This window comes from Neorhizobium sp. R1-B, from assembly GCF_004368875.1.
Lineage (GTDB): Bacteria > Pseudomonadota > Alphaproteobacteria > Rhizobiales > Rhizobiaceae > Neorhizobium > Neorhizobium huautlense.
In genome coordinates this window covers 1-57,671 of the sequence record NZ_SOEM01000005.1, presented here as the reverse complement: position 1 = coordinate 57,671, position 57,671 = coordinate 1, and the positions used below count along the sequence as shown (strand labels likewise).

Sequence of the window (57,671 nt, the reverse complement as noted above, 5' to 3'; positions counted from 1 at the left end):
AAAGGATATTCCAATGGCCATGCAGAGCAGCAGCAAGACATCGATATTCCAGCGGTTCGACAGCTATCAGCCATCCAAAGCCGTCCTCGTCTGGGCCTGCGTCGTGACGGCAGTCGCCACGATCGTGGTCGGATTCAACTGGGGCGGCTGGGTAACGGGCGGCACCTCCCTCAAGGCGGCGACGACTGCGGGCGAGACGGCAAGCAGACAACTTGCGTCAGCCATATGCGTTGAGCGGTTCAGGACTGCGCCGGATGCCGCCGCAAAGCTGACTGAATTCAAGGCTCTCACGGACAGCTACAAGAAGCGCCAGTTCATCGAAGCCGGTGGCTGGGCAACCATGCCGGGACAAACGTCCATCGACAGCAACATCGCCGAAGGCTGCAGCACCGCGCTCTCCGCCTGAAGCCGTGCTCTTCAACGCTCGCTCTGGCGCCCCATCGGGGCGCTCCCTTATCTGTCACAGCAGGAGAATGACGCGTGATCCGTTTCGAAAAGAACGCAGCCTCTGAACCCGTGCCGAAGGAGGCCGAGAACAGCCGCTTCGATCAAATCCGCGAGGCCGCGGCAGAAGGACATAAGAAATTGACAGCAGACCGCACACGTCGCCACGCGCTGTCAGCGAAGAAAGACGACCACCTTATCTGAGATCATCCTGCATCTGTCTCAGATGTTGATAGATGGCAGGCGTTATCCACGCACAGGCGATCCCGGGGGCGGCATGACGCGGCGTCCGGGATCTTCGAAAAGCAAAAAGCTGCGAGCGGGTATTGTTCACCTCAGCGGCAGAAGCGAAATAGCTCAGCCGTCGAGCGTTCGCAGAAGATCTGCAATCTTGATCGTCGAAAAATTCGAGAATGTGTCGCATACCGCGTATGGCAGGACGATCTGGTCGTTGTGGCGCATGGCGCCGCAAGTGTAGACGACGTTCGGCACATACCCCTCCCGCTCCGAGGGCTCCGGCCGCACCAGTGGTTCGCTCGAGCGGGCGAGGACCTTGGACGGATCCTGTTTATCGAGCAGCGCTGCGCCAATCGCATATTTGCGGACTGCGCCGACGCCATGGGTCAGCAGCAGCCATCCTTCGTCGAGCTCGATCGGTGAGCCGCAGTTTCCCATCTGAACGAATTCCCACGGAAATTTGGGCTGCAGGATCAGTTCCCCTCCATCCCAAGAATAAAGGTCGTCGGAATAGATAAGATAGAGGTTCTCGTTGTCCTGTCGTCCGATCATCGCATAGCGGCCATCAATTTTGCGGGGAAACAGTGCCATACCCTTGTTTCTTGCTGCCGATCCTCCGAGCGGGGTCATCCGGAATGATATGAAATCGCTGGTCTCCAGCAATTCGGAGCGAATGGCCTTGCCGCTATAGGCCGTATAGGTCGCGTAGAATGTCCTCTGCCCACCTTCCTCGAATGCCACGAAACGCGCGTCTTCGATGCCGTTCGACTGCGCCGGCGTGATCGGAAAGATCACCCGCTCGCTGATATGCTGCCGGGCGCTGAAGCTCAGCTCGACGGGATCGCCGAGCGGGTCCGATATCCGCGTGAGCACTGTCGGAGTGGAGGCAAGCCGGGCGGTCGGCTCTATTTCCACGCTTCCATCCTCCGCGATCAATCCGGTTCGAAATGTCAGCGAGGACACATGCCCTTCGCCCACGGCGCGCAGGCTTAGGATGAACCGCCGGCTGCCCTGGAGGACTCCGGACTGATCCGGATGGACGACGATGCTTGGGTTGAACAACGCCGATGCCTCGAAGGAATATTCATGCAGAAAATAGGCGCCGACGAGCTGACGTTGCACCTTGGTAAACTCGACGTGAGGCGTGAATGCCTCCTCCATGTCGCTCGCTCGATTTTCAAACGTCGCAAGCAGATTCCGGTGGCGGCCTTCGAAATTTTCCAGGACATCGGCGAGCAGGCTTTCCGCCGTTTCGTGGTCGAGCGTCAAAACCCGATCGACGATGTGGTTCGCTCGTGTCTTGTCCGTCGGATTGAGGTCCCGGGGCTCGGTCGCGGGCTTGAACGGGCGCACGACGACGCGCGCGGGATCGGGACGTAAGAAAAGGGCCTGACGGTTCAGAAAAGTGGCTTGTGACAAAGTAATCTCGATTTTATCTGGATTGAACTTCACGCACTCACGGCGTGAAGCGGAACGAATGTTGCGGGATGGCCGCTTATGCGCGCGAGCTTGCGAACCTCCACCAGCCCCAGCAGATAGGAGACGACGGATTCACCGCCTCTGTTCTCGTTGACCCGCGTGCGGTGCAGCCCGTCTCTGCAGCTGCCCGTGTCGAGATCGACGAGCGGCAGCGACAGATCGTTGCTGCCCAGGAACCAGGCAAATGCGCGGGCTGCGTCGTCTTTCCATTCGCTGCCGTGGTCAGCGCGCCATGCCGCAAGGCAGGCGGAGATGGTGGCTGCGGCTTCGACCGGCTGCTGGTCAAATCCTTTCGGCGGCATCCGGCTGTCGAGGAAACCGTCCGTTCCAATCGGCCTGAAATGGCCGAGGGGGGCCGTCTGCAAGATCATGAGCCAACGCAGGGTTTTCAACCCGGCGGCGACATATGCAGGCCTTTCACTGGCAAGCCCGGTCAAGATCAGTGCCTGGGGCAGGCGCGCATTGTCATAGGAGAGACCTTCCTCAAACCAGGTCCAGTCCTCCGTCTCCACGCGGGTGAGCAGATCCATCAGACGGTCCGCGAACAGCAGCCGCAGGTGTTTGGCGAAGATGTCGTCCCCGCGTATCGCGCAATAGCCGTCCAGCCCGAGCAGCGTAAAGGCCCAGGCGCGCGGCGAGAGAAAACCTTCGGCCGTCGGCAGGGCTTCGGCAAACAAGCCGGTCGCCCATCGTCTCCGAGAGGGATTGACATCACCACGGGCACCTTCTCCCAAGGCCCATAGCGTTCGGCCATGGCTGTCTTCGGAGCCTCTGTCTTCGAGCCAGCGACGATCGAACCCCATGAAATTGCGGAAATGCTTTTCGTCGGGATTCCAGGCGTGCTGCACGAAGGACGCGAAGCGCGCCGTCAACGGTTCCGGCAGGAGCTTCTCGCCCGGTGTGTTGAGCGCGACCGCCAGAAGTAGCGCTCGCGCGTTGTCGTCGACACAATAACCATGCGAGCGGTCGGGCACCGAGTGGACGGCATGCTGGAACAGCCCGGTGTCGTCACACATCGACAGAAGATAGGCGAGCTGCGGTTCGGGAGAGGCAGGCAGCCTACGCACCACGGTATTGCCAGCCGGTACGAGTGCATTGGGGCGAGGTCTGCGCAGGGTCGCCTCCCCGAACAGCGAGAGATAGCGCTCGGCCGTTCTCTGCCATGTCATGGACCGGCTGCTCGCATAGGCCCGCAAGCGCATGGCATTGCGCCGGACATCGTCGGTAAGCAAAGTCGCGATCTCTCTGCCGATAGTCTCCGCATCGCTGAGAGGAACGAGGATCCCGCGTCCATCCGCCAGAAGTTCGCGCGCGTGCCAATAGGGCGTCGAAACGACCGCCTTCCCCAGGCCAAAACTATAGGCCAGCGTGCCCGACGTCATCTGCGCCTCGTTCAGATAGGGGGTGGCGTAGACGTCGCACATGGAAATGAAGTCCAGGAGCGTCGCCTGGTCGACGAACTGATCGAGGAAGACCACGTGGTTCTCAATCCCGAGATCCAGCGCGCGGGCAACCAGGCTTTCACGATATGCTTCCCCCTCGTTGCGGACGAGATTGGGATGGGTCGCGCCTAACACCACATAGACGGCGTCGGGCCGGCTCTTCAGGATCAGCGGCATGGCATCGATCATGATCTCAATGCCCTTGTTGGGCGACAGCAGCCCGAACGTCAGGATGACAGACCGATCCTCGAACCCGAGCTTCGTCTTTGCCAGGTCGGGTTCACAGAAGGCGATGTCCGGAATTCCATGGGGGATCACCTCGATTTTCTCGACCGGAACGCCATAGACCTCGCGCAACAGCGCCCGGCCTTTTTCCGCCATCACCACGACTTTCGCAGATGTGTCGATGATCTGCGTGAGGACGCGACGTTGAGCCGGACTGGGCTGTGCGAGCACAGTGTGCAGCGTGGTCACGATCGGCATCTCCAGCCGCGAAAGCAGCGCGAGGATATGGCTTCCGGCCTCGCCGCCAAAAATGCCGAACTCATGCTGAAGACAGACGACATCGAACCCGCCTGCATTCAGAGCTTCCGCCGCACGGACGTAATCCTGCGGACTTTCGTCGGGGATCTGAAGCCAGACGCTGGCGGGATAGTCATAGGCGTGACCATGATCCGTCATCGCGACGATCGCGGTCTCCACACCAGCAGGTGATTTTGAAATGGCCTGCTGCAGGTCGATCGTGAAGGTTGCGATCCCGCAACGGCGGGGCAATGAGTTGCCGATGAAGGCAATATTCTTGAGATGGGTATTCTTGAAGCTGGTCATAGGTGACCCTCCATGGAGCGGAGCGACACGCTGGCGGGTTTTCTTGATGAAATGCCCACCTGCGGTAAATCGCGGATCGCAAGGTTAGGTTTACGATCGTCGAGATCGCGCAAAAGTCCGGGCTGGGGTGCGCTGTCGGCATAGGCCAGCAGAACCGTCAGCCCACTGCGCCCGACATTGATGACGGCTCGATCCGCTTCGGCAAAGAATGCATCTCCAACACCGGCATGAAGCGATCCCATGGTTGCGTCACCCGCTGTGACCAGGGCCCAGGTCTCTCGCTGCGCCTGCAATTCCCAATTTGCGTCTGGCGGAAGATCGATCCTTTCTAGGACGAAAAAATCGCAGGATACGAGTTTCATCCGTTCGACGGTAAGATACGTGGGGGTCTTATCTGGTTTCGCCGGCCCCAGATCGACCACCGCCACCGCCTGGTCTATGTGGAGCTCGCGCGACCGCCCGTAGTCGAAGAGGCGGAATGTCGTATCGCTTCTCTGCTGGATTTCGGCCATAACAAGACCCGGGCCGATGGCATGGATGGTTCCGGCTGGAATGAAAAACACATCGCCAGCGGCCACTGTCTGCCATTTGACAAGGTCGGCAATCGACCCGTCCGCGATCGCGCCTCGCAACTCCGGCTGGGTCAGCGTCCGCTTCAACCCAATGGCGACCTGGGCGCCGTCTTCCGCCGACAGCACATACCATGCCTCGGTCTTGCCGTTGGCCATCCCCATCGATTGCGCAAAGGCGTCGTCAGGGTGAACCTGAATAGATAGTCTCTGCTTGGTGAAGAGCAATTTGAAAAGCAGGGCTGGAACAGGGGCCTGGGTCTCCAGACGATCAAACCTGAGTTCGCCGATTGCGGTTTCGCTGTTGCCGCACCGGCTCCAGGGTTTGAGATCGTGGCTGCCCCAGGGTTTGGAAGATGTTCGCACGTCGGCGTGCTCGAATGTCATGGAGGCCTCCTGGATCTTACCGCTAAGATCGGGATGACCTGAGATCGGACTAGCCTTCTTAGAAGCGGCGGCGCCTCAAGGTCTAAGTAAACAAAAATATTTCCACGCCGGAGATAGGGGAGGTTGGCGGAATTTCCCAATAATTATAAGGTTTATGTGAGATATATCGCGTTATTTCGCGCGCTGAATTCACCGCTCAGTTCCGAATATAAGCCGATTTCGGAATATTAAAAGTTCTAATATTACCATCAGCGCTTCTCTGGGGGTAATTTAAACTAAATCGGCGCCGCCTCCGACAGTCGCACAAGCCCGGCGGTCTTGGCTCGCGGGCCTTAACGCCTATCTCTCGTTTCATAGAAGGTGGCAAAGGCTGCAACTTTACCAGTTCGACTTGTAATTGAGGGTGCTGCGCACGACATGTATCAGTGATAGCAGTTCGTTTCACGGGCGCTGCCTTTGAGGGCGCGAACCCTCGCCCCAACAAAGGAGGACAATATGTCTTCCAATCCATCACTTGAATACATCGATCCCGTTGATGTTGCGATGATCAGGGATATCTTGAGAACTGCTGGTTTCAGGGGTGTTGAAGCCGAAGCCGGTTCTGACGCGAAGCACATGGCCTCAGTCTTCCTACATTCGGAGTTCCGAAACGGAAACAGGACGAAGGAGGCGCTATTGCGCGCGCTGGAGGGCCGTCGCAAAGAGTTCAAAAACGTTCTTGGGACTGGCGGTTTGCCAAAAGACCAAACTGTCGATCCATGGCAGGATGAAGGAGCCCGATAATGGCCCTCTCCTTCCTCAACCCCGCGCGTAGTTATGACGAAACACATCGACGCGTTCGTTTTCTCGGGCACGACGGCATGTTCGAGGTTCGTTTTTTTGTATCCGGCGACGTGCTGGCCGATAAATTGTGCCAGCGAACTGCGAGCGCCGATGATTATCTGGCTTCTTTCGACGCCCTGCGGCCTAGAATTCAAAGGGCTGCGGCGACGGTTTACGCAAAAACGCCAAAAAGCACGATCGTCCTCGATCTCGAAAACTTCAGGTGATTGACCTACGTCAAAGGATATCGTCATGCAGCATCCGATCCCTCCGCATAAAATAGGCCAATACGGAAAAGAAAAACTCTGGTACGTCAGCGAGTTCGCGCAGCGATTTCGTCTCGATAAAAGGGAAGAAAATCGCCTACGGAAGTTGCTCGGGCCGATCGCCAAGGAGATCGATCTGCTCAAAAACGCCGGCAGATAGCAATGACGGGCGTATCGGCGACATCCAACGGCCAGCCACTAGAGCATCGGATTTGGTCGCGCCAAGACATATTAAACCAAATCATGTTGGGATCAACCTTCCTCCAATTGACGGCCGCAGGCCGTCAGACAACCCCATTCAGCGAGTTCAATCTCGGAAAGAGACAGCGGCGGGGATATCGGGGAGGAAACCAGCCCGTCTCCGATTGCGATCTCGTCGCCGACCCAGGCGGTGTAGAGCTTATCACCGTCTATGTGCCAGTCGGCTATCAATGACTCCAGATGCCCCAGCCTTTGGCTGCGGCGGGCCAACTCACGGCTCGTCGTTCCGCCTTGTTCGATTCGAGGAATGCCTTGGCTGATGTCGGCGAGGAGGTAGTTGTCAGGATGCCCGGATACAAGCGCTCAAGTCTCGCTAATTGGCCGCGAAGGGCCTCGGCATATCGGTAGGGGTGAGGGTTGTTCTGTCACTCGAAGCATCGATCGAAAGCTTGCAAGGCAGAAGACGGCGGAGCGCTAAGCGGGACGTAGCCCCTAGCGCGATGGCGGCGCGTAGGTGTAGTCTCGTCCGCGTAGCTAAAGGTCATCGCCGTGTTACGCACGTGCCGCGAAATCGGAGTGGTGGAAGCAGTAGTTAAAGAAGCGGAGGAGCGATGCTGGAGTTTTTGTTAGTCAATTGGCTAAATATCTCCTGTTGCGCGACAATTATATTTATCTGGCGTTGTAGACACATAGAATATCTGCTTTATCATCGTAAATTGTATTTAAGCATATTATAAATATACGGAACTAGATCATAGATATTATTTGATATATATTTAATTCCTGCTTCGTGTAAAAGATCTTTACGTGATTAGGATGATATTCCTTTATTTTTGCTTGTGTCACTTTTTTACTTTGAGCCATTTCACTTGGATTCCAACAGTGTTTCCCATGTCAGCCGCGAAGGGTACTGCAAGATATCTCAACGGATATAACGCTGGTCAAAAAAATTGCAGGACGATATATTCCCTGAGATATCTCGATTAACTCAAGAGGGACATTCATGACCATCGATCGCCGCTCCTGGAAGAACATCTCGTTCGCCTTCGCCCTAGGCGTTTTCATGGCGGCGGTCGGGATGCTCGGCCCGGCATTGGCGCAGGAAAAGGTGACGGTATTTGCAGCTGCCAGCATGAAAAACGCCCTCGACAACGCCAACAAGGCCTTCGGCAAGCCGGTGACCGTTTCCTACGCTGCCAGCTCGGCGCTGGCCAAACAGATCGAGGCCGGCGCTCCCGCCGATATCTTCATTTCAGCCGATATCGACTGGATGAATTATCTCTCCGAACGAAAGCTCGTGAAGCAGGACAGCAGGTTCAACTGGCTCGGCAACCGGATCGTCCTCGTTGCTCCCAGCGACAATGCAAGACCTGTCGATATCAGGCCCGGCTTCGATCTGGCCGGCCTTCTTTCCGGCGGCAGGCTCGCAATGGGGGCGCCGGTGTCCGTGCCGGCCGGAAAATACGGCAAGGCTGCGCTCGAGAAGCTCGGCGTTTGGCCGGCGGTGGAAAAGAGCATTGCAGGTGCTGAAAGCGTCCGCGCCGCACTGGCATTCGTCTCGCGTGGGGAAGCGCCCTATGGCATCGTGTATCGGACGGACGCCGCTGCGGATCCGGGGGTAACGGTCGTCGGAACCTTCCCGGAAGATAGTCACCCTCCGATCGTCTACCCGATCGCAATCCTTGCAAATGCGAAATCCGCAGAAACCTCCGCCTATCTTGATTTCCTCAAATCGGCCGAAGCTGCGCCCTTCTTCGAAAAAGAGGGCTTTACAATTTTAAAGTGATTGCCGCCTCGGAAGGACGAACGGAAACGGCTCCTGTTGGGGCCCGTTTCTCGTTCGTCTTCGGCGGTTGCTCGGTGCGTTGACTGCCTGCCCGAGATCGTTTGTTCCCCATTCTCGAACATTGCGTTTGGAAATCACGCCCTACCGGAGGAGCGCCGCGACCTCCATTTCCATGGCCAGAAGCAGGCGACTGCTTCTTTGAAAGACCAACCCGGAGCCCATTTCTTACGGCTCCGCCCGAAAGAGAATACGACCATGAAAAGCATTATTTCCACCGTCGCTGCAGCCATGATCGCCTCGGCTTCATTTGCTGGCGCTGCTTCTGCAGAAGGCGACTATTACAACGGCACCTCGAAGGCGCAGGTCGCCGCCCGAGCCGACTCCTCGGTCGACGACATCAGGACCAGCAGTGTCGAGCAGTCCCACGGCGACAGCCAAGGCGCTCGTCAGCCGATCTTCGGCCAGACAAGCCGGGACAACCGCTGACGGTACCTGAGACGAGCGCATTTCATTCAAGATACCGAATACCCATCCGCCTGGCAGGTCGCAAACTTAAGCCGCGGATGCACTCTGAAAGGAATAAAGCAATGAAGACGTCACTCTCCGTAATTTCGGCCATGATCGCCGCCACCGCTTTTGCAGGTTCCGCGCTTGCCGAAGGAGATTATTTCGAAGGCACTGCCAAGACCCAGGTTTCTGCAAAGGTCGACAACGTGAGAACCGGCAGCATCGATCAGATCCGCGTCGACGGTCGCAACCACGGCCAACCGATCTTCGAGAAAACCAACCGCGATAATCGCTAACCGCCTTTGAACTTCCCAAGCCTGCGCGGGCAGCACGACAGGATTGCCCGCGCGCTGATATTTCTGGCGCCGGGAGAGACTTGGCTTGAAGTCAAAAGCTCTCCCGCCGCCGGCATCACAAGAGAAGTTTTCCTGCAGTACCCTAGCCATCCAAGCCGTCCCGATATATCCAAAGTGATATATTGTGCTGGGTAGGATCGACGTTTGGACTGGCTTCAATTGAGCGACGAGGAATGGACCGCGATCAGGCTGAGCCTGTGGGTTTCCGCCGTCGCGATGACCGTCAGCCTGCCCTTCGGCATCCTGATCGCCTATCTGCTGGCCCGAGGCCGATTTTGGGGAAAATCGATTCTTAATGGCCTGGTGCATCTGCCGCTCATCCTGCCTCCGGTCGTAACCGGTTTCCTCTTGCTTATCCTTTTCGGCCGACGCGGGGTCATAGGCGCCTTCCTGGACGAATATCTCGGCATTGTCTTTTCGTTCCGATGGACGGGTGCGGCGCTTGCCTGCGGCGTGATGGGATTCCCGCTGATGGTGCGGTCCATACGCCTGTCCGTCGAAGCGGTGGACCGTAAGCTGGAAGAGGCGGCCAGGACGCTCGGCGCCAGCCCGGCCTGGGTATTCATGACCGTCACCCTGCCGCTGATCCTTCCCGGCATTATCGCCGGCATGATCCTTGCTTTCGCCAAGGCCATGGGCGAATTTGGTGCGACGATCACCTTCGTGTCCAACATTCCCGGCGAAACGCAAACCCTATCCGCAGCAATTTACACCTTTACCCAGGTGCCCGGCGGTGACGCGGGGGCCATGCGGCTGACGATCGTGGCGATCGCGATTTCTTCCGCCGCTCTGCTTGCTTCCGAATTCATGGCCTATCTGGTCGGCAAAAGAGTGCAGGTCGAATGACGCTGGTTGTAGATGTGCGCCAGACGCTGGGCGGTTTCGTGCTTGACGCCCGCTTCGCATCCAGACGTGGCGTGACGGCGCTGTTTGGGCCGTCGGGTTCAGGAAAGACTTCTCTGATCCGGGTGATTGCCGGGCTTTCCAAGCCGCAACGGGGAAGCCTTCGGATCGATGAACAGGTGCTGCTCGATACCGAAAGAGGCATATTCGTGCCGGCGCATCGACGTCACTTCGGCTATGTTTTCCAGGAAGGTCGGCTTTTCCCGCATCTGACCGTCCGCCAGAATCTCAACTATGGACGGTGGTTTGCGCCGAAGTCTGCGCGCGTTCGCGACTTCCGGCACATCATCGATCTTCTCGGTATCGGCGGATTGTTGGATCGCCGGCCCGCAACACTCTCCGGTGGCGAAAAGCAGCGCGTGGCGATCGGGCGGGCTTTGTTTGCCGGACCACGATTGCTCCTGATGGACGAGCCGCTTGCCTCCCTGGACGACCCACGCAAAGCAGAGATACTTCCCTATCTGGAGAGGTTGCGGGACGAAACGTCGACACCGATCGTCTATGTCAGTCATTCGACCGCGGAAGTGGCGCGCCTGGCCGACCAGGTGGTAATGATGCAAAATGGCCGGGTGGAGGCGGTTGGAACCACTTCGGAGATCTTGGGCGGCTTTTCCTTCCTATCGTCGGACCGTCGGGAGGCCGGGGTGGTACTTTCGGGCGCCGTCGAGACGATCGACGCCGTCCACCACCTGGCGACGATAAGGCTTTCAACTTTTCGGCTGATCGTTCCGACCGCGCAGGTGGAGGTTGGGGCAATGGTCAGACTGCATATCCCGGAACGGGATGTGATGGTTGCGACAAAGCGGCCGGAGGGCCTGAGCGCCCTTAACATCGTCGAGGGTCGCGTCGCTGCGATCGAGGCCGATGGCGAGGGCATGGTGCGCGTGCGTATCCGTTGCGGCGACGACTTTGTACTCGCCCGCATCACCGCGCTTTCGGCCGAACGGCTTTCCTTGAAACTCGAAGAACCAGTCTTTGCGGTGATGAAGACAGTTGCGCTGGAACGCTGATCGGCAGCAGCTGGAGGATCGCCGCCAAAATTTTGCACACGCGTACATTTTGTCATTCGGGTGTTATGGAGGCCCACTAAACCGCTCTCGTTGATCATGAATTCAGCGCTTCCGCCGCACGAGGTCAGTGCCTGCCGGTGTCCGGAAGCAGCCATTTTCGCTCTTCGGGGAGTTAAACCATGACTGTTCTTCCGATATTGAAATCCGCCGCGCTCGCCGCCGTTCTTCTCACCTCGACCGCCGTCTTTGCCTCCGCCAAAGATGTCAGCATTTCCGTCTGGTCGGGTGGTTCCGGTCCGAATGACAACTACCGCGTCGATGCGATCGAAATTGCCGCAGACATTCTCGAGCGCGAAGCCGCAGTCCGCGGTGAACAGCTCAACATCATCGTGCAGAAGACGCCCTATTCCGGCTGGGAAGATTTCAAGCAGGCGCTGACGCTTGCCGCAGAAGCCAAGAAGGCTCCGAACATCGTTGCGACCGGCCATGAGGATATCGGTCCCTGGGCTCAGGCGGGTCTTATCGTTCCGGCCGAGGATTATATCGACCTCGATGCGTGGCCGATCAGCGATATCTACCCAAACCTCATGGAGATCGCCTCCTTCAATGGCACGGTTTACGGCATCCCGCAGGACGCCGAATCCCGCCCCTTCTTCTTCTGGAAGCCTTACATGAAGGCGATCGGCTATACGGATGCTGATCTCGAAGCTCTGCCGGCAAAGGTCGAGAAGGGCGAATATACGCTGAAAAACGTCCTCGAAGATGCCAAGAAGATGCAGGACAAGGGTCTTGTCCAGGCCGGCTACGGCTTCTATCCGCGCACCAATAACGGCCCTGACTATTGGCAGTTCTACACCTCTTTCGGCGGCGTCATGGAAGAAGAAGGCAAGCTTGTCTTCGACAAGGCCGCGATGAAGCGCACCTATCAGTTTTTCGCCGACCTCGTTGCAGCAGGTGTCACCAAGAAGAACCACATCGGCATGCCCGGCGACCAGTGGTGGAAGGAAGTGGCCACCGGCAAGGCGGGAATCTGGCACGGCGGCACCTGGCATTATGCACGACTGGTGAACCAGGAAGGGCTCAAGGATTTCTTTGACAACGTCCAGTTCACGCTGATCCCGGCCGGCGAAGGCGGCAAGGCGAATACTCTCACCCATCCTTTGACCTATCTCCTGATGGCCGGTCACGATCAGGAGACGACGCAGATCGCGGCCGATCTCGTCAAGATCGCGTCCGAGCCGCGCATCAATGCGCTGCATGCCATCAAGTCGGCGCATCTCGGCATCTCTCCATCCGAGACCAAGGTCGACCTCTACTCCGGGAACCGCTGGGCCTCGGAGGCTACCGAGCGTCTTCTGCCCCATGCCAATGCGATGCCGAACAATGCGGATTTCGGCAAATACTGGACGATCATGTGGAAGAATATGGAAGCGACCTGGACCGGCGCCAAGACCGCCGATGCCGCAGTCAACGATGCCGAAGCCGAACTGAAGTCGACGCTCGGCGGCGCCATCGTCATCCGCTGATCAAAACCCTCAGGACTGCGGGCGGCTTCACTCCGCCGCCCGCCTTTCTTCCCAAGGTTTCTCCATGCGAACATCGCAAACGCTCGGCATAATCATGATCGCGCCTGCTGCAATCATGATCTTCCTGTTCTACCTCGTGCCGGCAATCCTGACCGGCATCTTCGCCATGACCAACATGAGTACCGCGACCGGCATTTCCGGCGGCGTCTATCAGGTCACCCAAGGCGCGGTGAACCGGCTCAAGGTTGATTTGCCGGAGCTTGCAGCAGGCATAGCGGAGCCGCGTTTTGTCATAGACGACGAGGGATTGGCGGCGTTGGAGGCGTTGAAGCTGAAGCCGGGTTATGCCGTTGAACTGAGGGACGGGCATGTCGGCCAGGTTTTCGCCTCCCGTCGCGACGCGGAACGGGTCATAAAGACGCTCAAGGACCGTCCTTCCACCCGCGAGGTGAAGCAGATTTCCGATCTTTTCAACCGCTCGGTCCTCAATACCCGGTTCGAGACGCGCGACGCACTGATCGGCAGCCTGGAAAAGCTGGGCTTCACGCTGACGCCGGAGGAGCAGGACAAGGTCGCGCGAGAAACCTATACCGGCTGGGTCTGGACAACGGACAATTTCAGGGTCATCGCCAGCTCGCCGGACATGGCGAAGATATTTTTCAATACCGCCTTCTATGTCGGGGTAACGCTTATGCTCTTCAACGTGAGCTATGCGCTGTTCCTGGCGGTGACGACCCACTATATGCCGCCTGCAACCGCCTCCGTCTTCCGCGCCGTCTGGCTCCTGCCGCGCATCACGCCGGTGGTCATCTATGTCTTGATGTGGAAATGGCTGACCTGGGACAATGGTTTTATTTCCATGTTTCTGGGCCAGTTCGGGGTCCCGCCGAAGAACTATCTGCTCGACAATGCCTACAACGCCTGGTTCTTCGTGATCCTGATCAACGGCTTCATCGGCGCATCGATGGGAATGCTGGTCTTTTCCTCGGCAATCAAGGCGATCCCTCAAACGCATTTCCATGCAAGCGAGGTGGATGGCGCCAGCCGGTGGCAGCAGATCCGCTACATCATCCTGCCGCAACTGCGCTGGCCGATCCTGTTCGTCACCTGCTACCAGACACTTTCGCTGCTTGCCTCCTTCAACGAAATCCTCCTTTCGACCCGCGGCGGGCCGGGGCGGGCGACCGAGGTCTGGTCGCTCGCCGCCTACCATACCGCGCTCAACAACTATACCGGCAATCTGGAATACGGCCTGGGCGCCGCCCTCGCGCTGGTGCTGGTGGTTATCGGGATCGTCCTGTCGCTGATTTACCTGCGCATCTTTCGTTACGACACTCTGATCTCCAAGCCGTGGATCGAGGATTGATGATGGCCGATAAGACTCAGACTTCCGTGAATTTCTCAAGCGTGCCGGTCATCTTCCTGCTGACGCTGGTCAGCCTGCCGCTGGTGTTGATGTATGCCTATCTCTTCATCGATACGATCAGCAATTCGGAGGCGGGTTCGCTGATCCCGAATGAGCTGACGCTCGAACACTGGCGCTTCCTCTGGGAGACCCGACCGGGCAAAGCCAGCATCTGGCTCGTTACCCTCAACACCTTCATTTTTGCAGCCAGCATCACGGCGGTGATCCTGATCATCTCCTCTATGGCGGGTTATGTGCTGTCGCGGCTGAATGTGCCTGCGCGCGGCCTATTGCTGGCCGGGGTCATGGTGTTGCATGCCTTTCCATCGGTGACGCTCATCATCTCGATCTTCATCGTGCTTCAGTATGTCGGCCTCTATAATTCGCTGATCGGGGTCATCCTGGTGAAAGCGGCAATCGACATGCCGCTCGGCATCTGGCTGATGAAGGGCTTCTACGACACCGTGCCATGGGAAATAGAGATGGCAGGTCTTGTCGACGGAGCCTCGCGGTTCACCGTCTGGCGGAGACTCGTCCTGCCGCAGATCAAGCCGGCAATCATGGCGCTCGGCCTCTTCTCATTTCTCACGGGGTGGAGCGAGTTCATTCTGCCGCAGGTGCTTGCGCCAGGGGCGCAGGTGCAGGTGCTATCGGTCTACCTGGCGAGCCTGATTGCGGACGACAACAACTTCGATTTCGCCACTTTCAAGGCTGTCGGCGTGTTCTATGTCGTTCCGGTCCTCATTCTCTATGTCTTTTTCCAGAAGCATCTCATGAACATCTACGGCGGAGGCACCAAGGGCTGATGCGTATTCTCCTCGACAAATTCTCGAAAAGTTTCGGAAGCACCAAGGTCATCGAGGCGATGGACCTCGAAGTGGGCTCCGGAGAAATGCTGGCGTTGCTTGGCCCCTCCGGTTGCGGCAAATCCACGACCCTGTTTGCGATTTGCGGCATCCATAGGCCGACTGCGGGCCGCATTGTATTTGGCGACAGGGACGTCACCAACCTGCCGAGCCAGGAGCGCAATGTCGGCGTGGTCTTCCAATCCTATGCGCTTTATCCGCACATGACGGTCGAGGAGAATATCGGATTTCCTCTGACGGTGCGGCGGTTGCCCGCCAGCGACATCAAAAGACGGGTCGCGGAAATTTCCGCACTCGCCCACATCGACAATCTCCTCGCTCGACGGCCCTCCCAGCTTTCCGGCGGTCAACAGCAGCGCGTCGCGCTCGCTCGTGCTCTTATCCGTCGCCCGGACGTGCTGCTGCTCGACGAACCGCTTGCCAATCTGGATGCGAAATTGCGCCTTGAGATGCGTTCGGAAATCCGCCGTCTGCAGAAGGAGACACGCATTACCGCCATTCTCGTGACCCATGATCAGGTGGAGGCGATGAGCATGTGTGACCGTATCGCGATCATGAAGGAAGGCAAGATTGTCCAGATCGCCACGCCGTCCGAGATGTACAACAATCCGCGCACGGCCTTCGTCGCCGGTTTCCTCGGAAATCCGCCGATTTCTTTCCTGAAAGGCAAGGCATTGGGCGGGGCATTCGTCTCCGGCGACGGCAATTTCAGACTACCGCTCAGGTCGCTTCGCGACATCGGTGATGGCAGGGCTGTGACGCTCGGTATCCGACCCGAGCATTTCGGTCCCAACGGCGATTTGGCAATCGAGGGTCAGGTTGCTTTTGCGGAAACGCAGGGGAGGGAAAACCTTTACGACATCGTACTTGCCGATGGTTCCGTACTGCGTTCGATCCAGCCGGTGCGCGATGACGTGAGGCTCGGCGACTGCGTCCGCTGGAACCTTTCCAGCGAAGCGGCCTTCGTCTTCGCGGAAGATGGGCGGAGACTTTGACCATGCGTAGCTTCGCTGCCTTCTTCAGAAGGTTCGGGTGGCCGGAAGACAAGGGCCGGATGCCATTCTGCATCGGCCATCGCGGCGCAAGCGGCCATGAACGGGAAAATACGCTCGCCGCTTTTCGCAGGGCGGCCGAACTCGGCGCCGAGATGTGGGAACTCGACACCCAGATGACCGCCGATGGGGTCGTCGTCATCTCCCACGATGATCACCTGGAACGCGTATTCGCCAAAGACCTATATATTTCCCAGATGAGTTTTGCCGAGCTTCGCGCGATCGTGCCTGACGTACCGAGCTTCGAGGAAGTGGCTGAGCTTGGCCGCGCCACCGGCTGCGGACTCTATGTGGAACTCAAGCGGCCCGGCACAGGGCCGGTCTGCTGGCAGCATCTGAAAGAGATGAACCAGCGCTTTGCCTGCCTCGGCTCGTTCGATGTCCAGCAGGTCCGCGAATTGCGGGAGATGGGCTGCGATTTTCCGCTGTCCGTGCTGATCCGCATCGGTCACGATCCGCATCTGCTGGGAAGAGAATCAGGCGCCGACATCCTGCATCTCTGTTGGGAAAAGGCGAGCGACACCCCGCAGGAATTCGTCACCGAAGAACTCGTCGAAAAGGCCTTTTCCGACGGCAAGGAGATCGTGCTGTGGCACGAGGAGCGGTCGGATGTGTTGAAGGATATCATGGCACAGCCGGTTCTCGGCATCTGTACCGACCTGCCGGACCTGATGCGTTCCAGGGAGCCGAACGGGACGACCCGGGAGCAACGCCGCGTCACCTCTTTCGACGTGGCGCGGGCGGCGGGCGTCTCCCGCGCCGCCGTATCCCGTGCCTTTACGCCGGACGCGAGCGTTTCGGAGAAGACCCGCGAGAAAGTTTATCAAGCCGCCAGAGAACTCGGCTATCGGGTCAATTATCTCGCCCGCAGCCTGACGAACAAGCGGTCGGATTTCGTTGGACTCGTCGCGGCAGGTCTCGATAACCCCTTCCGCACCCAGCAGCTCGAACATCTGGCCCGGGCGTTGATCGCCCGCAATTATCGGCCGATCCTGCTGCCTACCTCCAAGGAGGCGGATACTTCGACCGTCATCGGGCAGCTGCTGCATTACGCGGTTTCCGGCGTCATCGTCACCTCCGATGCGCCGCCCTCGCATATCTGCGAGGAATGCGCCGCCGAAGGCGTACCGATCGTGCTGATCAACAAGGGTGAAGATTTTCCCTTTGTCGACCGTGTCGTTTCCGATGACCGGATGTCGGGTTATACCGCGGCCGATCATTTGCTGGAGGTCGGCGCAGCAAAGCTGGCAGTCGTGGCCGGGACGGCCGTCTCCTATTCCTCACGCCGTCGTGCGGAAGCTTTTCAGAATCGCTGCACAAGCCTTGGCGTCGAGGCGACGCTGGTTCCTGTTACGATCAACGATTACAGGCGCGGTTATGAGGCGGCGGAGAGGCTTCTGAATCTCGGTGTCGACGGCGTCTTTTCGGTCAACGACTACATGGCCTGCGGCGTCCTTGACGGGCTTGTCAGGGCGGGAATGGGCTACGGGTCGGTAAAGGTCATTGGGCATGACGACATTCCCCAGGCAAGCTGGGCAGCCTATGACCTCACCACTTTCGTCCAGCCTTGCGAGGTGCAGGCGGAACAGGTGATCGATCTCCTCATCAGCCGCATGGCCGATCCGGATGCGGTTTCGCGGGTGGAGTTCACGCCTGTAACGCTGATCAAGAGAAGAAGCGCATAAATGGCGTTCGCATCCGATATTACTTTCCTGAAAGCCCGCGCCGAAACTGCGATCTCGATCGCCCGCCGTGTCGGAAGGGCGGCCGCGGCCTTTCGCGCCGAAGCTCTCCCGGAGACGCTTAACGTCGAGAACAAGGGCTTGCAGGATTTCGTTACCGTCGCCGACAGGCGAGCCGAACTGGCTATCCGCACGACATTGCTTGAAGAATTCCCGCAGGATTCCTTCATGGGCGAAGAAGGGGGTGGCTATGAAGGGACTGAGGCAGGTGAGGGCGGCATGTGGGTGGTGGATCCGATCGACGGAACGACCAATTTCATTCGCGGCTTTCGTCACTGGGGTGTGTCTATAGCCTTCGTCGCCGGCGGCAGGATTCTGGTCGGCGTGATTTATGACGCAGCGCAAGACATGGTTTTCCATGCGATCCGCGGGCAGGGCGCCTTCAAGGAAGGTAAACCGATCGCTGCCGCCAAAACCAGCGATCCCTCCCATGCTATCGCCATCCTCGGCCATTCCCGACGGACCGACTTTGAGGATTATCTCGCCGTCTCCCGCAAGCTTTATGAGCGCGGTATCGACTACCGCCGCATGGGAGCTGCAGCGATCGGTCTGGTTCGCGTTGCTGAAGGCATATCCGATCTCTATTACGAGCGGCATCTGTCTGCCTGGGACATGCTGGCCGGCATGCTCATCGCCGCTGAAGCGGGCGCCACGGTTTTTATGCCGTCATTTGAAAAACTGCTTCGGGATGGCGGACCGGCGGTGGCTTGTTCTCCCGCCCTGGCCGATGAATTCGCATTCCTGTTGGAAATGGAGGACTTGTCCGCCGTAGCGTCTTGACGGCCGGGCGTTAGGATGGATTGACCGGAACCGTTCTCGGGTCGATGTATAAGGAAGGGATCATTGACCTCTTCCCATACCTCTGCCAAGTGACGTTTATGCCCTCACGAGACCAAAAGAAAAGCCGCGTAACGCTCCTTGATGTGGCGCGTCGCGCCAATGTTTCGCGTGCAACCGCTTCGCTGGTCATCCGCAAGAGCCCGCTGGTGGGAAGCGAGACAAGAGCCCGGGTCGAAGAGGTCATGCGCGAGCTCGGTTATGTCTACAACATGGGCGCGGCACGCCTTCGCGCAGAGCGCAGTCACACCGTCGGCGTCATCGTGCCCAATCTTACCAATCCGTTTTTTGCCGAATTGCTCTCCGGCATTGAGGCCATGATCGACGAGGCAGGTCTGGTGGTCATCCTGGCCAATAGCGGCGATCTGCCCGACCGGCAGGACGCGGTGATGCAGCGAATGCGGGAGCACGGCGTCGATGGTGTCATCTTGTGCCCCGCGGCGGGTACCGAACCCACATATTTGCGGCGCGTCGCAGAGTGGAACCTGCCGCTGGTGCAGGCCCTGCGCCAGATTTCCGATGAAGCAGACTATGCCGGCGTGGATTATGCAGGGGGCATGCATCAGGCTGTCGACTATCTGGTGTCGCTTGGTCATCGCCGTATTGCCTTTGCCGTGCATGGCCCGATCCATTCGGCCTACCATGAGCGTATCAGCGGCTTCGGCGAGGCGATGCAGTCTCATGGCCTCGGCGCGGACATGATTATCCGTGTGCCGAACCAGCTTGGTGGGATTGCCAGCTCGGCAAATCTCCTCCTCAATCGCCCTGACCCGCCAACGGCGGTCATCTGCTTCAATGATGTCATAGCGCTCGGTCTTTCCGCCGGGCTCTACGACTGCGGGGTCAAGATCGGTTCGGATTTTTCATTGATTGGCTTCGACGATGTAACCGACGCGGAGGCGATGCGACCGCGGTTGACGTCCGTTTCGACGGCACCCGCGACAATCGGAAACAATGCCGCCCGGCTTCTCTTGAATCGGCTGGCTGATCCGCTGCGCCCACCGGAAAGAATTGTGCAGCAAACGCAGCTCCACATTCGTCAATCCTGCGGACCGGCGATAACTGCGGCGGTCTGAGACGATTAATCCAGTTGACGTGCGGCTGAAAAGTTTTTAGATCGATCTAAATGCAGATGTATCGCAGAGGAGCGGTGCACTTTCGGCATCTTTGGGGAGGACCCAAGTGTACAATTTCAACTTCGAGCCCGTGCTCGCAGGGCTGGATCAGCTTTTGATCGGCGCTTGGCTGACGATCCAGCTTTCCTGCGCAGCAATGATCCTGGGGCTGATCGTCTCCGTCCTTTGCGCCGCCGGCAAGACGTCCGGCGTGGTGCCTTTGCGATGGATCATCGACGCCTATATCGAAATCATCCGCAACACGCCTTTCCTGGTGCAGATCTTCTTCATCTTCTTCGGCCTGCCGTCACTCGGCCTGCGCCTCACGCCAAACGGCGCGGCTCTCTTGGCGCTGGTTGTCAATTTCGGCGCCTACGGGACCGAAATCATCCGCGCGGGCATCGAGTCGATTCAAAAGGGGCAGGTGGAGGCGGGCACCGCGCTGGGCCTCTCGAAGCTCCAGATTTTCCGCTACGTCATCATGAAGCCCGCGCTGCGCACCGTCTATCCGGCGCTGACCAGCCAGTTCATTTACCTGATGCTGACCTCGAGCGTCGTTTCGGCAATCTCGGCCGACGATCTGGCTGCCGCCGGCAACGACCTGCAGTCGGCGACCTTCGCGAGTTTCGAAGTGTATATCGTCATCACGCTCATGTATCTCGCCATGTCGGTCGGCTTCTCCGCGATCTTCTCCGTCATAGAGAAGGCAGCCTTCAAGTATCCCTTGAGCCGATAGGAGTGGCGTTATGCTGATCAGACCTTTCGGCTGGAGCGAATTCTGGATCATTGTCATGGCGGCGCAATGGACGATCGCGTTGTCGGCGATCGCGTTTGCCGGCGGCGGCGTAGGTGGCCTCTTCATCGCTCTTGCGCGTGTTTCGGATTCCAGGTTGCCCCGCCTTCTCGCGACCGGTTTCATCCGCATCTTCCAGGGAACGCCGCTGCTGATGCAGCTCTTCCTGGTCTTTTTCGGCATGAACATCCTGGGCTTTGCGATCAATCCCTGGCTCGCAGCCGCGGTCGCTTTGACCCTGCATGCCAGCGCCTTCCTCGGCGAAATCTGGCGCGGCTGCATCGAGGCGGTCCCGCCCGGACAACGGGAGGCGGCAACGGCGCTCGGCCTGCGCTATTATAACCGCATGCGCTACATACTTCTGCCGCAGGCGTGCCGCGTCGCCGTGGCACCGACGGTCGGCTTTCTGGTGCAGCTCATCAAGGGGACGTCGCTTGCCGCGATCATCGGCTTCACCGAACTCACCCGCCAGGGTCAGATCATCAACAACGCGACCTTCAGCCCGTTCATGGTCTTCGGAACGGTCGCAGCGGTCTATTTCGTGCTGTGCTGGCCGTTGTCGGTGCTGGCGCGACGCATGGAAACGAAATTTTCCCGGGCAACGGCTCGTTGACGGGACCCGAGCCGGGGGAGGACCCCGGCACAACAGAAAAGGGTAGGAAAATGAACATTACCAGACGTATGGCAATGGCGGCAATCGGCACAGGCCTGATGCTTGGGGCGATGGCCTCGACGGTCTCGGCGCAGACGGTCGAAAGCATCAAGTCCGCAGGTACCGTCAAGATCGGCATGCTGGTCGACTTCCCGCCCTTCGGCATCATGAACACGTCGAACGAGCCTGACGGTTATGACGCGGACGTCGCAAAACTGCTCGCCAAGGAATTGGGCGTGAAGGTGCAGATCGTTCCGGTCACCGGCCCGAACCGCATCCCCTATCTCCAGAGCAACCAGGTCGACCTGCTCGTCGCCTCGCTCGGCATCACCGAAGAGCGTGCCAAGAGCGTCGACTTCTCGCAACCCTATGCCGGCATTTCGATCGGCGTCTTCGGGGCCAAGGACACGGCGGTTTCGAAGCCCGAAGACCTCTCCGGCAAAACAATCGGCGTTGCGCGCGCCTCCACCCAGGATACCGGGGTCACCAAGATCGCCCCGAAGGACGCCAAGATCCAGCGCTTCGATGACGATGCCAGTGCGGTTCAGGCTCTCCTCTCCGGTCAGGTCGAATTGATCGGCGTTTCAAACGTCGTCGCCGCGCAGATCGAAAAGGCTGCTCCTGGCCGCTTCGACCAGAAGCTGCAACTCAGCCAGCAGGTCCAGGGCATTGCGGTCCGCAAGGGTTCGACGGAGCTTCTGGCGGCTATCAATGCCTTCGTCGAAAAGGTGAAAGCGAATGGCGAGCTTAACAAGATCCATGAGAAGTGGCTTGGGGCGCCGCTGCCGGATTTCGTTGCCGGAGCGAAGAAGTAAAGTTGAAAGGGAGTTCCTCGCATGAATGAAGCAGATGCAAACGCATCGGCCGCGGCCGCGCGGGGAGCTTCCGATCTGGCCGTGCGGATGGAAGGCGTCAACAAGTGGTATGGCGAATTCCAGGCGCTCAAGGATATCGAACTTTCGGTCAAACGGGGGGAGCGGATTGTCATCTGCGGTCCCTCGGGCTCCGGCAAATCGACCTTGATCCGCTGTATCAACCAGCTTGAGACGATCAGGACCGGCCGGATCGTGGTCGATGGCCACGATCTCACCGCGGGAGGTAAAAACGTCGATATCGTGCGGCAGGAGACCGGGATGGTCTTCCAGCAGTTCAACCTCTTTCCGCATATGACGGTTCTGGAGAACTGCACACTGGCGCCGATGAAGGTGCGGGGCATTTCCAAGCTTGAGGCGGAAAAGACCGCCCGCAAATTCCTGGAGCGGGTGCGCATCCCCGAGCAGGCGGAAAAATATCCGGCCCAGCTTTCCGGCGGCCAGCAGCAGCGCGTCGCAATCGCCCGCGCGCTGTGCATGAACCCAAAGATCATGCTTTTCGACGAACCCACGTCGGCGCTCGATCCGGAAATGGTCAAGGAAGTGCTGGACACGATGATCGACCTTGCGAAGGAAGGCATGACCATGCTCTGCGTCACGCACGAAATGGGCTTCGCCCGCCAGGTTGCCGACCGGGTGATCTTCATGGATCGGGGCGAAATTCTGGAGATGGGGACGCCCGATGAATTTTTCGCTAACCCGAAAAATGAACGGCTGAGGACTTTCCTCGGCCAGATTTCCTGACCGCCGTCCACTTAAACCATGGAGTTTCCGACGTGAAACCAGACATCCTTCTCGTGGAACCGATGATGCAGTTTATCGAGGACAAGCTCGATGCTGCCTATATCGTGCACCGGATGTACGACCCGAACCAGAAGACATCGCTTGAAGCTGCCCTGCCGAGAATCAAGGCAGTCGCGACCGGCGGCGGCACCGGCATCACCAACGAATGGATCGAAAGGCTGCCGGCTCTCGGGGTGATTGCCATCAACGGCGTCGGAACCGACAAGGTGGATCTTGGTTTCGCACGCAGCCGCAATATCGACGTCACCACGACGCCCGGCGTGCTGACCGATGACGTGGCGGATACGGGCATTGCCCTGATGCTCGCGGCGCTTCGCCACGTCGCCAGGGGTGACGCCTTTGTGCGCGAAGGCCGCTGGGGCAAAGAGCCGTTTCCGCTTGGCCACAGCCCCAAGGGCAAACGGGTCGGAATCCTGGGCCTCGGCCAGATCGGCAAGGCGTTCGGTCGCCGTGCGGAAGCTTTCGGCATGTCGGTGCGCTACTGGAACCGGTCGCCGGTCAAGGACACCACCTGGAAGTCCTGCGCTTCGCCTGTGGCGCTTGCGGAAGACAGCGACGTGCTTTGCGTGATCATCGCGGCGACCGCCGAAACCCGGAACATCGTCAATGCCGAAGTGCTGAAGGCGCTCGGGCCGAACGGGCTGCTGATCAATATCGCCCGCGGCACGGTCGTCGACGAGGATGCGTTGCTTGCCGCCCTCAATGGCGGAACGATCGCTGGGGCCGGCCTCGACGTTTTCGTCAATGAACCCAACATCCGGGAAGAGTTCTTCTCTGCACCAAACACCGTGCTGATGCCCCATCAGGGCAGCGCGACGGTGGAGACGCGCGTGGCTATGGGTGAATTGGTGCTCGCCAATATCGCCGCCCATTTCGCCGGCGAAAAGCCGCCGACCACGGTCAACTGAGTGGGACAAAATCGATGATCGTTCGACAAGCCTTTTTCGAAGGCGCCGTCCATGCCGGCAAGGAAGATCGCTTCAAAGCCTATGTCGCGGAAAAACTGATGCCGATGTGGCTGGCTTTCCCAGGCGTCAAGGAAGTGCGCGTGCTCTACAATATCGAGCGCGATGAGGGCGCGCCACGCTATCCGATGGTGCTTTCCACCATGTATGAAAGCCGCGAAGCGCTCGCAGCGGCACTTCAGTCGCCGGTTCGATACGAGAGCCGCGAGATGACCAAAGGTCTGATGGAGATGTTCGATGGGCATATCCACCACCACGTCTTCGATCTCGCGCCGAGTTGATCAGCGAAGCGCGCGCGCAAACTTGTGAGGAGAGAGGCCGTAGCTTCTCGTGAAGATTCGGGTCATATGGCTCTGATCCGCGAAGCCGCTGGCGAGTGCGGCTTCGGCAAGGCCGGTGCCGGTGGCAATCATCTTGCGGGCGAGCTGAATTCGGCGCTGGATGAGATAGGCATGCGGCGTAAGCCCAGTAGCCCGTCGAAAAGCTCTCAACAACTGGAACTGGCTCATCTCTGCCAGACCCGCAAGCTCGGAGAGTGAGACGGAAGCCGCCGGATAATCATCGATCCGCTCCCGCGCCATCTCGATTTCCTTTGCAACGGACATCGGCTTAATCGGCACATCGACCAAATCAGCCAATAAGGTCAGCAGCAATTCCTGGCTATTCACATCAGCGCCGGTTTCGCGGCTTGTCATTGCCGAAAAGAGCCGCCGCACATTTCCTGCGAGCAGCGGCTTGGAAATGACCGGATCGGAGAATTCGAAACTTCCCTCGCTGCCTTGCCGGATGTCCGCAACAGCGCTCGCGACGACAGCCGGATCGAAATAGAGCATCTGCCAGAAACGGCCGGCATCGCCAATCGGCGCGCCGTCGTGCACTTCACCCGGGTTGACGGTGATGACGTCACCCGGTCCAGCTTCGACAGGGCCGCGGCCACTTGCCGATTTCTGAGCGCCATCCCTGATGATGCCGATTCCGAATTGATCATGGGTGTGGCGGGCAAACTGCCGGTCCGATCGCGCCGCGACCGCCTGCACGCCGATTGTGCGACATTTCAATATCTCGAATTGGTTTTGCCGCTTCGCCTGCATACTCTTCATCCCGGTCCTCTCGATCAAAGAACCGTCCGCACTCGCCAAAGCTCCGGAAAAAGCTCGACCTCGAGCATCTTCTTTAGATATTGCGTGCCGGAGGTACCGCCGGTGCCGCGCTTGAAACCGATGACCCGTTCCACCGTCGTGACGTGATTGAAGCGCCAACGGCGAAAATAGTCTTCGAAGTCGACTAGTTTCTCCGCCAATTCGTAAAGTTCCCAATATCGTTCTGGCGCAAGATATATCTGCTCCCAGGCATCGAGGACCTTCTCGCTCGGCTTGCGGGCCGCCCGCCAGTCATCGCGATCGGCGTCCTCTCCGATATCGAAACCGCGTCGTGCGAGCAGCATCAGAGCCTCGTCATAGAGGCTCGGCTTCGCCAGAATGTCTTCCAGCATGGCCATGATGTCGGCACGATGGGTATGCGGGCCAAGCATCGCCTGATTGCGGTTGCCGGCCAGGAACTCGATGGCCCGATATTGATAGGATTGGAAACCGGAAGATTTGCCGAGCGAGGCACGAAATTCCGTATATTCGCTTGGCGTCATCGTGCGCAGCACATCCCAGGCGCTGTTGAGCTGCTCGAAGATGCGAGCCACGCGCGACAGCATTTTGAACGCCGGCTGTGGATTGTCGGCGCGGATAGCGGCCATCGCAGATGCGATTTCGTGGACGGCAAGCTTCATCCAAAGCTCCGAAGTCTGATGCTGAATGATGAAAAGGAGTTCATCATGCGCGCCGGAGAGGGGTTTCTGGGCGTTAAGAATCCCCTCGAGATGAAGGTAGTCGGAATAGGACATCCGATCCTCGAAGGACATTTCCGCACCGTCCTCGGCAGGGTTGTATGGTTTCAAGTTCATTGTTCTCTCCACCCATTGCCTCGCCCCGTCATGCTGCCCTCTTTGCGGTAACTTGGGAAGCCCATCCCTCCGCAGCTGATTCGGTCCTTAAAATTGACCGTTGACAAGAGCCGCAAGATTGCTCCTACTATAACACTAGAGCAATACATATTACATTATAATGCAATATCAGGAGCAGCGGGTGCCGGATCTGCTTGTCAGCCTATATTCCAGGAAATTCGATGAGCTTCTATCCCAAGCCGTGGCGCCGTCCGGCGTGACCATTCGCCCACCTCTTGCGCCCGAATTGCATATTGTCCGGGACTGGGTCCTTACGCGGTTCAGCGAGAATTGGGCAAGCGAGGTGGTGGTCGCATTTTCGCGCCAGCCCGTCGGCTGCCTGATCGCCGTCGATGACGCCGGTCTCCAGGGGTTTGCCTGTTACGACGTGACGGCTCGTGGCTTTTTCGGTCCGACAGGGGTTGCCCCGGAGGCACGCGGCAAAGGGATCGGTATTGCGCTTCTCGCCGCCTGCCTGCAGGCCCTGAAGACGCTTGGGCATGCCTATGCGTTTGTCGGCGACGCCGGACCTGTGGATTTCTACGTCCGCAGCGCAGGCGCGATCGTGATCCCTGCATCCGACAAAGGGATCTACGAGGGAATGCTCAGAACCACAACCAAGACATAGAAACCCATCGGGAGGCTCGCACGTGTCCAAAACCCCGCTCGCTCTATTCGTCGGCTTGCCGAACCCGATACTGTCGGACGAGGAATTCGCCCTCTTTCGGGATACCAATCCCCTTGGGCTTTTTGTCGGGCGCCGCAACTTGAAGAGCCCGGATCAGGCCAAGCGTTTGATCGCGCGTTTCCGCGAGGCGGTCGGTCGTGAGGATGCGCCGGTTTTTACCGACCAGGAAGGCGGCCGTGTGCAGCATCTCGATGCGGGGCCATGGCCGCGATTCAGAAGTTTTGCGCAATTTGCGGAGCTTGCCCGCAGAGATCTTGATCGCGGAAAGCGCGCCCTTCGTTTGTCATCCCGTGCCATGGGGGCAATGATGACCGAGCTTGGCCTTTCGAGCGGATGCTCACCTGTTCTCGACCTTGTCTTTCCAACGACGAGCGATGTCATCGGTGAGCGTTCGTTCGGCGCAGATCCCGATTTCGTTGCGGCCCTCGGCCGCGAGGTCGTGGACGGTTTGATGGAAACGGGCTGTCTCCCCGTAATGAAGCATATTCCGGGTCACGGCCGGGCCACGCTGGATTCGCACAAGGAACGGCCCGTGGTGGATGCCTCGGCCGAGACGCTGCAGGCCACCGATTTCAGGCCGTTCGTCGCCTTGAAGGATACGCCGTGGGCCATGGTCGCCCATGTCGTCTTCTCCGCTTACGACAAGGAACTGCCTGCTTCCGTCTCGCCGGTGATGCATGACGTCATCCGCCGGGACATGGGGTACGAGGGCGTATTGATTTCCGACTGCATCTTCATGGAATCGCTGCGCGGCAGCTTGCCCGAGCGGGTCAGGCAGGTGCTCGATGCCGGTTTCGATATCGCCTTGCACAGCCACGGCGACATTCCCGAAAGCGAGGCAGCAGCCAAGGCGGCCCGACCGCTGACGGATGCCGCTCAGACGCGGATCGCCGCCGGCAGAGCCCGTCTCGGCAATCTCAAGATCGATTATCGTGCCGCTCACGCGGAAGTGGAGGAGCTTTTCCAAGGTACATTTGCGTGAACGGCACGTCGAGCCAAAAATCAACAAAGGGGAACGAGATGAATAAAGTTGTTCTTGCGGCTGCAACAGCCCTGGCGCTGGTTTCGGGGCCGGTGATGGCGCAAACCGTGCTGACGGCGAATATCGAACCGGCCACAACCTGGGTGCGCAACTTCAATCCGTTTAATCAGACCTCCGCGCGTCAAAGCACGCTGGATTTCATCTACGAGCCTCTGGTGGTCTTCAATCGCTTCGACAGCAACAAGCCGATCTTCCGGCTGGCTGAAAGCTTCAAGCTGGCCGACGACCTCAAGAGCATCGATTTCAAGCTAAGGCCGAACCTCAAATGGTCGGACGGAAAGCCGCTTACCTCGGCCGACGTCAAATTCACCTATGACTATCTGAAGAAGTTCCCCGCCCTCGATTTCGTCAGCATCTGGACTTTCATTACAGACGTGGAGATCGTCGATCCGCAAACGGTCCGGTTCACGCTTGCCAATCCGAGCTCGCTTGCGGCCGAGCAGCTTTCTCAGCTTCCCATCGTGCCGGAACATGTGTGGAAGGACATCGCTGATCCCGTGACCTTTGCCAACGAGACTCCCGTCGGTAGCGGCCCGATGACCGAGATCCCTCGATTTACGGGCCAGACCTATGATCAATGCCGCAATCCTCATTATTGGGAGACGGAGCGCCTCAAGGTAGATTGCCTGCGCTTTCCGCAGCTTGCGGACAACAACCAGATCCTGACCGCAACGGCGGATGGTACCCTCGATTGGGGCGTGTCTTTCATTCCTGATGTCGAAAATGTCTATGTCGCCAAGGATCCTGACCATTACCACTACTGGTATTCACCAAGCAGCATGGTCGCCTTCCTGTTCAACCTGGAAACCGCCAACGAGAACAACAAGAAGGCCTTCAATGACGTCAAGTTCCGCCGTGCGGCCTCCATGGCGCTCGACCGCGCGACGATGATCGATATTGCAGGCTATGGGTATCCGACGCTGAACGAAGACCCTGGTTTGATGGGGGAACTCTACAAGAGCTGGGCAGATCCGTCCGTCCAGGCCGATTTCGGCAAATATGCCAAATATGACGCCGAAGCCGCCAAGGCTCTGCTCGATGAGGCCGGATACAAGGACAAGGATGGCGACGGCTTCCGGGACAATCCGGACGGGTCCAAGATCTCTTTTTCCATCATCGTTCCCAATTCCTGGACCGACTGGGTCGACACCGTCAACATCGCCATCGAGGGTATGCAGGCGGTCGGCATCGATGCGAAGATCGAAACTCCGGAAGAGGCTGTCTGGACCTCCAACCTTATCGGCGGCAAGTTCGATGCGGCGATCAACAGCCTACCGGCCTCGGCCTCGCCCTATTATCCCTATAAACGTGCATTCAGCGCATCGGACAAGGGCAAGACCCGCTTCACCGCGCAGCGCTGGTTCAATCCCGAGGTAGAGAAGCTCGTCACGGAATTTACCCACACCGCCGATCTTTCAAAACAAAAGGAAGCGATGAACAAGGCGCAGCGGATCGTTGCCGAAAACATGCCAATGATCCCGGTGTTCAACAACCCCAACTGGTATCAGTACAACACCAAGCGCTTCACAGGTTGGTCGACAAAGGAAAACCCGTTCGTCAATCCCTCTATCTCACGCATCAACCCGGCGCGTCTGCTGCATCTGCTGGCGCTGAGGCCGGCCCAATAAAGGTGGGATGATTTTGGCAGGCGGCGTGTTCCGCGCCGTCTCGTCTTAGAGGGAGTTCACATGGCTTTCCTGTTCCGCCGGCTGGGATTTTATCTCGCCGCCTTCGTCGCGGCGGCGACCATAAACTTCTTCCTGCCCCGCCTGATGCCCGGCGACCCAGTGCAGATCATGTTCTCCAGCGCAGGCGCCGAACTGCCGCCGGAGAGCCTGCAGTCATTGAAATTGACCTTCGGCTTCGTCGATGGACCTCTTTGGCAGCAGTATCTCACCTATCTCGGCAGCATCTTCACCGGCGACCTTGGCCGCTCGATCAAATATTTCCCCGCCCCGGTTACTGCGGTCCTCGGGCAGGCGCTCGTCTGGACAGTGGGCCTGATGGGCATCGCAACGCTCATAAGTTTCACCATCGGCAGCTTGCTTGGCGTTCTTGCCGCCTGGCGGCGCGGCAGCGCCTTCGATGTGATCGTTTCTGTCGGAGCGATCTTCGCAACCTCGGTGCCTGCCGTGGTGACCTCGCTGATCGTAGTCTTCGTCTTCGGGTTCACCCTTGGCTGGTTTCCCAGCGGTTATGCCGCCGATCCTCGTCTCGATCCCGCCTTCAGCCTCCAATATGTCGGCAGTGTCCTCTACCACGGCTTCCTCCCCATGGTGACGCTTTGCGCCGTGCTGACCGGTGGGTTTGCCGTAACGATGCGCAACAACATGATCAATCTCCTCGGCGAGGACTATGTGGTGATGGGACGCGCCAAGGGCTTGTCGGATAACCACGTGATGATCTGGTACGCGGCGCGCAACGCGCTTTTGCCCACCGTTTCCTCGTTGGCGATCGCAATCGGCACGATCCTCGGAGGTTCGCTCGTCACGGAGGTCGTCTTCAATTATCCGGGTCTCGGCAACATTCTCTATCAGGCAATCCTGGCGCGCGACTATCCGGTGATCCAGGGGCAGCTTCTGATCATGACGGCAACGATGCTGATCGCGAATTTTATCGTGGACGTCAGCTATGTCCTGCTTGATCCGCGGCTCAAGGGAGCTTTGTGACATGCGGGTTCTGTATGACGGCCTGTTGCGCAACCGCAAGGCGCTTGTTGGCGCGATCATTCTTGCACTCGTCCTGCTGGCGGCGATCGCTGCACCACTTTTGACCCAGTATGACCCCTCCGCTCGTGTGGGGCGGCCGCATCAGCCGCCATCGTGGAACCACCTCATGGGGACCACCCGCATTGGCCAGGATGTTTTTGCGCGTCTGCTTTATGGAGCCCGTACATCGCTTGCCGTGGGCTTCGGTGCGGGTTTGCTGATAACCGCTGTTGGAACGGCGCTCGGCATCATCGCCGGCTATCGTGGCGGCAAAACCGACGAGGTCATCAGTTTTCTGACCAATATGGTCCTGGTGGTGCCGAATCTGCCGCTCTTGCTCGTGCTCGCCGCTTTCATCGGTCAGGCAAGCCCCTTTGTGATTGCCCTCATCCTCGGGCTCACCTCCTGGGCGTGGGGAGCGCGCGTCACGCGGGCGGAAACGCTGTCGCTCAAGCAGAAGGATTTCGTCAAGGCGGCGGAGATGATCGGCGAGCCGCGGTGGCGGATCATGACATTCGAGATTTTCCCGAACCTGATTTCCATCGTCGGGATCAATTTCATCGGCAGCGTCATATTCGCAATCATCACCGAAGCGACGCTGGAATTTCTGGGTCTGGGCGATCCGAGGGCAATCTCCTGGGGAACGATGCTCTACAACGCCCAGAAGGCATCGGCTCTTTCGGTCGGCGCCTGGTGGGAGATCCTGATCCCTTGCTTTGCGCTGGCTCTTTTAGGTCTCGGCATGTCGCTCCTCAACTTTGCAATCGACGAGGTCGCAAATCCGCGGCTTCGCACGGGAAATTGGCGTGATCGCTGGATCTTGCTTGCCCGGTCGGGGGAGGGACGCCTTTGAGCGGTCCGCTGCTTTCGGTGAAGAACCTCACCATCGACTATATCGGCGACAGGAAAGACTTCCGCGCAGTCGACGACGTGAGCTTTGATATCGCACCCGGCGAAGTCTTCGGACTTGCCGGAGAATCCGGATGCGGCAAGAGCACCATAGCCTTTGCCATCAGCCGTCTGCACAAACCCCCGGCGCTGATCCGCCGGCAGAGCAGGATCCTTTTGAACGGACGCGACGTGCTCGATCTGACCCCGCAGGCACTGGCAGCTTTCCGGTGGCGTGAAGTGGCGATGGTCTTTCAGAGCGCCATGAACTCGCTCAATCCCGTATTGCGGATCGAGGACCAGTTCCACGATGTTCTGATGAGCCACACGACGATGTCGAAAGCACAGGCGCGCGAGCGAGCCGCCGAAATGCTGCGGCTCGTCGATATTTCTCCGGATCGCCTGCGCGATTATCCACACCAGTTCTCCGGCGGCATGCGCCAGCGCATCGTCATCGCCATTTGCATGGCGCTTGGTCCCAAGCTGGTGATCATGGATGAGCCGACCACCGCCCTCGATGTTGTCGTCCAGCGGGAGATCCTTCAAAGGATCAACGATCTTCGGCGCACATTCGGATTTTCGGTTCTGTTCATCACGCATGACCTCGGCCTGATGGTGCAATTCTGCGACAGGATCGGCATCATGCTGGCGGGCAGGCTGGTGGAGGAAAATGCGGCCGAGGCAATCTTCCGCACACCAGGCCACGACTACACGAAAAAGCTCTGGTCGTCCTTCCCCTCGTTGCATGGAGGCGCGCTGTTGTGAGCCATGCCATTCTGACCCTCGACGGCGTGACGAAGACCTTTGGACATGGGCCGTCGACCGTGCATGCCGCACGCTCGGTTTCCTTCTCTCTGCATGCGGGCCGTGCGCTGGCGCTGGTGGGGGAATCGGGCAGCGGCAAGACGACCTGCGCGCGCATGGCGATGAGGGAATACCAGCCGACCGCCGGACAGATCCTGTACAAGGGCAAGTCCATTGCCGAGGCGGGCTCGTCCGACGTCGCGAACTATCGGCGGGCCGTGCAGATGATCTTCCAGGATCCCTTCGCTTCCCTCAATCCTGCACATACTATCGCCTATCATCTGACGCGTCCGCTGAAGCTTCATCGGCCGGAGATCAAGTCAGCCGCGATCCGAGCGGCCGTCGGTGACCTGCTGCGACAGGTGCAGCTGGAGCCCGATATCGTTCTTGGCAAATACCCTCATGCGCTCTCAGGAGGGCAGCGCCAACGGGTCAACATAGCGCGGGCGCTCGCCACAAGACCCGAAGTGATCGTCGCGGACGAGCCGACATCCATGCTGGATGTCTCGGTTCGGCTTGGAATTCTGAACCTCCTGAACAAGATGAAACAGGAGATGAAGCTCGCGTTGCTCTACATTACGCACGACATTGCCACGGCTCGCTATATCGCCGAAGACATTGCCGTCATGTATGCCGGGCAGATAGTCGAATGGGGGCCAACCCGGCGGGTGATCGAAAACCCGATCCATCCCTATACGCGGCTGCTGCTGTCCGCCGTACCAGACCCGCAGATACGCTTCGACGACCCCCGTGCGCGCCTGCGATCTCGGGAAGTAGAAGATGTTCGCCGCGGATCGGGCGTGCCGGAGAGCGAAGCGCTGGAATATGAGGCCGGACATTTCGTGCGAAAACTTGCGATGGAACCTGGCTGACCGCATTGCGAGCCAAAAGCGCCATCGCCGGATCCGGAGGGCGGGGTCTCGAAGCGTCCTTTTCAGCGATTCTGACGGCAGGTGTCCTGATATTACCGAAGCATTATGAATTTTGTCGGATGCTGCAGGCGATCGGCAATGTGTTGTTGTCTGGTTGGCAGTAAAGCGGCGGCGTGAACTTCGGCCCGTCTCTATAATGCCTATCCAGCCGGCAAGATTTGTGGACAGAAACTTTGGCTCATGGAGGTCTGAACTGAACATCATGCAGCAAACTGATGGTCGTTGTCAGTTTCGTCGTGCAGATCCGGGGCTCCTCGGCGGGAGGGGCCGTCCGCGATGACCTTTCATGATCTTTCGCCACTGGCGCGGCTTGAAAGCGAACTGGCAGATCAAACGGCGCGGCTCGATGAGGCGATCAACAACATGCCGCACGGATTGTGCATGTTCGACTCCGAGAAGAATCTGATCGTCTGCAACGCCGCTTATGCGGCCATGTACCACTTGCCCGAGGGGTTGACACGGCCTGGCACCCCGCTTGACTCAATACTTGAGCATCGCGAGTTGAGGGGAATTGGTCCTCTCGACAAAGCGGCGTATTTCGACGTGGTGACGGCGGCCAATGTGATTGGCTCGGTCGCCAGCCAGAATATTGTCCTCTCCGATGGCCGGGTGATCAAGATTACCCATAACCCCATGAAAACCGGTGGCTATGTCGCGACGCATGAGGACGTGACCGCTGCGGTTGCGGTTTCTGAGGAATTGATCCGCCAACGCGACATGCTGGAAGCGGCGGTTCAAGCACGAACGGCGGAGATCGAACGGCAGGCTCGGGAGCTGGAACGAATGCTTGCCCAGGAGAGGCAGATCAACGAACTGCAGCGCCAGTTCGTTGCCATGGCCTCGCACGAATTTCGCACTCCGCTGACGATCATCGATGGAGCCGCGCAGCGCTTGTTCCGCCGCCGCGGTCAGCTGGACAGCGAATTCGTGACGGACAAGATTGACCGGATTCGAGGCGCCGTTTCCCGGATCGTCGAGTTGATGGAAAGCATTCTCGCGGTTGGGCGGCTGGATCACGGGTCTGTGGAGATGTCTCATGAGCCTCTTTCCCTGAGGGAACTGATACGGACCTGCTGCGACCGGCAGCAATCGATCGCGGCGGACCACAGGATCCATACGGATCTCGGCCGTCTTCCAGACCAGATCGAAGGGGACCGGAGGGCGCTTGAGCAGGTGTTTACGAACCTTCTTTCCAACGCGGTCAAATACGCGCCTTCCGCTCCGGACGTTCACGTGGCGGGATGGAAGGACGCGGCCGGGATTAAGATCGCAGTGCGGGATGGTGGCCTGGGTATCGATGCAGAGGACCTGCCGCGCATGTTCCAGAAATACTTCCGAGCCCGCACATCGAGCGGTATCGCGGGGACCGGCATCGGGCTCAATCTCATCAAGCAAATCATCGAGCTGCATGGGGGAACCGTCGAGGTGGCCAGCAAGAAGGGTCACGGCTCGACCTTCACGATTACCTTACCCTTGGAGATGGAACGAGCTGCCGCCGATACGGCTATCCGGACGGAGCGGAATAGTATCGCTGTCGGCGATCTCCGAGGTGCCGCTGAACTTTGCCGTTGATCATTCCGCAAGAACTGCAGATGGGGTGGGGGACACCTGCGGCGCACCGGGCGCCTCGGTCTTCACCAGGTCCATGAATTTTGGTTCTTTCGAGCATTCCGGCACTTGAGGAAGCCATTCGTTTCGGCGAAAAGGTCTTCCGCGTCTCGACATTTTCCGAAAAAACTCGCAGACACGTCATTTTTACGCCGCCGCCGCTGTTCGACCGCGCCCTTCGACGGCCACGAATGCGTTCGGTTGCAGAGGTCGGAGAGAATGGCGATCAGCCGGTTCTTGATCATTGACAAGGGGGTCGGACGGGCTCGTGGTCCTTCCGAGCGGCTGTTGAGGTCGATCGAGCAGGTGCTAGGCGCTCTGGCAGGGTTCATTCTCGCGATCCTGTTGGCCATCGTGCTGGTCAGCGTCTGCCTGCGCTACTTCTTCAGTACCGGCTTTATCGGTGCGGAAGATCTCGGCATCTGGCTTCATGTGGCGCTGATCTCGCTCGGCGCCCCTCTCAGTCTCAGCAGCGCGCTTTCCATGCGGCTCGATGTCTTCGTGCGATTGTTGCCCGACCGCCTCTCCCCGATCGCCGAGGTCCTGGGCGACGTATTCACGGTGCTGGCTGCCTTGATCCTTCTCTTCGGCGGCAGCCAGATCATGAGCATGCTCGGCGGGATCTCGCCAGTGCTCGGCGTTCCCGAATGGATCCGCTTCGGATTCCTCGGGATCGGCGGAGGCCTGATCCTGGTCATCCTGCTTCTGCGGCGGATCGGTGAGAGCAGGGGAGGCGGGGCGTGCGTGTCGCTCGTCCTGGGGGTGTTGCTCTACTTCAGCGTCCCCCAAATCGGCATCGATACCTTTTTGCCGCCGAGCCTGTTTCTCGCCCTCGTCGCGGGGCTTGGTCTGGTGCTATCCGCGCCGCTGGCCCATGCCTTTCTTGCGGCGGCTTATGCAGCGATCGCCTTTGGCGGCAGTCTTCCCGAACCGGCGATCGTTTCGACCACGGTCACCGGCATGTCGAAATTCCTGCTTCTGGCCATCCCTTTCTTCCTGTTGGTCGGCGGTCTTCTGACGGCTTCCGGCGTCGCCAACCAACTCGTTCGCTTTGCTCAGTCAATGGTAGGGCATCGCCGGGCGGGGCTGGCTCAGACGACGCTGCTGACCAGCGTGCTGTTTTCCGGTGCTTCCGGCTCCTCTGTCGCGAATGCGGCCTTTGGAGCTTCGACCTTCCAGCCCGAACTCGTCCGGCACGGCTATCCGCCCGCCCGGGCTGGCGCGATCATCGCCGCGACTTCGGTTCTGGACAATGTCATTCCTCCGTCAATCGCATTCCTGATCCTGGCTGCTGCAACCAACCTCTCCGTCGGATCCCTGCTGGTCGGCGGTTTTTTTGCGGGCGGGCTCATGGCGGCATGCCTTGCCGTCGCCATTCATCTGACGGTCCGCGAACAGTCGACGCCGGTGCGCGCAACGGCCGCGCAACGCCGACAAGCGGCGATTTCCGCAATCCCGGCTTTCGGGCTGGGCATTATCGTGGTGATTGGCATCCGCATCGGTATCGTCACAACGACCGAAGCTGCGGCGCTTGCCGCGTTCTACACGCTCATCCTTGCCGTCTGGTCGAAACTCGGCTTCGGCCCGCTTTTCCTGGCATTCCGTCAGGCTGCAATAGAGGCTGCTGCGATCGGGCTGCTGATCGGCACGGCCGCGCCCTTCGCCTTTCTGCTCGCGGTCGACGACGTGTCCGGGCTCATTTCGAATGTCGTGACATCGCTCGGCGCCGGCGCGCTCGCAGTCATCGTTCTGTCAAACCTGATCCTTCTGGTCGTGGGCCTTGTCCTCGACATCGGCGCCGCAATCCTGCTTTTCGGTCCGATCCTTTTGCCAACAGCCGTGGCCGCTGGCATAGATCCCATCCACTTCGGCGTTATCCTGGTGGTCAACCTGATGATCCATGGTCTGACGCCGCCGCTCGGCATGCTGGTCTTTGTCGTCAGCGGCGTCACCGGCGTTCCCGCCTCGGCGCTCTTCCGCGCCGTCGTGCCTTATCTTCTCGCTCTTCTCCTTTCCCTGGCGCTCCTGTGCGCCTGGGCAATCATCTCCTGATCCCGGTATTCTGGTCGTTTCTCGCCGCATCCGCCCTCATCCTCTGACATGCCGCGGCACAAGCCTTGATGTTGGAGGCGCCACACCCCCGCTATCGTCTGCTGTGAAAGCTGGGGCTTTCGCAATTTCACATGATAGGTTTACGGTCGATCTTGTGGGAATAATAGCCGCCATGCATCACCAGGCGTTCGGCTGCCGAGCGACGGAACATACGCATACGTTTCGCTTAGCTGCGTGAGAGGAAAGGGGCATCCTTTGAGGTTTTCATGCTGACACTGCGGCAGATCGAAGTCATCCGGGCAATCATGGTCACCGGCAGCATTGCCGGAGCGGCAAGATTGCTCAATGTATCGGCGCCCGGCATCAGCCGCCTGATGAAATACTCCGAGGACTCGCTCGGCGTTCGGCTTTTCGACAGGCGCGCAGGGCGTTATGTCCCGACGCCGCAGGCTCGTAACATTTTCGACCTTCTCGATACGGTGCATCGCAAGATCGACGATCTCCAGTCCGCCCTCGGCGATCTCGGCCGCGGCAAAAGCCAGGAGCTCTGTATCGCTTCGGTGCCGAGTATCGCAAACGTCATGGTGCCGCGCGCCATTGCTCAGGTACGGGATAGATATCCTGACCTCGGCCTCGACGTGAACATCGTCAAGATCGAGGAAGCGATCGACTATCTCCTGCTCGGTCGCGGCGAATTGGTTGCCATCTCCTCGCGTTTCGACCATCCGCTGATCGAGTTCGAATTGCTGGCAAGCGGAAAGCTGCTGTGCATCGTCCCGGAAACCAGCCCGCTGGCCATGCGGGAAAAAATCACGCCGCAGGAGATGTCCCAATATCCGCTGATCGGCATCAATCCAAAAGATCCCTACGGCGCAATCATGGCGGCAATGTTCACCAGGTCGGGCATCGACTACAAAATGAATGTGAAGGCCCGTTTCGGAACGACCGTCTGCAGCCTTGTGGCAGCGGGTCTTGGTATTGCAATCATAGACGAGTTTACCGTTGCCCATGGCGTGGTGCGCGGGTTGAAAAGGCTGGAGATCGACGCCGACAGCATCTTTCATACCTATATAGCCTACCGAAAGGACCTGCCGCTCTCCGTCTATGCCGAGCATTTCCTCGATGCCTTGCGCCGGGAAATGACCAGCGTCAGTTCCATAAAGCTCCCCACCAGGAAGTTGCGGCGCGGATCATCGGGACGTTAACATGATGTTACGCATCACGCCGAAATTGGTAGGCGATCTAACTGCGCAAATCCGCTACAAGTAAGCATGGGAGATGAACGGTAGCGTGGTGGAGGAACATGCGCAGCGTGGCCAATCTTGACTCTGCGATCTTGTCGCCGACCTCGGCTTCCGCAGCGCGGTTGCCCGGCTTCGGCCCGGCAGAAAAAGGATCCGGCAGATGACGGGCATGTTTCCCTCGAGCAGCACGCGGCTTTTCCCGATCCTCGGCGATCCGATCGCCCAGGTCCGGTCACCCGCGAAAATCACCGAGCTATTTTTTCGGCGTGGAGAAGATGCGATCGTGGTGCCGTTTCACACGTCTTCGTCAAACCTGCCGAAAGTCTTCGAAACGCTGGACGCGGTGTATAATGTCTCGGGGATGCTGATAACGGTCCCGCACAAGCGGATGGCCTTTTCCCTTTGCGCCACGAAGACGAATCGGGCGCATTTCGTGGAAGCGGTCAATGTCGCACGCCGAACGAACCAGGGCTGGCACGGAGACAATACCGATGGCCTTGGCTATCTCGACGGCATCGAGCGGAAGGGCTTTGCCGTGGCAGGCAAGCGGGTTTTGCTGCTGGGCTGCGGCGGAGCAGGTGCCGCCATTGCATTTGAAATCATGAACCGCGGCGCATCTCTGCTTGCCATCCATGATATCGACGCTGAACGGCGCGACACCGTAATCGGCAGGCTTGCGCAAAGGTTTCCGGGAAAAGTCATGGCGGGGAGTGCCGATCCGACCGGTTACGACCTCGTTGCCAATGCGACGCCTTTGGGCATGAAACCGGACGATCCGCTGCCTGTCGATGTATCGAAGCTGCAACCGTCACAATTCGTGGCCTGCGTTATCACCAAACCGGAAGTCTCGCCGTTGATCGCGGCGGCAATGCAGCGCGGCTGCGCCACGATGACGGGCGGAGGAATGTTCGACGCACAGGCCGAGACGCTGGCGGATTTTCTTCTTGGTCATCAAACCTGAGGAGGACAACGAGGAGGATTTCGACTTTCGCCTTCAAAGACTTATTCACATGCCTAGGCGGCGCATGTAGGAAACGGAGCCGCAGTTTTGGGCGCGACTTACCAACGGGGAGGACTTTCGATGTACCACAAGCACTTGCTCGCAATTTCCACTGCTCTGCTTGCCACGGCTGGCATGGCACAGGCGCAGGAGACCGTGAAGATCGGCACCGTCGCCGAGCTTTCCGGCCCGGGCGCCCCGGCAGGAACCAACTGGCGTGACGGCATCAAGATCGCCGTCGAAGAAATCAATGCCGAAGGCGGCATTCTCGGCAAAAAGATCGAGCTGAGCGAATACGACACCCAAACCGATCCTCAGGTCTCGCGCGCACTCGTCCAGAAGGCGATCGACGCCGGAGCATATGCCATCCTCGGAACCATCTATTCCGGTTCGACCATGGTCAACATGCTCGTCGCCCAGCAGAACAGCATCCCGCAATTCGTCGGTTCGGAAGCGCCCGGCATCGTCGAGAAGGGCAATCCCTTTGTCTTCCGCACCTCGTCCGGGGCCCAGAAGGGCGTCCCAGCGCTGACGACCTATTTCAAGGACACGCTGAAAGCCAAGAAGGTCGCCGTTGCCTGGGTCAACAATGAATTTGGCAAGGGTGGCCGCAACGTCTTCGTGGAAGAAATGAAGAAGGCCGGCATCGAAGTGGTTGCCGACGTTCCTTCCGAACAGGCCCAGACGGACTACGCAGCCGATATCGCGAAGCTGAAGCAGGCCAATCCCGATGCCGTCTTCGTCTACATGAACCAGGAAGAGTCGGCCCGCTTCCTGATCGAAGCGAAGAAGCAATCGCTGGCCATGCCGCTCGTTGGAGAAGTCACCCTTACGGAAGCCAAGGTCATCGAACTGGCCGGTGGCGCTGCGGAAGGTGCGATTGCCCATGTGGGCGTGACCGCGACGGCCACGGATGTGCCGGGCATCGGCGCCTTTGCCAAGAAATTCGAAACAACCTTCAAACGTCGGCCGACCCACGACGCCATCAAGGGTTATGTCGGTGCCTGGACGACGAAATATGTGACCGAAATGGTCGGGGAACTCGACGGCGAAGCCTTTGCAGAAAAGATGCACGGCCTCTGCCTGAAGGCTGCGGACCATCCGAAGATCCTGCTCGACACCTGCTGGGACGATCGCGGCGAGATGTCCCGCCCGAGCTTCATGGTGCAGGTCAAGAACGGCGCGCCCGTGGTGATCGGTACCGTTCCCGCCAACTGACAATTCCGGTCTCGCCGCGGCGGCCTGGCTGCCGCGGCCATCGTCGAAAGAGACGTCCAATGTCCCAGTTCTTGCAGGTCTTGCTGTCCGGTCTCGCGACCGGCTCGATCTACGCGCTTGTCGCAATCGGTTTCACGCTGGTTTGGCAGGCTGCCCAGACGGTGAATTTCGCTCAGGGCGAATTTGTGATGCTTCCGGCTTTCTTCGTCCTCATCGGCATGAGTGTCTTCGGCATGCCGTTATGGATTGCCCTTATTTTCGGCCTGGCGATTTCGATCGCCGTGCTCGGTATCCTGTTCAAGAAGATGATCGTCGAGCCGATCCTGCCGCATGGGGGTATCACCCTCATCATTGCGACCATGGCGCTCGGCATCTTGCTCAAGGAAAGCGTCAAGGAATTCTATTCGGCCGAGGCGCAACCCTTCCCGTCCCTGTTTCCAGGTGAGCCCGTCAATGTGTTCGGCGCCGTCCTTTCGCTCCAGGACGTCTTCAACCTCGTGATCTCGCTCGGGATCGTCGTGCTGCTGACATTGTTCCTCAACCGCACCCGCACCGGACGGTGCATGCAGGCGACGGCGCAGAACCCGGCGGTTGCCGAGATCCTCGGCGTTAACGTCAAGCGAATGATCCTCTACACTTTCCTGATCAACGCCGCGCTTGCCGCGCTCGCCTCGTTCCTCATCACGCCGGTCTATCTTGCCAAGTTCTCGAATGGCGAAACGCTCGGCCTCATCGCCTTCATCGCCGCAATCGTCGGCGGCTTCAACCAGATCCGCGGTGCGATCGCCGGCGGCCTGCTCATCGGCGTTCTGGACAATCTCACCGCGGCCTATGTCACCGCGCAATACCGCGCCGCGCTGCCTCTGGTTCTCCTGATCGTCATCATCCTCGTCAGGCCGCAGGGCATCCTGGGAACCTCGGAGGGGAGGACCGTCTAATGAACACTCATATCCGAAAGATCTCTCTCCTCGCGCTTCTGGCTCTCGCCGTTCTCGCGCCGCTGGGGCAGGGCAACTACATCGTCTACGTGCTGACATCGTGGCTGATCTTTGCGATTGCCGCGATGGGGCTCAATCTGACGCTCGGCTATGCGGGGCAGATCTCCCTGGCGCAGGCTTCGTTCATGGCAATCGGCGCGTACACGACCGCGCTGCTGACGCTTTCGGGCTGGCACTGGATGCTCGCCATGCCGCTCGGACTGACAGCCTGCTTCGTGGTCGGGCTTCTCCTGGGTTACCCCGCGCTTCGGGTGAAGGGCCATTTCCTCGCCTTCGTAACCTTGGCATTCAATACGCTGGTCTTCCTGGTGTTGCGCAACGAAGACTGGCTGACGGGGGGTAGCTACGGCCTCGTCGGAATGCCAAGGCCGGACTTCGGCCTCTTCAAGACCATGAAGCAGTTGCACTTCTACTACTTCACCTTGGGAATAACCGTGCTTGCAGCTCTTGCTATGTGGGGCATCGTCCGCTCCCCCTGGGGTCGTGCTTTCAAGGCGTTGCGTGAAAATCCCATCCGGGCGGAAAGTCTCGGCGTCGATACGCGCCGCATCACGCTCCTCGCCTTCGCCATCGGCTCGGTCTATGGTGGGCTGGCCGGCGCGCTGATCACGCCGCTCGTGCAGTTCATCGAGCCGGGATCCTTCGGGCTCGCCCATTCGCTGCGCATCCTGCTGATGGTCGTGGTTGGCGGTGCCGGCTATTTCTTCGGCCCCTTCCTCGGCGCCGGCGTCGTCATCCTGCTGCCCGAAATCCTGCGGTTCACCGAGGGTTACTACTTGATCATCTATTCCGCCCTGGTGATCGTGATGCTGGTCTTCGTGCCGACGGGCCTGATCGGCGTATGGGGGCGTATCCGCGAGAGGTTCTGGCCGCGACAGCAGGTCCGTGCCGATATGAGCGAAGGAGCGCGCCTGAAATGAGCGTACCTGTTCTTTCCGTCCGCAATATCGAGAAAAGCTTCGGCGGCATCCGCGCCGTCCGCGGGGTCTCGTTCGACGTCCGCAAGGGCGAAATTCTGGGGCTGATCGGCCCTAACGGCTCCGGCAAGTCGACACTCTTCAACTGCATTCTCGGCCAGCTGCGGCCGGAGGCGGGAGAAGTCGAGGTCAACGGCCAGAATGTCTCGGGCATGCGTGCCTCGGACCTCAACAGGCTCGGCGTCGGCCGCACCTTCCAGCAGCTCTCCGTCTTCCCGAAGATGACGGTGCTGGACAACATCATCCTGGCAGGCCAGGAGCATCACGGCACCATGCTGTCGCGGCTCTTCGGTCCGGGCGACGCCGGACTGACGAACGAGGCGGAACGGCTGATATCCTTCTTCCGCCTGACGCATCTGCGCGACACCCTGGCCGGCTCACTTTCCTACGGTCAGCAGAAACTGGTGGATGCGGCCATGGCCTTCATGGCCGGACCGAGCCTCGTGCTGCTTGATGAACCCGCAGGCGGCGTCAACCTGACGATGCTCGCCAATCTGAAGGAGCGTCTTACCGCCTACAATGCCGAGCACGGTACGACCTTTGTCGTTATCGAGCACAATATGGAGTTCGTCATGAGCCTGTGCACCCGCATCATCGTATTGGCGGAAGGCGGCATCATCGCGGAAGGCAAGCCCGAGGAAATCAGGGCGAACCAGTCCGTCATTGACGCCTATCTCGGAGGTTGAAGATGCTCGAGCTCAAAAATGTCTATGGTGGCTACGGCAAGATAACCATCCTCAACGGCGTGTCTTTCTCCATACCGAAGGCCTCCATCACCACGGTGATCGGACCGAACGGAGCCGGAAAGTCGACGGTTTTCAAGGCGATCTTCGGTTTGCTCAACATTCATTCCGGCCAGATTCTTCTGGACGGCAAGGATGTGACGCGCCAGACGCCGAGGCAGATGATCTCGCAGGGCGTCACCTATGTCCCGCAAGGCCGCAACGTCGTGCCGCAACTGTCCGTCTACCATAATCTGGAACTTGGCGGCATTACCGCCCCGGATCAGGCGAAGGTGCGCGAGCGCATCGAAACGGTGATGGACCAGTTCCCGATGTTGCGCCAATTCAGGAACCGCAAGGCGATCGAACTGTCGGGCGGGCAGCAGAAGCAGCTCGAAGTGGCGCGTGCGCTGCTTCTCGATCCGAAGCTGATCCTGATCGACGAACCTTCGATCGGGCTGTCGCCGAACCTTGTCCAGGAAGTGTTCCAGACGCTGATCCGGCTGCGCGACCAGGGGGTCACCATCCTGATGGTGGAGCAAAACGCCAAGGCCGCTCTTGCCATGTCGGACGACGGGCTTGTCCTCGAGCTTGGCCAGACGCGAATGCACGACACGGCTTCGAACCTGCTTGCCGATCCGCGTGTCGGTCAGCTTTTCCTCGGCGGCCATGTCGAGGCGGAGCACGCGGTTTGACCTTAGACGTCGCTATCGTCGGCCTGAACGCGCAAAGGGAGGTGCATCGAATGAAGACCTCGATAGCGACGGTATCGATCAGCGGTGAGTTGCCGGAAAAGCTTGAGGCGATTGCGAGAGCCGGGTTTGACGGGGTTGAGATCTTCGAGAACGACTTTCTGGCCTTTGACGGGTCGCCTGCGGATGTCGGGAAGATGGTGCGCGATTTCGGGCTTGAGATCACCCTGTTCCAGCCGTTCCGCGATTTCGAGGGCATGCCGGAACCGTTGCGGGGGCGCACCTTCGACCGGGCCGAGCGCAAGTTCGACGTCATGCAGGAGCTCGGCACCGATCTTCTCTTGGTCTGCTCGAATGTCTCGCCGGTGTCGCTTGGCGGCATCGAGCGGGCGGCAGCCGATTTCCATGAGCTCGGCGAGCGGGCGGCCGCCCGCGGCCTGAAGGTCGGCTACGAGGCGCTCGCCTGGGGCCGGCATATCAGCGACCACCGCGACGCCTGGGAGATCGTCCGGCGCGCCGATCATCCAAATATCGGCCTCATCCTCGACAGTTTCCACACCCTGTCGAAGAAGATCGACATCAATTCGATCCGCTCGATCCCGAAGGACAAGATCTTCATCGTGCAGCTCGCCGATGCGCCGCTGATCGACATGGACCTGCTCTACTGGTCGAGGCATTTCCGCAACATGCCGGGCGAGGGCGATCTTCCGGTGAGGGAGTTTACCGCCGCCGTCGCCGAAACCGGTTATGACGGCTATTTCTCGCTGGAGATCTTCAACGACCAGTTCCGCGGCGGACAGGCCCGGGCGATTGCCGCCGACGGCTACCGCTCGCTGATCTATCTCGGCGACCGGGTGCGCCGCAGCAGCCCCGGTGCGGCAAGCCTTTCGGTGCCGGCGATGCCGGACCGGGCAAAGGTCAGGAGCGTCGGTTTCGTGGAATTTTCCGCCGACGAGAAGGATGCCGCCGATCTCGTGGCAATCCTGAAGACGCTCGGCTTTCGAAAGACCGGCATCCACAGGACGAAGAAGGTCGCGCTGTTTCAGCAGGGCGGCATCCGGCTTCTCGTCAATACCGAGGACAGGGGTTTTGCCAGCGCCTCGTTTGCGGTGCACGGCACCTCGGCCTATGCGACGGCGCTTGTCGTCGACGATGCGCAGGCAGCACTTGCGCGTGCCGTGGCGCTGGGTGCCGAACCGTTCATCCAGGCGGTCGGCCCCGGCGAGGTGGAGATCCCGGCGATCCGCGGCGTCGGCGGCGGGCTGATCTACCTGCTCGACGACAGAGGCGAAGCCGGCGGCTTTTCCGAGATCGACTTTATCCCCGTCGGCGACGAGGCCGGGGCAGGGGCCGGGACAAGAACAGGGGACGGGACAGAGCCAGAGGCTGAGGCCGTGGTGCCGGCGCATCTTACCCATGTCGACCACATCGCCCAGACGGTCGCTTATGAGGAAATGCCGACCTGGCTTCTGTTCTACACGGCGATCTTCGAGATGCAGAAGACGCCGATGGTCGACATCATCGATCCGGCCGGCGTGGTGCGCAGCCAGGTGGTGGAAAACGCCTCCGGCACGCTGAGGATCACCCTGAACGGGGCGGAAAACCGCCGCACGCTCGCCGGCCATTTCATCGCCGAGACATTCGGCTCCGGCATCCAGCATCTGGCCTTTGCGACCGGCGACATCTTCAAAACCGCCGAGGCACTCAAGCAGAACGGCTTTCGGCCGCTTGCCATCTCGCCCAACTATTACGGCGACGTGGAGGCCCGCTTCGGGCTCGACCCGGCGCTCACCGAAAGGCTGAAGGCCGACAACATCCTCTACGACCGCGACGACAACGGCGAATATTTCCAGCTCTACAGCACGACCTATGGCGAGGGCTTCTTCTTCGAGATCGTCGAACGGCGCGGCTACAAAGGCTACGGCGCCCCAAACGCAATCTTCCGCATCGCAGCGCTCAAAAAACAGATGCGGCCCGAGGGCATGCCGAGGAAATAGTCGGGGGGGCGCCGGTCAGGCGATCTTCGTCGTGTCCGCTCCAAACGCTTCGAGCAATGCGGCGATGTAGCCGTAACAAAAGGCGAAGGCTACCCCGGTCGGATCGCGGCCGTCGATGCGTGGCACATGGTCGGGCATAACCATATACCGGTATCCCACCTCCTGATACACCTTCAAGGAGCGGACCATGTCCATGTCGCCTTCTTCCGGGAAGGTTTCCATGAACGACAGCTTGCCGCCGCGGATATTTCGGAAATGCAGGTTGAAGATTTTGCCGCGGCTTCCAAACCATCGGATGATATCGTCTATCTCCTCGCGCGGATTGTCGAGCATCTCGCCGATCGAACCCTGGCAGAAATTCAATCCGTGATAGGGGCTTTCGCGCATCAGGACGAACTTCTTGAGGCCTTCAACGGTGCCTAGCACCCGGGTAACGCCCCTATAGCCCGGTGGCGTATAGGGATCGTGCGGATGGCAGGCCAGGCGGACGCGATTGCTCTCCGCCACAGGCACGACGCGCTCCAGGAAATAGTCGATGCGCTCCCAGTTTTCGTCTTCCGGGAGCAGGCCGGCGAGGCCGGGCGCGGCTTGCTGGTCGGTTTTGTCCCAGCGGAACGCTTCGTTCAACGAACCACCGCGGCCCCGCTCCAGTTCGGTACGCGGAATACCGATCAGATTGAGGTTATATTTGACGGCAGGAATTCCCGCCTTGGCGCAGTTCTCAATCATGCGGCAAACCGCATCGATCTGGCGGTCGCGGTCAGGGCCGGCAAGTAGAATATCGGGATAGGTAGCCTTCTCGATCGGCTGCGAGGGCAGGGGAAGCTGGATCATATCGAGGACAAGCCCGAAGCTTTCCACGTGATCACGATGGCGTTCGAGATCGTCAAGTATCCAGCTCGAAGGCGGCCCCGGCGGATCGGCGGAAATATGGTTCACACCAAGCTGCGCCCATACTCTGTAGTCGTCGTCATCCCGCGCTGCGACTTGTGTTCCGAGATACACGTTGAGGCTCTCCCTGACGGATCAACATTATAAGACATAATATGAGTTACGGGCGCGTGTCGAGGCCAGGTTGTATTTTTCTGCCTGCGGTCAGGCCTCTGCTATCCGCGGCCTGAACCGATAGTCATATGACGACATAGGGGTCTATAGCCGTTGTCCATGAATCAGGCCTGAAGCGAAGAGAATTGATCCGGCGAGTGCTCGCTCGCCCCTACATTTATGGGTCAAATCGATAGCCGCAAGCGATAACGCGCCCCTAATCCCTCCATTCTCGTCCTCTACTTTCCCAACGGCGTCGATGCTCAAGCAATTCTGCGGGCCTTCGAGCCCTCATGATCCTCACCATCGAAATGGAGCTGGACATGCAAAGCCTCACCCAACTTGAAATCTCCCGCCGAGATTTACTTATCTCGTCGGCCGCCACCGTCGCGGTCAGCGGAGTCGCCGCGGAGGCGGCGGCACAGTCACCAGGAAACGCGATGACCTACACGACCAAAATATCCTTCACGATCAACGGCGAGATACGTGATCTTGACGTCGACAACAGAGTCACGCTGCTCGACGTGCTGCGCGAGCACTTGCATCTCACGGGAACCAAAAAGGGCTGTGACCATGGCCAGTGCGGCGCCTGCACCGTCTTGGTAGCCGGTCGCCGCATCAATTCGTGCCTGACATTGGCGGTGATGCACGAGGGCGAGCAGATCACGACGATAGAAGGCCTCGGAGAGCCTGGAAATCTTCATCCCATGCAGGCGGCCTTCGTGAAGCACGACAGCTTCCAGTGCGGCTATTGCACGCCGGGGCAAATTTGTTCCTCGGTGGCGGTGCTCGAGGAGATCAAGGCGAACATCCCGAGTCACGTTACCGGCGACCTTACGACACAGGTACAGCTCACGCCTGCGGAGATCCGCGAGCGGATGAGCGGCAACATCTGTCGTTGCGGCGCCTATTCCAACATCGTTGACGCCATCACGGAAGTCGCGGGGACAAAAGCATGAGAGCCTTCACCTACGAACGCGCCTCCTCCGTCGAGGCAGCGGCCAAGGCGGCCGCCTCCAACCCCGACGCAAAGTTCATTGCCGGCGGCACAAACCTGCTCGACCTCATGAAGCTCGAAATCGAGACGCCCACGCATCTGATCGACGTGAACGGCCTGGGCCTGGACCAGATCGAACCCACGCCGGAAGGAGGGCTGCGCATCGGAGCTCTTGTCCGCAATACGGATCTGGCCGGCCATGGCATCGTCCGGCGCGACTACGGCCTTCTGTCCCGCGCGCTCCTGGCCGGTGCCTCCGGGCAGCTCCGCAACAAGGCCAGCACGGCCGGCAATCTCCTGCAGCGCACGCGTTGTCCCTACTTTTATGACACCAATCAGCCGTGCAACAAGCGTCAGCCCGGCAGCGGCTGCTCCGCAATCGGCGGCTTCACCCGTCAGCATGCGGTCATCGGCACGAGCGAGGCCTGCATCGCGACCAATCCGAGCGACATGGCCATTGCGATGCGGGCGCTGGATGCCGTCGTGGAAACCGTAAAAGCAGACGGCAGCCGCCGCGCCATCCCGATCGCCGACTTCCACCGCCTGCCGGGCGATACCCCGCACATCGAGACGGTTCTCGAACGCGGAGAGATTATTACCGCCGTCGTGCTGCCGCCGCCAATCGGGGGGCGACAACTCTATCGCAAAGTCCGCGACCGGGCCTCCTACGCCTTCGCTCTCGTTTCCGTAGGCGCTGTTATCCAACCTGACGGAACCGGACGTGTCGCGGTCGGAGGTGTGGCCCACAAACCCTGGCGGGTCGAGGCGGCCGAAGCCGAGCTGCCGAAAGGTGCCCGTGCTGCCGCTGGCGTCCTTCTTTCGGACGCCCGACCTACAGACCACAACCGTTTCAAGCTGGACCTGGTTGAGCGCACGCTCGGCGCGGTCATTGCCGAAGCCAGAGGATGAGCCATGCAGTTCGATACACCAGCAGCCACCAATCCGATCGACCAGCTCAAGGTTGTCGGCCGGCCGATCCATCGCATCGACGGCCAGCTCAAGACCACCGGCCGGGCCATGTACGCCTATGAATGGCATGATCCGAACACGCCGTATGCTTACGGCTATCCCGTCGGCGCTGCCATCGCCAAGGGGCGGATCAAGTCTATCGACGTGTCCGCCGCAAAGAAGGCGCCCGGCGTGCTTGCCGTTGTGACGACGCTCGACGTCGGCGAATTGAAGAAAGGCCAGTTCAACACTGCCAAACTCTTTGGCGGCGACAGGGTCCAGCATTATCATCAAGCGATTGCGGTCGTCGTTGCGCAGACCTTCGAGCAGGCGCGCGCCGCCGCCGCATTGGTAAGGGTCGACTATGTCGTGGAGAAGGGCGCCTTCGACCTGGAAAAGGCGAAGGTTTCGGCGGTTGAGCCGGCAGCCAAACCAGGCGAGGCCCCACCGGATACGGCAGTCGGAGACTTCGATGCGGCATTCGCCTCCGCCCCTGTGACCTTGGATGAAACCTACACGACACCTGATCAGTCGCATTGCATGATGGAGCCGCATGCGTCCATCGCGGCCTGGAACGGCGACAAGCTGACCGTCTGGACATCAAGCCAGATGATCGACTGGTGGCGCTCCGACCTGGCGACGACACTTGGGATCGACAAGGAAAAGCTCCATCTCATGTCACCGTTCATCGGCGGCGGTTTTGGCGGAAAGCTGTTTCTGAGGGCGGATGCAGTGCTCGCTGCGTTCGGGGCAAAGGCTGCGGGGCGGCCGGTCAAGGTCGCTCTCCCGCGACCGCTGATGGCAAACAACACGACCCATCGCCCGGCCACGATCCAGCGCATTCGCATCGGTGCCGGCCGGGACGGCAGGATTGCCGCGATTGCGCACGAGAGCTGGTCGGGCGATCTTCCCGGCGGTGGCCTGGAGACCGCCGTCAACCAGACCCGTCTGCTCTATGCCGGAGCGCACCGCATGACGGCGATGCGGCTGGCCACGCTCGATCTTGCGGAGGGCAACGCCATGCGCGCTCCGGGCGAGGCGCCCGGTCTGATGGCGCTTGAAATTGCCATCGACGAGATCGCTGAAAAGCTCGACATGGATCCCGTGCAGTTCCGTATCCTCAACGACACGCAGGTCGACCCGGAAAATCCCGAACGTCCATTTTCCCATCGCAACCTAATCGGCTGTCTTGAGGTCGGTGCGGAACGTTTCGGCTGGAGGCAGCGTGGGCGCCCGGGGGCGAGGCGGGATGGCAACTGGCTGATCGGATTGGGAGTTGCGGCAGCCTTTCGCAACAACCTGCTCATTCCATCCGGCGCCCGGGTGCGGCTCGATCGCGAAGGCATCGTGACCGTCGAAACCGATATGACCGATATTGGAACCGGCAGCTATACGATCATTGCCCAGACTGCGGCCGAGATGCTGGGGCTGCCCATAGAAAAGGTTGCGGTCCATCTCGGCGATTCCCGCTTTCCTGTGTCTGCGGGCTCTGGCGGACAGTTTGGCGGCAATTGCTCCACTGCCGGTGTCTATGCCGCCTGCGTCAAGCTCCGCGAGGCCATCGCCCAGAAACTCGGCTTTAACTCCGACGATGTCGTCTTCGAAAACGGCGAGGTCCGGTCGGGCAACCGCGCGGTGCGGCTCGCCGAGGCGGCGGGATCGGACGGTCTTGTGGGCGAAGACACAATTCAGTGGGGAGACCTTTCCAAGACGCATCAGCAATCGACCTTCGGAGCGCATTTCGTGGAAGTAGGCGTCGACGTCGCAACGGGCGAGAGCCGCATCCGCCGCATGCTGGCGGTGTGTGCCGCGGGGCGCATCCTCAACCCGATCACAGCACGCAGCCAAGTTATCGGCGCTATGACCATGGGCGTCGGCGGGGCCTTGTCCGAGGAGCTTGCGGTGGATACGCGATCCGGTTTCTTCGTCAACCACGACCTTGCCGGCTACGAGGTCCCCGTTCATGCAGATATCCCTCACCAGGAGGTGATCTTCATGGACGAGACCGACCCGATGTCATCACCAATGAAAGCAAAAGGCGTCGGCGAACTCGGACTTTGTGGGGTCTCCGCCGCGATCGCCAACGCCATCTACAACGCCACAGGCATCAGAGTTAGACATTATCCAATCACGCTCGACAAGCTGATCGGTGGCCTGCCGGACGTCGCCTGAGCAATCGGACGGCGGCATCAACCCCAGGCCGCCGTCTCCTGTTACCGTCCATCGAGCAGCGTCTTCTCCTTCATGCGCCAGGCGCGCGGTGTCTCGCCGGTTTGCCTGAAGAAGAACCGCGAAAAGTAAGCCGGGTCGTTAAAACCGAGACGGAGGGCGATTTCCTGGACTGAAGCGAGAGAAAAGACGAGTTCGCGCTTTGATTCCTCGAGCAGTTTCGCGCTGATCAAATCATGGACCGTGGATCCCGTCGCCGAACGCACGACACGATTGAGATGCGTGAGAGATATGCCGAGTTCGCCGGCATAAAAAGACGCCGGCTTGTGCGAGCGGAAATGCTGATGAATGAGACTGCTCAACAGCTCCATGCGCTTTTCGCCTTCTTCTGCAGGAAGTTGGCTCGCATTGTCCTTATGGGAAATCCGGGCGGTCAGCCTGAGGGAAAGCGTTATGTAGGACGACATGAGCTCATTGCGGCCGCTAGCGCGGTGTTCGAATTCCGCACCGATCCGTTTTAGCGTCTGCATCAGGTAAGCTGCATCGAGATCCCGTGGATCGAGCGTCGTCAGATGCGGCGATGCCAGCCATTCGCCATAGCGGCCGCGCTCGCCGGGAGCATGGCTCAGGTGAGAGGCAAGGATGGTGATCACCAGCCCCTCGATGTCGCGGGAGAACCGGAAACCGTGGTTCAGACCTGGCGGAACGGTAATGATCGACGGCGGATGAATGGGAAAGCTTTTGCGGCCGAAGATGGCATCGCCCGATCCCGCCTCGATGTACAATATCTGAAAGAAAGACTCGTGCCGATGCAACCGGATTTCCCATTGATGCCGGCTGCTTCGGGATCTGATCGTTTCGCAATGCACCCAGAAGTCCGGATCCTTACCGCTTTCTTCGCCGTAAAGCTGGTAGGTCGGGATTTGCCTGTTCATTCGTTACCTCCGCCGGCAATGTTCATTTTGTGCAAGTTTTCGGCTTGAAAGTCCATTGCTGCCGACGCGGAAGCCGAGCAGAATTTGTCAAAAGGCAAAAACGCATGGGAGGATGCGCTTGAGGACGCAGGTGGCCATTATCGGTTCGGGACCATCAGGTCTCTTGCTTGGCGAGCTTCTGACCGGAGCGGGCATAGACAACATCATTCTCGACCGGGTCAGCAAGGACTACATCCTTGGGCGCGTACGTGCCGGTGTGCTCGAGGAAAGCACGGTCGCGCTTCTCGACCAGGCGAATTCGGGTAGCCGCATGCATGCCGAAGGCCTGCCGCATGACGGGTTCTCGCTTGCCTTCGATGGGCGCGACCACCGCATAGATCTCTACGGCCTGACCGGCGGCAAGCGCGTCATGGTTTACGGCCAGACCGAGTTGACGCGCGACCTGATGGACGGACGCGAGAGGAGCGGCGCCGTGACCGTTTATGAGGCGGGCAACGTGCAGCCGCACGACTTTGGTGGCGCCGCGCCTTATGTCACCTACGAAAAAAACGGCAGGACCCAACGCATCGACTGCGATTTCATCGCCGGTTGCGACGGTTTTCATGGCGCGAGCCGCAAGGCGGTGCCGGACAATGCGATCCGCATCTTCGAAAAGGTCTATCCGTTCGGCTGGCTCGGCATCCTGGCTGAAGTTGCGCCCGTCAGTCACGAGTTGATCTATGCCAACCATCCGCGCGGTTTCGCCCTATGTTCGATGCGGTCGATGACGCGCAGCCGCTACTACATTCAATGTGCGCTTGACGAGAAGATCGAGGACTGGAGCGACCAGCGCTTCTGGGACGAACTCCGCCGCCGCTTGCCTGCGCACCACGCCGAGGCGCTGATCACTGCACCGTCCTTCGAGAAATCGATAGCGCCGCTGCGCTCCTTCGTGGCCGAACCAATGCGCTTCGGCCGCATGTTTCTTGTCGGAGACGCAGCGCATATCGTGCCGCCGACAGGGGCCAAGGGGCTGAACCTCGCCGCGAGTGACGTGCATTACCTGTTCAGTGGGCTGCGGGAGTACTATCACGACCGCTCCGAAACCGGTCTTGATGTCTATTCGGAAAGGGCGCTTGCCCGTGTGTGGAAGGCCGTTCGCTTCTCCTGGTGGATGACGACGATGATGCATCGCTTTCCCGACACGGGCGACTTCGATCAGAAGATTCAGGAGGCCGAGCTTGATTATCTCACTCATTCGCTGGCCGCTTCCACGGCGCTTGCGGAGAACTACGTGGGCTTGCCGTTCTGAGTTCCCCGAGTTGGCTTCATGGAGATAAATACATCGGCGGAAGCATGGCGCTTTGAATTTGAAACCGGTGCACGGGCTAAAAACACCCGTACCGCTTGAAAGGGAGGAATAAACATGAACAAGACCATTCTCTGCGCATTTGCCGCTTTGGCCTTGAGCAGCACGGCTTATGCCGACGTCATCAAGGTCGGCGTCGTCGGCCCGTTCTCAGGTCCGTTCGCACTGCAGGGCAAGAACTTCAAGGCCGGCATCGACGCCTATATGGCGCTCAACGGCAACAAGGTAGGCAGCGACACCATCGAGATCATCTACCGAGACATCCCGGCCGCCGATCCGGCGCAATCCAAGGCGCTCGGCCAGGAACTGATCGTAAAGGAAAAGGTCAAATATCTCGCCGGCTTCTACTTCACCCCCGACGCGATGGCTGTTACGCCGATCCTGAAACAGGGCAACGTGCCGATGGTCATCATGAACGCGGCCACCTCGGCGATCATGAAAACCAGTCCGCTTGTCGTGCGTACCTCGTTCACCACCTGGCAGACTTCCACGCCGATCGCGAAGGTAGCGTTCGATGCCGGCGTGAAGAAGGTGATCTCGGTGGTCAGCGACTATGGTCCGGGCATCGATGCGGAAAATGCCTTCAAGACAGGCTTCGCAAAGGCTGGTGGCGAAGTGGTCGAGTCGATTCGCCTACCACTGGCGACTAACGACTTCAGCCCGATCATGCAGCGCATCAAGGATTCCGGTGCCCAGGGGGTTTTCGCATTCCTGCCGTCCGGTCCGACGACGCTCGGCTTCGTCAAGGCCTACCACGACAACGGCCTGAAGATGGCCGGTATTAAGTTTTTCGCGCCCGGCGACCTGACGCAGGAATCGGATTTGCCCGCGCTTGGTGATGCGGCGCTCGGTATTCAGACGACGTTCCACTACGCCGTCTCGCACGATTCTCCGGAAAACAAGACGTTCGTCGATGCAGCGGCCAGGGCGATCGGCAACAAGGCGGAACTATCCTTCCCGGCCGTCGGCGCTTATGACGGCATGCATGTGATCTATAAGATGATCGAGGCGACGGGCGGTAAACAGGATGCCGAGAAGGCGGTGGAAGCGGTAAAGGGCCTCTCCTGGGCGAGCCCGCGCGGCCCGGTTTCCATCGATCCGGAAAGTCGTCACATCACGCAGAACATCTATTTGCGCGAAGTCGTCAAAGGCAGCGACGGGACCTACATCAACAAGGAAACCCAGACCTTTGAGAAGCAGGGCGATCCGGGGCTCGCCGCGGCGAAGTAGAGGTACGAAAGAATTCCGAACCTCGGCGGGCTTACCGTGGCCCGCCGTCTCCGGACAGGACATTTTGATGCAGACAGTGTTGAGTATTGCCATCGACGCGCTTGCCTATGGCATGGTGCTGTTCGTCATATCGATCGGTCTTTCGGTCACCATGGGCCTGATGCGCGTCGTCAATCTGGCGCATGGCGCCTTCGCGATGATCGGCGGCTACATCGCCTCTTACGTGGCGCGCGATCTGGGACTTGATTATGCCGTCGCGGTGATCGCTGCCGTCTTCATCACCATCATCATCGCCATCCCGATCGAGCGGCTTCTTTATCGCCGCATTTATGGCCAGCCAGAACTGACTCAGGTGTTGATGACCATCGGCATCACCTTCTGCATCATCGGTATAGCAAATTATGCGATGGGGCCCACGCTGAAGACGATTCCGCTTGCCGAGCCGCTACGGGGATCGGTAGATCTCGGCTTTCGCACGATTTCCATCCACCGATTGTTTGCCATCATCTGTGGCCTAGCAGTCGCGCTTGGCCTTTGGTTCGCGATCGAGAAGACCAGTTTCGGCGTGAAGCTGCGCGCTTCGGTGGACAATGCCGCCATGGCAGCGGCACTCGGCGTGCGGACCGAAATCGTTTATGCGATCAGCTTTGCGGTTGCCGTCGGGCTTGCCGCCTTCGGTGGCGTGGTGGGTGCCGAGCTGCTGCCGGTCGAGCCATATTACGCGCTCCGCTATATGGTCACTTTCCTTGTCGTCGTCTCGGTTGGAGGGGCGGGGTCTATACCTGGCGCGATGATTGCCTGCCTCCTGCTCGGGGCAATCGACACAACGGGGCGCTACCTAATGCCGGAATTCGGCGAGTTCTTCTTTTATCTCGCGGTGATCGCAATCATCTGCATATTTCCACGCGGTCTTGCTGGACGCATGAAGTGAGGCGAACTGGGTAACATGACATTGACCGTGAATAATCCGACCACACTCGGCCGGCCGCGGGGCGGCTCCTTCAGGCGCGATCTAATGGGCGTTGCGGTGATCGCCGTGTTTGCCGCGGCGGGTTACATCCTTTTCCCAGACAATCTCGCGCTGCTGACCCGTATTCTTTCAGTCGCCTTGCTTGTTCTCGCGCTCGATCTAGTGACAGGGTATTGCGGCGTTGCGACGCTCGGCCATGCCGCGCTCTTCGGTTCCGGTGCCTATGCCGCTGGCATTCTTTCAGCGCACTATGGCATCAACGACCCGCTGTTGATGACGCTCGGCGGCATCGTAGCCGGCGCCGTTGCGGGTCTTCTCTGTGCTGTTATCATGTTGCGTGCCCATGGTTTGCCACAGCTCGTGTTGTCGATCGCGCTGATCTACCTGTTTCACGAACTTGCCAACAAGACATCCTCCTGGACGGGCGGCAGCGACGGCCTTTCAGGTATAATGCCGGATCCCGTTTTCGGCGTGTATGAGTTCGACCTTTTTGGCCATACCGCTTACTTCTTCGGCGTCGCACTGCTGCTGATCGCCTTCGTCCTTCTGCGCCTTGTGGTCCGCTCTCCGTTCGGCATGTTGTGTCGCGGCATCAAAGAAGACCCCTTGCGCATTCGTGCCATGGGCGCCTCGCCGAATGCAGCACTTGCCAAAATGTATGTGATATCAGGTGCAGTTGCGGGCACAGGGGGCGCACTCAGTGCGATCTCGACGCAGGTTGTCGCGCTCGATGCGCTATCCTTTACCCAATCGGCCGAGGCCCTGGTCATGCTGGTGCTAGGCGGGACGGGATCCCTGTTCGGTGCGCTTGCTGGCACGCTGATCTTCATGCTGTTCGAAGACTATGTATCGGCTGCCAACCCCTTCCATTGGCTCACCATGGTCGGCGCGCTCCTGATCTCGGTCGTGCTGTTTGCTCCGAAGGGCATCTACGGAACCGCAGCCGCGTACTTTACCCGCCGCGGGGAGGTGAACCGATGAGCGCCGTTTTCGAAGTTGCCAATCTCAAGCGGTCGTTCGGCGGTCTTGTCGTTACCAACGACGTGTCGCTTTCCATGGAGCCGGGCGACCGGGTCGCCCTGATTGGGCCGAACGGCGCCGGCAAAACAACCTTCGTCAACCTCGTGACCGGCAACCTGCCGCCGAGTTCCGGCGAGGTTCGCCTCGGTGGAGAGGCCGTTACCAGGTGCCATGCAATTGGCCGGGTGCGTCGCGGTCTTGTCCGTTCGTTCCAGGTCACGCGGCTCTTCCAGGACATGACGCCGGCCGAGCATGTGGGGCTTGCGGTCCTGCAGAGAGATGGCCGCGCCGGTCGCCTGTTCGGCTGCTTCCTCAACATGAGAGAGGTGATGTCGGAAGTCTCCGAACTGCTGGAAAAACTCGGCCTGGCGGAGCTAGCCCATCGCAAAGTGCGCGAAATCGCCTACGGCCAGCAGCGGCTTCTGGAAATCGCGGTTGCCTTGGCGCTGAAGCCGAAGGTTTTGCTGCTCGATGAGCCTGCAGCCGGCGTGCCGCAAAGTGATACGGGCTTAATCGAGCAGGCGCTCGCCGATCTGCCGCAGGACTTGGCCGTGCTGATGATCGAGCACGACATGGATCTCGTCTTCCGGTTCGCCAAGCGGGTGATTGTGCTGGCCGCCGGCACCGTGATCTTCGACGGCCTGCCAGCCGATGTCACCAAAGATGCCCGCGTTCGCGAGGCCTATCTCGGAAATTATGCCAATGCCAGCCACGTCGCTTGAAGTTGAGAACCTTTCCGCGGGATACGGGCCGACCAGGGTTCTGGAGGGCATATCCTTCTTGGTGACTGCAGGCGAGCGGCTCGCTGTGCTTGGTCGAAACGGCATGGGAAAGACGACGCTGCTTGCCTCACTCGCCGGCCAGACAAAACGTTATGAGGGTAGCGTCCGCCTCGGCGACGCCGACATTACCACCGCGCCAAGCGCTTCACGCGCTCTCAAAGGGCTAGGCTACGTGCCGCAGGCGCGCTGCATCTTCCCGACTCTGACGGTGGAGGAAAACCTCTTCGTCGGCCTCAAGGATCGGCCCAAGGCAGCGCTTGAGGAAGCCTACCAGATGTTTCCGCGCCTGAAGGAACGCCGGCGCAACCTCGGCAATCAGCTTTCCGGTGGTGAACAGCAGATGCTGACGACCGCGCGAAGCATCCTTGGTCGCCCGTCGGTCCTGCTTCTCGACGAGCCTCTGGAAGGGCTGGCACCGGTCATCTGCGAAGAACTGATGGCGGCCTTTGCCGAACTGGCCAAGACCGGTGACATGACCATCCTGCTGGTCGAGCAGCGCATCCAAAGCGCCCTCGATTTTGCCGACAGGGTGATTATTCTCGAGCGAGGCAGACTGGCCTGGGCTGGTACCCCGCAAGAGCTTTCCGCGAATCATGATGCTGTCGACCGGCTCCTTGGGGTGGGCGGTTTGCACTAACCATAATGAGGGGAGAGTGACATTCTAACTTTGCAGGATCAGGACACTTTAACTTTGCGGCTGCATGCAATGTCAAAGCTGAATAGGGCTGCGACGCTGTTATCCAGTTAGAAGCGCGACACTGGCTCTGATGATCAGCCCCCGATCCGGCCGGCTGGGCCG

Annotated in this window: 55 protein-coding genes and 2 pseudogenes; 50 read left to right on the top strand and 7 right to left on the bottom strand. The window is 59.6% G+C overall.

Annotation, left to right across the window (positions count from 1 at the left end; all coding sequences use genetic code 11):
• Positions 1-13 precede the first annotated feature (13 nt).
• Positions 14-406: a hypothetical protein gene (locus tag EDE05_RS09330; RefSeq protein ID WP_112797909.1), complete on the top strand. Its 393-nt coding sequence runs from the start codon at positions 14-16 to the stop codon at positions 404-406.
• Between the two features lie 74 nt (positions 407-480).
• Positions 481-648, top strand: a complete 168-nt coding sequence (locus EDE05_RS26775; RefSeq protein ID WP_166675441.1) for a hypothetical protein — start codon at positions 481-483, stop codon at positions 646-648.
• A gap of 153 nt (positions 649-801) precedes the next feature.
• Here the strand turns inward: EDE05_RS26775 and EDE05_RS09325 are convergent, their stop codons facing one another.
• From EDE05_RS09325 to EDE05_RS09315, 3 genes are read right to left on the bottom strand one after another with little or no spacing between them, the layout of a single operon-like run.
• The gene (locus EDE05_RS09325; RefSeq protein WP_134100678.1) at positions 802-2,100 is read right to left on the bottom strand and encodes a glycoside hydrolase family 130 protein; all 1,299 of its coding nucleotides are present in this window, start codon (positions 2,098-2,100) and stop codon (positions 802-804) included.
• A gap of 29 nt (positions 2,101-2,129) precedes the next feature.
• Positions 2,130-4,430: a glycosyltransferase family 4 protein gene (locus EDE05_RS09320; RefSeq protein WP_134100674.1), complete on the bottom strand. Its 2,301-nt coding sequence runs from the start codon at positions 4,428-4,430 to the stop codon at positions 2,130-2,132.
• Positions 4,427-5,386 carry a class I mannose-6-phosphate isomerase gene (locus EDE05_RS09315; protein ID WP_112797913.1) on the bottom strand — a complete coding sequence of 320 codons (960 nt, stop codon included), beginning with the start codon at positions 5,384-5,386 and terminating at the stop codon, positions 4,427-4,429. The genes EDE05_RS09320 and EDE05_RS09315 overlap by 4 nt, the downstream gene beginning before the upstream one ends.
• A gap of 495 nt (positions 5,387-5,881) precedes the next feature.
• On the opposite strand from EDE05_RS09315, the gene EDE05_RS09310 reads away from it, so the two are divergent.
• From EDE05_RS09310 to EDE05_RS09215, 22 genes and pseudogenes are all read left to right on the top strand, one after another.
• A complete protein-coding gene (locus tag EDE05_RS09310; RefSeq protein WP_112797915.1) occupies positions 5,882-6,169 on the top strand; it encodes a hypothetical protein in 288 nt (95 codons plus the stop codon).
• Complete coding sequence (locus EDE05_RS09305; RefSeq protein WP_112797917.1) at positions 6,169-6,435, top strand: DUF1488 domain-containing protein; 267 nt, start codon at positions 6,169-6,171, stop codon at positions 6,433-6,435. Before EDE05_RS09310 ends, EDE05_RS09305 begins: the two co-directional genes overlap by 1 nt.
• Positions 6,436-6,460: 25 nt before the next feature.
• Positions 6,461-6,634 carry a hypothetical protein gene (locus tag EDE05_RS26770; RefSeq protein WP_166675440.1) on the top strand — a complete coding sequence of 58 codons (174 nt, stop codon included), beginning with the start codon at positions 6,461-6,463 and terminating at the stop codon, positions 6,632-6,634.
• A gap of 1,044 nt (positions 6,635-7,678) precedes the next feature.
• Positions 7,679-8,461 (top strand): molybdate ABC transporter substrate-binding protein, encoded by a 783-nt coding sequence (gene modA / locus EDE05_RS09300; protein ID WP_112797921.1) that lies wholly within the window; start codon positions 7,679-7,681, stop codon positions 8,459-8,461.
• 255 nt (positions 8,462-8,716) lie between these two features.
• Positions 8,717-8,947 (top strand): hypothetical protein, encoded by a 231-nt coding sequence (locus EDE05_RS09295; RefSeq protein WP_105371099.1) that lies wholly within the window; start codon positions 8,717-8,719, stop codon positions 8,945-8,947.
• Positions 8,948-9,048: 101 nt separating this feature from the next.
• Complete coding sequence (locus tag EDE05_RS09290) at positions 9,049-9,264, top strand: hypothetical protein (protein WP_112797923.1); 216 nt, start codon at positions 9,049-9,051, stop codon at positions 9,262-9,264.
• Positions 9,265-9,468: 204 nt separating this feature from the next.
• Positions 9,469-10,170: a molybdate ABC transporter permease subunit gene (gene modB, locus EDE05_RS09285; RefSeq protein ID WP_112797925.1), complete on the top strand. Its 702-nt coding sequence runs from the start codon at positions 9,469-9,471 to the stop codon at positions 10,168-10,170.
• The gene (gene modC, locus EDE05_RS09280; protein ID WP_112797927.1) at positions 10,167-11,237 is read left to right on the top strand and encodes a molybdenum ABC transporter ATP-binding protein; all 1,071 of its coding nucleotides are present in this window, start codon (positions 10,167-10,169) and stop codon (positions 11,235-11,237) included. The genes modB and modC overlap by 4 nt, the downstream gene beginning before the upstream one ends.
• Positions 11,238-11,416: 179 nt before the next feature.
• Complete coding sequence (locus tag EDE05_RS09275) at positions 11,417-12,763, top strand: extracellular solute-binding protein (protein ID WP_112797929.1); 1,347 nt, start codon at positions 11,417-11,419, stop codon at positions 12,761-12,763.
• A gap of 64 nt (positions 12,764-12,827) precedes the next feature.
• Entirely contained in the window at positions 12,828-14,129 is a 1,302-nt protein-coding gene (locus EDE05_RS09270; protein WP_112797931.1) for a sugar ABC transporter permease, read from the top strand.
• Positions 14,130-14,131: 2 nt separating this feature from the next.
• Complete coding sequence (locus EDE05_RS09265; protein ID WP_112797933.1) at positions 14,132-14,974, top strand: carbohydrate ABC transporter permease; 843 nt, start codon at positions 14,132-14,134, stop codon at positions 14,972-14,974.
• Positions 14,974-16,029, top strand: a complete 1,056-nt coding sequence (locus EDE05_RS09260) for an ABC transporter ATP-binding protein (protein WP_134100670.1) — start codon at positions 14,974-14,976, stop codon at positions 16,027-16,029. The genes EDE05_RS09265 and EDE05_RS09260 overlap by 1 nt, the downstream gene beginning before the upstream one ends.
• Positions 16,030-16,031: 2 nt before the next feature.
• A pseudogene (locus EDE05_RS27040) lies at positions 16,032-16,763 on the top strand (glycerophosphodiester phosphodiesterase); the annotation flags it as partial.
• A complete protein-coding gene (locus EDE05_RS09255) occupies positions 16,758-17,771 on the top strand; it encodes a LacI family DNA-binding transcriptional regulator (protein WP_132410441.1) in 1,014 nt (337 codons plus the stop codon). The pseudogene EDE05_RS27040 and the gene EDE05_RS09255, both read left to right, overlap by 6 nt.
• Positions 17,772-18,608 (top strand): inositol monophosphatase family protein, encoded by an 837-nt coding sequence (locus EDE05_RS09250; protein WP_112797937.1) that lies wholly within the window; start codon positions 17,772-17,774, stop codon positions 18,606-18,608.
• Positions 18,609-18,706: 98 nt separating this feature from the next.
• The gene (locus EDE05_RS09245) at positions 18,707-19,741 is read left to right on the top strand and encodes a LacI family DNA-binding transcriptional regulator (RefSeq protein WP_112798044.1); all 1,035 of its coding nucleotides are present in this window, start codon (positions 18,707-18,709) and stop codon (positions 19,739-19,741) included.
• A gap of 106 nt (positions 19,742-19,847) precedes the next feature.
• A complete protein-coding gene (locus EDE05_RS09240) occupies positions 19,848-20,516 on the top strand; it encodes an amino acid ABC transporter permease (protein WP_112797939.1) in 669 nt (222 codons plus the stop codon).
• A gap of 13 nt (positions 20,517-20,529) precedes the next feature.
• On the top strand, positions 20,530-21,186 hold the full coding sequence (locus EDE05_RS09235; protein WP_112798046.1) for an amino acid ABC transporter permease: 657 nt from the start codon (positions 20,530-20,532) through the stop codon (positions 21,184-21,186).
• Positions 21,187-21,236: 50 nt separating this feature from the next.
• On the top strand, positions 21,237-22,040 hold the full coding sequence (locus tag EDE05_RS09230) for a transporter substrate-binding domain-containing protein (RefSeq protein WP_112797949.1): 804 nt from the start codon (positions 21,237-21,239) through the stop codon (positions 22,038-22,040).
• 21 nt (positions 22,041-22,061) lie between these two features.
• Positions 22,062-22,841, top strand: coding sequence for an amino acid ABC transporter ATP-binding protein (locus tag EDE05_RS09225; RefSeq protein ID WP_112797951.1), 780 nt, complete (start codon positions 22,062-22,064; stop codon positions 22,839-22,841).
• A 62-nt stretch (positions 22,842-22,903) separates the two neighbouring features.
• Complete coding sequence (locus EDE05_RS09220; protein ID WP_112798048.1) at positions 22,904-23,809, top strand: 2-hydroxyacid dehydrogenase; 906 nt, start codon at positions 22,904-22,906, stop codon at positions 23,807-23,809.
• Between the two features lie 14 nt (positions 23,810-23,823).
• Complete coding sequence (locus EDE05_RS09215) at positions 23,824-24,147, top strand: hypothetical protein (protein ID WP_112797953.1); 324 nt, start codon at positions 23,824-23,826, stop codon at positions 24,145-24,147.
• On the opposite strand, the gene EDE05_RS09210 is transcribed toward EDE05_RS09215, so the two are convergent.
• Both EDE05_RS09210 and kynA read right to left on the bottom strand, forming a co-directional pair.
• Entirely contained in the window at positions 24,148-24,957 is an 810-nt protein-coding gene (locus EDE05_RS09210) for an AraC family transcriptional regulator (protein ID WP_112798050.1), read from the bottom strand.
• 23 nt (positions 24,958-24,980) lie between these two features.
• A complete protein-coding gene (kynA, locus tag EDE05_RS09205) occupies positions 24,981-25,820 on the bottom strand; it encodes a tryptophan 2,3-dioxygenase (RefSeq protein ID WP_112797955.1) in 840 nt (279 codons plus the stop codon).
• Positions 25,821-26,001: 181 nt separating this feature from the next.
• Here kynA and EDE05_RS09200 point away from each other — a divergent pair, with 181 nt between their 5' ends.
• The 17 genes and pseudogenes from EDE05_RS09200 to EDE05_RS09120 all read left to right on the top strand — a co-directional run bounded on the left by EDE05_RS09200 (position 26,002) and on the right by EDE05_RS09120 (position 45,429).
• Positions 26,002-26,487, top strand: coding sequence for a GNAT family N-acetyltransferase (locus tag EDE05_RS09200; protein WP_112797957.1), 486 nt, complete (start codon positions 26,002-26,004; stop codon positions 26,485-26,487).
• Positions 26,488-26,509: 22 nt separating this feature from the next.
• The gene (locus tag EDE05_RS09195; RefSeq protein ID WP_112797959.1) at positions 26,510-27,529 is read left to right on the top strand and encodes a glycoside hydrolase family 3 N-terminal domain-containing protein; all 1,020 of its coding nucleotides are present in this window, start codon (positions 26,510-26,512) and stop codon (positions 27,527-27,529) included.
• A 38-nt stretch (positions 27,530-27,567) separates the two neighbouring features.
• Positions 27,568-29,217, top strand: coding sequence for an ABC transporter substrate-binding protein (locus tag EDE05_RS09190; protein WP_112798052.1), 1,650 nt, complete (start codon positions 27,568-27,570; stop codon positions 29,215-29,217).
• A 60-nt stretch (positions 29,218-29,277) separates the two neighbouring features.
• Positions 29,278-30,258, top strand: a complete 981-nt coding sequence (locus EDE05_RS09185) for an ABC transporter permease (protein WP_112797961.1) — start codon at positions 29,278-29,280, stop codon at positions 30,256-30,258.
• Position 30,259: 1 nt separating this feature from the next.
• Entirely contained in the window at positions 30,260-31,150 is an 891-nt protein-coding gene (locus EDE05_RS09180) for an ABC transporter permease (protein ID WP_112797963.1), read from the top strand.
• Positions 31,147-31,950: an ABC transporter ATP-binding protein gene (locus tag EDE05_RS09175; RefSeq protein WP_112797965.1), complete on the top strand. Its 804-nt coding sequence runs from the start codon at positions 31,147-31,149 to the stop codon at positions 31,948-31,950. The genes EDE05_RS09180 and EDE05_RS09175 overlap by 4 nt, the downstream gene beginning before the upstream one ends.
• The gene (locus EDE05_RS09170; protein ID WP_132410407.1) at positions 31,947-32,861 is read left to right on the top strand and encodes an ABC transporter ATP-binding protein; all 915 of its coding nucleotides are present in this window, start codon (positions 31,947-31,949) and stop codon (positions 32,859-32,861) included. Before EDE05_RS09175 ends, EDE05_RS09170 begins: the two co-directional genes overlap by 4 nt.
• A gap of 309 nt (positions 32,862-33,170) precedes the next feature.
• Positions 33,171-34,493, top strand: a pseudogene (locus EDE05_RS09165) (ATP-binding protein); the annotation flags it as partial.
• A gap of 255 nt (positions 34,494-34,748) precedes the next feature.
• Entirely contained in the window at positions 34,749-36,581 is a 1,833-nt protein-coding gene (locus EDE05_RS09160; RefSeq protein WP_134100667.1) for a TRAP transporter large permease subunit, read from the top strand.
• Positions 36,582-36,847: 266 nt separating this feature from the next.
• Positions 36,848-37,786 carry a LysR family transcriptional regulator gene (locus EDE05_RS09155; protein ID WP_105371074.1) on the top strand — a complete coding sequence of 313 codons (939 nt, stop codon included), beginning with the start codon at positions 36,848-36,850 and terminating at the stop codon, positions 37,784-37,786.
• 199 nt (positions 37,787-37,985) lie between these two features.
• Positions 37,986-38,786 (top strand): shikimate dehydrogenase, encoded by an 801-nt coding sequence (locus EDE05_RS09150; protein ID WP_348631314.1) that lies wholly within the window; start codon positions 37,986-37,988, stop codon positions 38,784-38,786.
• A 120-nt stretch (positions 38,787-38,906) separates the two neighbouring features.
• On the top strand, positions 38,907-40,043 hold the full coding sequence (locus EDE05_RS09145; RefSeq protein ID WP_105371073.1) for an ABC transporter substrate-binding protein: 1,137 nt from the start codon (positions 38,907-38,909) through the stop codon (positions 40,041-40,043).
• 59 nt (positions 40,044-40,102) lie between these two features.
• Entirely contained in the window at positions 40,103-40,981 is an 879-nt protein-coding gene (locus EDE05_RS09140; protein ID WP_112797976.1) for a branched-chain amino acid ABC transporter permease, read from the top strand.
• On the top strand, positions 40,981-41,961 hold the full coding sequence (locus EDE05_RS09135; RefSeq protein WP_112797978.1) for a branched-chain amino acid ABC transporter permease: 981 nt from the start codon (positions 40,981-40,983) through the stop codon (positions 41,959-41,961). Before EDE05_RS09140 ends, EDE05_RS09135 begins: the two co-directional genes overlap by 1 nt.
• A complete protein-coding gene (locus EDE05_RS09130) occupies positions 41,958-42,704 on the top strand; it encodes an ABC transporter ATP-binding protein (RefSeq protein WP_112797980.1) in 747 nt (248 codons plus the stop codon). The genes EDE05_RS09135 and EDE05_RS09130 overlap by 4 nt, the downstream gene beginning before the upstream one ends.
• A gap of 2 nt (positions 42,705-42,706) precedes the next feature.
• A complete protein-coding gene (locus EDE05_RS09125) occupies positions 42,707-43,435 on the top strand; it encodes an ABC transporter ATP-binding protein (RefSeq protein ID WP_112797982.1) in 729 nt (242 codons plus the stop codon).
• A 50-nt stretch (positions 43,436-43,485) separates the two neighbouring features.
• On the top strand, positions 43,486-45,429 hold the full coding sequence (locus tag EDE05_RS09120) for a sugar phosphate isomerase/epimerase and 4-hydroxyphenylpyruvate domain-containing protein (protein WP_132410409.1): 1,944 nt from the start codon (positions 43,486-43,488) through the stop codon (positions 45,427-45,429).
• Positions 45,430-45,444: 15 nt separating this feature from the next.
• On the opposite strand, the gene EDE05_RS09115 is transcribed toward EDE05_RS09120, so the two are convergent.
• Positions 45,445-46,434 (bottom strand): mannonate dehydratase, encoded by a 990-nt coding sequence (locus EDE05_RS09115; protein ID WP_132410411.1) that lies wholly within the window; start codon positions 46,432-46,434, stop codon positions 45,445-45,447.
• A gap of 350 nt (positions 46,435-46,784) precedes the next feature.
• Between EDE05_RS09115 and paoA the strand changes: the two genes are divergently transcribed.
• Genes paoA through paoC form a run of 3 tightly spaced genes read left to right on the top strand, consistent with a single transcriptional unit; the run spans position 46,785 to position 50,590 of the window.
• Positions 46,785-47,432 carry an aldehyde dehydrogenase iron-sulfur subunit PaoA gene (gene paoA, locus EDE05_RS09110; protein ID WP_112803647.1) on the top strand — a complete coding sequence of 216 codons (648 nt, stop codon included), beginning with the start codon at positions 46,785-46,787 and terminating at the stop codon, positions 47,430-47,432.
• On the top strand, positions 47,429-48,379 hold the full coding sequence (locus EDE05_RS09105; protein ID WP_112803629.1) for a xanthine dehydrogenase family protein subunit M: 951 nt from the start codon (positions 47,429-47,431) through the stop codon (positions 48,377-48,379). The genes paoA and EDE05_RS09105 overlap by 4 nt, the downstream gene beginning before the upstream one ends.
• Positions 48,380-48,382: 3 nt before the next feature.
• A complete protein-coding gene (gene paoC, locus EDE05_RS09100; RefSeq protein WP_112803631.1) occupies positions 48,383-50,590 on the top strand; it encodes an aldehyde oxidoreductase molybdenum-binding subunit PaoC in 2,208 nt (735 codons plus the stop codon).
• A gap of 41 nt (positions 50,591-50,631) precedes the next feature.
• Here paoC and EDE05_RS09095 read toward each other — a convergent pair whose 3' ends face one another.
• Complete coding sequence (locus EDE05_RS09095) at positions 50,632-51,522, bottom strand: helix-turn-helix domain-containing protein (protein WP_112803633.1); 891 nt, start codon at positions 51,520-51,522, stop codon at positions 50,632-50,634.
• Positions 51,523-51,640: 118 nt separating this feature from the next.
• Between EDE05_RS09095 and pobA the strand changes: the two genes are divergently transcribed.
• The 6 genes from pobA to EDE05_RS09065 all read left to right on the top strand — a co-directional run bounded on the left by pobA (position 51,641) and on the right by EDE05_RS09065 (position 57,509).
• On the top strand, positions 51,641-52,813 hold the full coding sequence (pobA, locus tag EDE05_RS09090; protein WP_112803635.1) for a 4-hydroxybenzoate 3-monooxygenase: 1,173 nt from the start codon (positions 51,641-51,643) through the stop codon (positions 52,811-52,813).
• A gap of 114 nt (positions 52,814-52,927) precedes the next feature.
• Entirely contained in the window at positions 52,928-54,100 is a 1,173-nt protein-coding gene (locus tag EDE05_RS09085; protein WP_132410413.1) for an ABC transporter substrate-binding protein, read from the top strand.
• Positions 54,101-54,167: 67 nt separating this feature from the next.
• On the top strand, positions 54,168-55,031 hold the full coding sequence (locus EDE05_RS09080; protein ID WP_112803639.1) for a branched-chain amino acid ABC transporter permease: 864 nt from the start codon (positions 54,168-54,170) through the stop codon (positions 55,029-55,031).
• A gap of 15 nt (positions 55,032-55,046) precedes the next feature.
• Entirely contained in the window at positions 55,047-56,051 is a 1,005-nt protein-coding gene (locus EDE05_RS09075; protein ID WP_112803641.1) for a branched-chain amino acid ABC transporter permease, read from the top strand.
• Positions 56,048-56,812: an ABC transporter ATP-binding protein gene (locus EDE05_RS09070; RefSeq protein ID WP_132410415.1), complete on the top strand. Its 765-nt coding sequence runs from the start codon at positions 56,048-56,050 to the stop codon at positions 56,810-56,812. Before EDE05_RS09075 ends, EDE05_RS09070 begins: the two co-directional genes overlap by 4 nt.
• Positions 56,793-57,509: an ABC transporter ATP-binding protein gene (locus EDE05_RS09065; protein WP_112803645.1), complete on the top strand. Its 717-nt coding sequence runs from the start codon at positions 56,793-56,795 to the stop codon at positions 57,507-57,509. The genes EDE05_RS09070 and EDE05_RS09065 overlap by 20 nt, the downstream gene beginning before the upstream one ends.
• Positions 57,510-57,671 lie beyond the last annotated feature (162 nt).

Bases quoted from the DNA above. Each gene is read 5' to 3' on its own strand.
- EDE05_RS09330 (WP_112797909.1), top strand. From the start codon at position 14: ATGGCCATGCAGAGCAGCAGCAAGACATCGATATTCCAGCGGTTCGAC.
- EDE05_RS09320 (WP_134100674.1), bottom strand. From the start codon at position 4,430: ATGACCAGCTTCAAGAATACCCATCTCAAGAATATTGCCTTCATCGGC.
- EDE05_RS09315 (WP_112797913.1), bottom strand. From the start codon at position 5,386: ATGACATTCGAGCACGCCGACGTGCGAACATCTTCCAAACCCTGGGGC.
- EDE05_RS09310 (WP_112797915.1), top strand. From the start codon at position 5,882: ATGTCTTCCAATCCATCACTTGAATACATCGATCCCGTTGATGTTGCG.
- EDE05_RS09305 (WP_112797917.1), top strand. From the start codon at position 6,169: ATGGCCCTCTCCTTCCTCAACCCCGCGCGTAGTTATGACGAAACACAT.
- EDE05_RS26770 (WP_166675440.1), top strand. From the start codon at position 6,461: ATGCAGCATCCGATCCCTCCGCATAAAATAGGCCAATACGGAAAAGAA.
- modA (WP_112797921.1), top strand. From the start codon at position 7,679: ATGACCATCGATCGCCGCTCCTGGAAGAACATCTCGTTCGCCTTCGCC.
- EDE05_RS09295 (WP_105371099.1), top strand. From the start codon at position 8,717: ATGAAAAGCATTATTTCCACCGTCGCTGCAGCCATGATCGCCTCGGCT.
- EDE05_RS09290 (WP_112797923.1), top strand. From the start codon at position 9,049: ATGAAGACGTCACTCTCCGTAATTTCGGCCATGATCGCCGCCACCGCT.
- modC (WP_112797927.1), top strand. From the start codon at position 10,167: ATGACGCTGGTTGTAGATGTGCGCCAGACGCTGGGCGGTTTCGTGCTT.
- EDE05_RS09275 (WP_112797929.1), top strand. From the start codon at position 11,417: ATGACTGTTCTTCCGATATTGAAATCCGCCGCGCTCGCCGCCGTTCTT.
- EDE05_RS09270 (WP_112797931.1), top strand. From the start codon at position 12,828: ATGCGAACATCGCAAACGCTCGGCATAATCATGATCGCGCCTGCTGCA.
- EDE05_RS09265 (WP_112797933.1), top strand. From the start codon at position 14,132: ATGGCCGATAAGACTCAGACTTCCGTGAATTTCTCAAGCGTGCCGGTC.
- EDE05_RS09260 (WP_134100670.1), top strand. From the start codon at position 14,974: ATGCGTATTCTCCTCGACAAATTCTCGAAAAGTTTCGGAAGCACCAAG.
- EDE05_RS09255 (WP_132410441.1), top strand. From the start codon at position 16,758: ATGCGTTCCAGGGAGCCGAACGGGACGACCCGGGAGCAACGCCGCGTC.
- EDE05_RS09250 (WP_112797937.1), top strand. From the start codon at position 17,772: ATGGCGTTCGCATCCGATATTACTTTCCTGAAAGCCCGCGCCGAAACT.
- EDE05_RS09245 (WP_112798044.1), top strand. From the start codon at position 18,707: ATGCCCTCACGAGACCAAAAGAAAAGCCGCGTAACGCTCCTTGATGTG.
- EDE05_RS09230 (WP_112797949.1), top strand. From the start codon at position 21,237: ATGAACATTACCAGACGTATGGCAATGGCGGCAATCGGCACAGGCCTG.
- EDE05_RS09225 (WP_112797951.1), top strand. From the start codon at position 22,062: ATGAATGAAGCAGATGCAAACGCATCGGCCGCGGCCGCGCGGGGAGCT.
- EDE05_RS09220 (WP_112798048.1), top strand. From the start codon at position 22,904: ATGATGCAGTTTATCGAGGACAAGCTCGATGCTGCCTATATCGTGCAC.
- EDE05_RS09215 (WP_112797953.1), top strand. From the start codon at position 23,824: ATGATCGTTCGACAAGCCTTTTTCGAAGGCGCCGTCCATGCCGGCAAG.
- EDE05_RS09210 (WP_112798050.1), bottom strand. From the start codon at position 24,957: ATGCAGGCGAAGCGGCAAAACCAATTCGAGATATTGAAATGTCGCACA.
- kynA (WP_112797955.1), bottom strand. From the start codon at position 25,820: ATGAACTTGAAACCATACAACCCTGCCGAGGACGGTGCGGAAATGTCC.
- EDE05_RS09190 (WP_112798052.1), top strand. From the start codon at position 27,568: ATGAATAAAGTTGTTCTTGCGGCTGCAACAGCCCTGGCGCTGGTTTCG.
- EDE05_RS09185 (WP_112797961.1), top strand. From the start codon at position 29,278: ATGGCTTTCCTGTTCCGCCGGCTGGGATTTTATCTCGCCGCCTTCGTC.
- EDE05_RS09180 (WP_112797963.1), top strand. From the start codon at position 30,260: ATGCGGGTTCTGTATGACGGCCTGTTGCGCAACCGCAAGGCGCTTGTT.
- EDE05_RS09160 (WP_134100667.1), top strand. From the start codon at position 34,749: ATGGCGATCAGCCGGTTCTTGATCATTGACAAGGGGGTCGGACGGGCT.
- EDE05_RS09155 (WP_105371074.1), top strand. From the start codon at position 36,848: ATGCTGACACTGCGGCAGATCGAAGTCATCCGGGCAATCATGGTCACC.
- EDE05_RS09150 (WP_348631314.1), top strand. From the start codon at position 37,986: ATGACGGGCATGTTTCCCTCGAGCAGCACGCGGCTTTTCCCGATCCTC.
- EDE05_RS09145 (WP_105371073.1), top strand. From the start codon at position 38,907: ATGTACCACAAGCACTTGCTCGCAATTTCCACTGCTCTGCTTGCCACG.
- EDE05_RS09140 (WP_112797976.1), top strand. From the start codon at position 40,103: ATGTCCCAGTTCTTGCAGGTCTTGCTGTCCGGTCTCGCGACCGGCTCG.
- EDE05_RS09135 (WP_112797978.1), top strand. From the start codon at position 40,981: ATGAACACTCATATCCGAAAGATCTCTCTCCTCGCGCTTCTGGCTCTC.
- EDE05_RS09130 (WP_112797980.1), top strand. From the start codon at position 41,958: ATGAGCGTACCTGTTCTTTCCGTCCGCAATATCGAGAAAAGCTTCGGC.
- EDE05_RS09125 (WP_112797982.1), top strand. From the start codon at position 42,707: ATGCTCGAGCTCAAAAATGTCTATGGTGGCTACGGCAAGATAACCATC.
- EDE05_RS09120 (WP_132410409.1), top strand. From the start codon at position 43,486: ATGAAGACCTCGATAGCGACGGTATCGATCAGCGGTGAGTTGCCGGAA.
- paoA (WP_112803647.1), top strand. From the start codon at position 46,785: ATGGAGCTGGACATGCAAAGCCTCACCCAACTTGAAATCTCCCGCCGA.
- EDE05_RS09105 (WP_112803629.1), top strand. From the start codon at position 47,429: ATGAGAGCCTTCACCTACGAACGCGCCTCCTCCGTCGAGGCAGCGGCC.
- paoC (WP_112803631.1), top strand. From the start codon at position 48,383: ATGCAGTTCGATACACCAGCAGCCACCAATCCGATCGACCAGCTCAAG.
- EDE05_RS09095 (WP_112803633.1), bottom strand. From the start codon at position 51,522: ATGAACAGGCAAATCCCGACCTACCAGCTTTACGGCGAAGAAAGCGGT.
- EDE05_RS09085 (WP_132410413.1), top strand. From the start codon at position 52,928: ATGAACAAGACCATTCTCTGCGCATTTGCCGCTTTGGCCTTGAGCAGC.
- EDE05_RS09080 (WP_112803639.1), top strand. From the start codon at position 54,168: ATGCAGACAGTGTTGAGTATTGCCATCGACGCGCTTGCCTATGGCATG.
- EDE05_RS09075 (WP_112803641.1), top strand. From the start codon at position 55,047: ATGACATTGACCGTGAATAATCCGACCACACTCGGCCGGCCGCGGGGC.
- EDE05_RS09070 (WP_132410415.1), top strand. From the start codon at position 56,048: ATGAGCGCCGTTTTCGAAGTTGCCAATCTCAAGCGGTCGTTCGGCGGT.
- EDE05_RS09065 (WP_112803645.1), top strand. From the start codon at position 56,793: ATGCCAGCCACGTCGCTTGAAGTTGAGAACCTTTCCGCGGGATACGGG.